54 protein-coding genes (2 of these 54 cut by a window edge) are annotated in these 55,257 nt (G+C 73.9%); 25 read left to right on the top strand and 29 right to left on the bottom strand.

Annotation, left to right across the window (positions count from 1 at the left end; genetic code table 11):
* The 3 genes in view from ABD350_RS23895 to ABD350_RS23885 are tightly spaced (each overlapping or abutting the next) and all read left to right on the top strand, a layout consistent with a single transcriptional unit that may run on beyond the window.
* Window positions 1-163: the 3' portion of an NUDIX hydrolase gene (locus tag ABD350_RS23895; protein ID WP_344350342.1), read on the top strand. It extends 377 nt beyond the left edge of the window; the window shows 163 of its 540 coding nt (coding positions 378-540); its start codon lies off the left edge, out of view; it ends in the stop codon at window positions 161-163.
* Window positions 160-552 carry a YidH family protein gene (locus ABD350_RS23890; protein ID WP_344350341.1) on the top strand — a complete coding sequence of 131 codons (393 nt, stop codon included), beginning with the start codon at window positions 160-162 and terminating at the stop codon, window positions 550-552. The genes ABD350_RS23895 and ABD350_RS23890 overlap by 4 nt, the downstream gene beginning before the upstream one ends.
* The gene (locus ABD350_RS23885) at window positions 549-875 is read left to right on the top strand and encodes a DUF202 domain-containing protein (RefSeq protein WP_344350340.1); all 327 of its coding nucleotides are present in this window, start codon (window positions 549-551) and stop codon (window positions 873-875) included. Before ABD350_RS23890 ends, ABD350_RS23885 begins: the two co-directional genes overlap by 4 nt.
* 199 nt (window positions 876-1,074) lie before the next feature.
* On the opposite strand, the gene ABD350_RS23880 is transcribed toward ABD350_RS23885, so the two are convergent.
* Window positions 1,075-2,037 (bottom strand): NADP-dependent oxidoreductase, encoded by a 963-nt coding sequence (locus ABD350_RS23880; RefSeq protein WP_344350339.1) that lies wholly within the window; start codon window positions 2,035-2,037, stop codon window positions 1,075-1,077.
* Window positions 2,038-2,132: 95 nt separating this feature from the next.
* Here ABD350_RS23880 and ABD350_RS23875 point away from each other — a divergent pair, with 95 nt between their 5' ends.
* The 6 genes from ABD350_RS23875 (at window position 2,133) to ABD350_RS23850 (ending at window position 8,487) form a co-directional block, all read left to right on the top strand.
* Window positions 2,133-2,432: a hypothetical protein gene (locus ABD350_RS23875; RefSeq protein ID WP_344350338.1), complete on the top strand. Its 300-nt coding sequence runs from the start codon at window positions 2,133-2,135 to the stop codon at window positions 2,430-2,432.
* Between the two features lie 169 nt (window positions 2,433-2,601).
* On the top strand, window positions 2,602-3,624 hold the full coding sequence (locus ABD350_RS23870; protein ID WP_344350336.1) for a phosphotransferase family protein: 1,023 nt from the start codon (window positions 2,602-2,604) through the stop codon (window positions 3,622-3,624).
* A 6-nt stretch (window positions 3,625-3,630) separates the two neighbouring features.
* Window positions 3,631-4,845: an acyl-CoA dehydrogenase family protein gene (locus tag ABD350_RS23865; protein WP_344350335.1), complete on the top strand. Its 1,215-nt coding sequence runs from the start codon at window positions 3,631-3,633 to the stop codon at window positions 4,843-4,845.
* Between the two features lie 187 nt (window positions 4,846-5,032).
* Window positions 5,033-6,706, top strand: a complete 1,674-nt coding sequence (locus ABD350_RS23860) for a PucR family transcriptional regulator (protein WP_344350334.1) — start codon at window positions 5,033-5,035, stop codon at window positions 6,704-6,706.
* 213 nt (window positions 6,707-6,919) lie between these two features.
* Window positions 6,920-8,269 (top strand): type III PLP-dependent enzyme domain-containing protein, encoded by a 1,350-nt coding sequence (locus ABD350_RS23855; RefSeq protein ID WP_344350333.1) that lies wholly within the window; start codon window positions 6,920-6,922, stop codon window positions 8,267-8,269.
* 11 nt (window positions 8,270-8,280) lie between these two features.
* Window positions 8,281-8,487, top strand: a complete 207-nt coding sequence (locus ABD350_RS23850) for a hypothetical protein (RefSeq protein WP_344350331.1) — start codon at window positions 8,281-8,283, stop codon at window positions 8,485-8,487.
* A gap of 21 nt (window positions 8,488-8,508) precedes the next feature.
* Here the strand turns inward: ABD350_RS23850 and ABD350_RS23845 are convergent, their stop codons facing one another.
* The 3 genes from ABD350_RS23845 to ABD350_RS23835 are packed head-to-tail and all read right to left on the bottom strand — an operon-like array spanning window position 8,509 to window position 11,558.
* Window positions 8,509-9,102, bottom strand: a complete 594-nt coding sequence (locus ABD350_RS23845) for a TetR/AcrR family transcriptional regulator (protein WP_344350330.1) — start codon at window positions 9,100-9,102, stop codon at window positions 8,509-8,511.
* A 27-nt stretch (window positions 9,103-9,129) separates the two neighbouring features.
* Window positions 9,130-10,791: a class I adenylate-forming enzyme family protein gene (locus ABD350_RS23840; protein WP_344350329.1), complete on the bottom strand. Its 1,662-nt coding sequence runs from the start codon at window positions 10,789-10,791 to the stop codon at window positions 9,130-9,132.
* Window positions 10,788-11,558, bottom strand: coding sequence for an SDR family oxidoreductase (locus ABD350_RS23835; RefSeq protein WP_344350328.1), 771 nt, complete (start codon window positions 11,556-11,558; stop codon window positions 10,788-10,790). The genes ABD350_RS23840 and ABD350_RS23835 overlap by 4 nt, the downstream gene beginning before the upstream one ends.
* A 113-nt stretch (window positions 11,559-11,671) precedes the next feature.
* Between ABD350_RS23835 and ABD350_RS23830 the strand changes: the two genes are divergently transcribed.
* Both ABD350_RS23830 and ABD350_RS23825 read left to right on the top strand, forming a co-directional pair.
* Complete coding sequence (locus ABD350_RS23830) at window positions 11,672-12,892, top strand: exo-beta-N-acetylmuramidase NamZ family protein (RefSeq protein ID WP_344350327.1); 1,221 nt, start codon at window positions 11,672-11,674, stop codon at window positions 12,890-12,892.
* A 31-nt stretch (window positions 12,893-12,923) separates the two neighbouring features.
* Window positions 12,924-14,225, top strand: coding sequence for a serine-threonine protein kinase (locus ABD350_RS23825; protein ID WP_344350325.1), 1,302 nt, complete (start codon window positions 12,924-12,926; stop codon window positions 14,223-14,225).
* A 27-nt stretch (window positions 14,226-14,252) separates the two neighbouring features.
* On the opposite strand, the gene ABD350_RS23820 is transcribed toward ABD350_RS23825, so the two are convergent.
* A complete protein-coding gene (locus tag ABD350_RS23820; protein WP_344350324.1) occupies window positions 14,253-17,042 on the bottom strand; it encodes a penicillin acylase family protein in 2,790 nt (929 codons plus the stop codon).
* 224 nt (window positions 17,043-17,266) lie between these two features.
* Between ABD350_RS23820 and ABD350_RS23815 the strand changes: the two genes are divergently transcribed.
* Together ABD350_RS23815 and ABD350_RS23810 are read left to right on the top strand one after the other, a co-directional pair.
* Window positions 17,267-17,869, top strand: a complete 603-nt coding sequence (locus tag ABD350_RS23815) for a hypothetical protein (RefSeq protein ID WP_344350323.1) — start codon at window positions 17,267-17,269, stop codon at window positions 17,867-17,869.
* 486 nt (window positions 17,870-18,355) lie between these two features.
* Complete coding sequence (locus ABD350_RS23810) at window positions 18,356-19,114, top strand: 3-keto-5-aminohexanoate cleavage protein (RefSeq protein WP_344350322.1); 759 nt, start codon at window positions 18,356-18,358, stop codon at window positions 19,112-19,114.
* 433 nt (window positions 19,115-19,547) lie between these two features.
* Here the strand turns inward: ABD350_RS23810 and soxR are convergent, their stop codons facing one another.
* On the bottom strand, window positions 19,548-20,006 hold the full coding sequence (gene soxR, locus ABD350_RS23805) for a redox-sensitive transcriptional activator SoxR (protein WP_344350321.1): 459 nt from the start codon (window positions 20,004-20,006) through the stop codon (window positions 19,548-19,550).
* Between the two features lie 113 nt (window positions 20,007-20,119).
* Between soxR and ABD350_RS23800 the strand changes: the two genes are divergently transcribed.
* Window positions 20,120-20,581 (top strand): MaoC family dehydratase, encoded by a 462-nt coding sequence (locus ABD350_RS23800; RefSeq protein WP_344350320.1) that lies wholly within the window; start codon window positions 20,120-20,122, stop codon window positions 20,579-20,581.
* 27 nt (window positions 20,582-20,608) lie between these two features.
* On the opposite strand, the gene ABD350_RS23795 is transcribed toward ABD350_RS23800, so the two are convergent.
* The 3 genes from ABD350_RS23795 to ABD350_RS23785 all read right to left on the bottom strand — a co-directional run bounded on the left by ABD350_RS23795 (window position 20,609) and on the right by ABD350_RS23785 (window position 22,804).
* Window positions 20,609-21,232, bottom strand: a complete 624-nt coding sequence (locus ABD350_RS23795) for a TetR/AcrR family transcriptional regulator (protein ID WP_344350318.1) — start codon at window positions 21,230-21,232, stop codon at window positions 20,609-20,611.
* 73 nt (window positions 21,233-21,305) lie between these two features.
* Window positions 21,306-21,593: a YiaA/YiaB family inner membrane protein gene (locus ABD350_RS23790; protein ID WP_344350317.1), complete on the bottom strand. Its 288-nt coding sequence runs from the start codon at window positions 21,591-21,593 to the stop codon at window positions 21,306-21,308.
* A 59-nt stretch (window positions 21,594-21,652) separates the two neighbouring features.
* Complete coding sequence (locus ABD350_RS23785) at window positions 21,653-22,804, bottom strand: acyl-CoA dehydrogenase family protein (RefSeq protein WP_344350552.1); 1,152 nt, start codon at window positions 22,802-22,804, stop codon at window positions 21,653-21,655.
* Between the two features lie 102 nt (window positions 22,805-22,906).
* On the opposite strand from ABD350_RS23785, the gene ABD350_RS23780 reads away from it, so the two are divergent.
* Window positions 22,907-23,542 carry a TetR/AcrR family transcriptional regulator gene (locus ABD350_RS23780; protein WP_344350316.1) on the top strand — a complete coding sequence of 212 codons (636 nt, stop codon included), beginning with the start codon at window positions 22,907-22,909 and terminating at the stop codon, window positions 23,540-23,542.
* Window positions 23,543-23,585: 43 nt separating this feature from the next.
* The gene (locus ABD350_RS23775) at window positions 23,586-24,299 is read left to right on the top strand and encodes an ArsR/SmtB family transcription factor (protein ID WP_344350315.1); all 714 of its coding nucleotides are present in this window, start codon (window positions 23,586-23,588) and stop codon (window positions 24,297-24,299) included.
* 132 nt (window positions 24,300-24,431) lie between these two features.
* Here the strand turns inward: ABD350_RS23775 and ABD350_RS23770 are convergent, their stop codons facing one another.
* From ABD350_RS23770 to ABD350_RS23735, 8 genes are all read right to left on the bottom strand, one after another.
* Window positions 24,432-25,514: a Zn-dependent alcohol dehydrogenase gene (locus ABD350_RS23770; protein WP_344350314.1), complete on the bottom strand. Its 1,083-nt coding sequence runs from the start codon at window positions 25,512-25,514 to the stop codon at window positions 24,432-24,434.
* Window positions 25,515-25,527: 13 nt separating this feature from the next.
* Window positions 25,528-26,916, bottom strand: a complete 1,389-nt coding sequence (locus tag ABD350_RS23765; RefSeq protein ID WP_344350313.1) for an aldehyde dehydrogenase family protein — start codon at window positions 26,914-26,916, stop codon at window positions 25,528-25,530.
* A gap of 253 nt (window positions 26,917-27,169) precedes the next feature.
* Window positions 27,170-27,826, bottom strand: coding sequence for a class F sortase (locus ABD350_RS23760; RefSeq protein WP_344350312.1), 657 nt, complete (start codon window positions 27,824-27,826; stop codon window positions 27,170-27,172).
* The gene (locus ABD350_RS23755) at window positions 27,813-28,505 is read right to left on the bottom strand and encodes a hypothetical protein (RefSeq protein WP_344350311.1); all 693 of its coding nucleotides are present in this window, start codon (window positions 28,503-28,505) and stop codon (window positions 27,813-27,815) included. The genes ABD350_RS23760 and ABD350_RS23755 overlap by 14 nt, the downstream gene beginning before the upstream one ends.
* A 102-nt stretch (window positions 28,506-28,607) precedes the next feature.
* On the bottom strand, window positions 28,608-29,846 hold the full coding sequence (locus ABD350_RS23750) for an MFS transporter (RefSeq protein WP_344350310.1): 1,239 nt from the start codon (window positions 29,844-29,846) through the stop codon (window positions 28,608-28,610).
* Window positions 29,847-29,869: 23 nt separating this feature from the next.
* Window positions 29,870-31,288 (bottom strand): CitMHS family transporter, encoded by a 1,419-nt coding sequence (locus ABD350_RS23745; protein WP_344350309.1) that lies wholly within the window; start codon window positions 31,286-31,288, stop codon window positions 29,870-29,872.
* A 142-nt stretch (window positions 31,289-31,430) separates the two neighbouring features.
* Window positions 31,431-32,048, bottom strand: coding sequence for a TetR/AcrR family transcriptional regulator (locus tag ABD350_RS23740; protein WP_344350308.1), 618 nt, complete (start codon window positions 32,046-32,048; stop codon window positions 31,431-31,433).
* A gap of 567 nt (window positions 32,049-32,615) precedes the next feature.
* Window positions 32,616-33,173: a hypothetical protein gene (locus ABD350_RS23735; protein ID WP_344350307.1), complete on the bottom strand. Its 558-nt coding sequence runs from the start codon at window positions 33,171-33,173 to the stop codon at window positions 32,616-32,618.
* A gap of 151 nt (window positions 33,174-33,324) precedes the next feature.
* Between ABD350_RS23735 and hmgA the strand changes: the two genes are divergently transcribed.
* The 3 genes from hmgA to ABD350_RS23720 are packed head-to-tail and all read left to right on the top strand — an operon-like array spanning window position 33,325 to window position 36,610.
* Window positions 33,325-34,635, top strand: coding sequence for a homogentisate 1,2-dioxygenase (gene hmgA, locus ABD350_RS23730; protein ID WP_344350306.1), 1,311 nt, complete (start codon window positions 33,325-33,327; stop codon window positions 34,633-34,635).
* 46 nt (window positions 34,636-34,681) lie between these two features.
* Window positions 34,682-35,431, top strand: coding sequence for a GntR family transcriptional regulator (locus tag ABD350_RS23725; protein ID WP_344350305.1), 750 nt, complete (start codon window positions 34,682-34,684; stop codon window positions 35,429-35,431).
* 24 nt (window positions 35,432-35,455) lie between these two features.
* Window positions 35,456-36,610, top strand: coding sequence for a type ISP restriction/modification enzyme (locus ABD350_RS23720; RefSeq protein ID WP_344350304.1), 1,155 nt, complete (start codon window positions 35,456-35,458; stop codon window positions 36,608-36,610).
* On the opposite strand, the gene ABD350_RS23715 is transcribed toward ABD350_RS23720, so the two are convergent.
* Window positions 36,607-37,203, bottom strand: a complete 597-nt coding sequence (locus ABD350_RS23715; RefSeq protein ID WP_344350303.1) for a nucleotidyltransferase domain-containing protein — start codon at window positions 37,201-37,203, stop codon at window positions 36,607-36,609. The two genes, ABD350_RS23720 and ABD350_RS23715, sit on opposite strands and share 4 nt — an antisense overlap.
* A 112-nt stretch (window positions 37,204-37,315) precedes the next feature.
* Between ABD350_RS23715 and ABD350_RS23710 the strand changes: the two genes are divergently transcribed.
* On the top strand, window positions 37,316-38,512 hold the full coding sequence (locus ABD350_RS23710; RefSeq protein ID WP_344350301.1) for a CaiB/BaiF CoA transferase family protein: 1,197 nt from the start codon (window positions 37,316-37,318) through the stop codon (window positions 38,510-38,512).
* Window positions 38,513-38,553: 41 nt separating this feature from the next.
* Here the strand turns inward: ABD350_RS23710 and ABD350_RS23705 are convergent, their stop codons facing one another.
* Window positions 38,554-38,823: a hypothetical protein gene (locus ABD350_RS23705; protein WP_318204341.1), complete on the bottom strand. Its 270-nt coding sequence runs from the start codon at window positions 38,821-38,823 to the stop codon at window positions 38,554-38,556.
* Between the two features lie 620 nt (window positions 38,824-39,443).
* Window positions 39,444-40,250 (bottom strand): SGNH/GDSL hydrolase family protein, encoded by an 807-nt coding sequence (locus ABD350_RS23700; protein ID WP_344350300.1) that lies wholly within the window; start codon window positions 40,248-40,250, stop codon window positions 39,444-39,446.
* Window positions 40,251-40,554: 304 nt separating this feature from the next.
* On the opposite strand from ABD350_RS23700, the gene ABD350_RS23695 reads away from it, so the two are divergent.
* The 3 genes from ABD350_RS23695 (at window position 40,555) to ABD350_RS23685 (ending at window position 43,006) form a co-directional block, all read left to right on the top strand.
* Window positions 40,555-41,007, top strand: a complete 453-nt coding sequence (locus tag ABD350_RS23695; protein WP_344350299.1) for a hypothetical protein — start codon at window positions 40,555-40,557, stop codon at window positions 41,005-41,007.
* An 87-nt stretch (window positions 41,008-41,094) separates the two neighbouring features.
* On the top strand, window positions 41,095-42,189 hold the full coding sequence (locus tag ABD350_RS23690; protein WP_344350298.1) for a DUF5925 domain-containing protein: 1,095 nt from the start codon (window positions 41,095-41,097) through the stop codon (window positions 42,187-42,189).
* A 46-nt stretch (window positions 42,190-42,235) separates the two neighbouring features.
* A complete protein-coding gene (locus tag ABD350_RS23685; protein ID WP_344350297.1) occupies window positions 42,236-43,006 on the top strand; it encodes a DUF72 domain-containing protein in 771 nt (256 codons plus the stop codon).
* 90 nt (window positions 43,007-43,096) lie between these two features.
* Here ABD350_RS23685 and ABD350_RS23680 read toward each other — a convergent pair whose 3' ends face one another.
* Window positions 43,097-43,468, bottom strand: coding sequence for a GntR family transcriptional regulator (locus ABD350_RS23680; RefSeq protein ID WP_344350296.1), 372 nt, complete (start codon window positions 43,466-43,468; stop codon window positions 43,097-43,099).
* A 72-nt stretch (window positions 43,469-43,540) separates the two neighbouring features.
* Here ABD350_RS23680 and ABD350_RS23675 point away from each other — a divergent pair, with 72 nt between their 5' ends.
* Together ABD350_RS23675 and ABD350_RS23670 are read left to right on the top strand one after the other, a co-directional pair.
* Complete coding sequence (locus tag ABD350_RS23675; protein WP_344350295.1) at window positions 43,541-44,470, top strand: GNAT family N-acetyltransferase; 930 nt, start codon at window positions 43,541-43,543, stop codon at window positions 44,468-44,470.
* Window positions 44,471-44,704: 234 nt separating this feature from the next.
* The gene (locus ABD350_RS23670) at window positions 44,705-44,842 is read left to right on the top strand and encodes a hypothetical protein (RefSeq protein ID WP_344350294.1); all 138 of its coding nucleotides are present in this window, start codon (window positions 44,705-44,707) and stop codon (window positions 44,840-44,842) included.
* 13 nt (window positions 44,843-44,855) lie between these two features.
* On the opposite strand, the gene ABD350_RS23665 is transcribed toward ABD350_RS23670, so the two are convergent.
* From ABD350_RS23665 to ABD350_RS23630, 8 genes are all read right to left on the bottom strand, one after another.
* Window positions 44,856-45,323 carry a GNAT family N-acetyltransferase gene (locus tag ABD350_RS23665; RefSeq protein WP_344350292.1) on the bottom strand — a complete coding sequence of 156 codons (468 nt, stop codon included), beginning with the start codon at window positions 45,321-45,323 and terminating at the stop codon, window positions 44,856-44,858.
* Between the two features lie 82 nt (window positions 45,324-45,405).
* Window positions 45,406-46,272 carry an esterase/lipase family protein gene (locus ABD350_RS23660; protein ID WP_344350291.1) on the bottom strand — a complete coding sequence of 289 codons (867 nt, stop codon included), beginning with the start codon at window positions 46,270-46,272 and terminating at the stop codon, window positions 45,406-45,408.
* A 168-nt stretch (window positions 46,273-46,440) separates the two neighbouring features.
* Window positions 46,441-47,409 (bottom strand): DNA polymerase Y family protein, encoded by a 969-nt coding sequence (locus ABD350_RS23655; protein ID WP_344350290.1) that lies wholly within the window; start codon window positions 47,407-47,409, stop codon window positions 46,441-46,443.
* Window positions 47,406-50,918: a DNA polymerase III subunit alpha gene (locus tag ABD350_RS23650; protein WP_344350289.1), complete on the bottom strand. Its 3,513-nt coding sequence runs from the start codon at window positions 50,916-50,918 to the stop codon at window positions 47,406-47,408. Before ABD350_RS23650 ends, ABD350_RS23655 begins: the two co-directional genes overlap by 4 nt.
* Before the next feature lie 198 nt (window positions 50,919-51,116).
* The gene (locus ABD350_RS23645) at window positions 51,117-52,016 is read right to left on the bottom strand and encodes a S1 family peptidase (RefSeq protein WP_344350288.1); all 900 of its coding nucleotides are present in this window, start codon (window positions 52,014-52,016) and stop codon (window positions 51,117-51,119) included.
* Between the two features lie 245 nt (window positions 52,017-52,261).
* Window positions 52,262-53,044: a DUF1684 domain-containing protein gene (locus ABD350_RS23640; protein ID WP_344350287.1), complete on the bottom strand. Its 783-nt coding sequence runs from the start codon at window positions 53,042-53,044 to the stop codon at window positions 52,262-52,264.
* 58 nt (window positions 53,045-53,102) lie between these two features.
* Complete coding sequence (locus ABD350_RS23635) at window positions 53,103-54,404, bottom strand: NtaA/DmoA family FMN-dependent monooxygenase (RefSeq protein ID WP_344350286.1); 1,302 nt, start codon at window positions 54,402-54,404, stop codon at window positions 53,103-53,105.
* Window positions 54,401-55,257: the 3' portion of an LLM class flavin-dependent oxidoreductase gene (locus tag ABD350_RS23630; protein ID WP_344350285.1), read on the bottom strand. 226 nt of this gene lie beyond the right edge of the window; the window shows 857 of its 1,083 coding nt (coding positions 227-1,083); the start codon falls outside the window, past its right edge; it ends in the stop codon at window positions 54,401-54,403. The genes ABD350_RS23635 and ABD350_RS23630 overlap by 4 nt, the downstream gene beginning before the upstream one ends.

The raw sequence follows: 55,257 nt of genomic DNA, 5'->3' as shown, positions 1-55,257 counted from the left end.
GCGTCCGCAGGCGGAGGAGGTCCAGTGGCACGCCTTCCTGCCCGAGGAGGAGGTCGAGCGGCGGCTCGGCACCTGGGAGTGGGTGCCGGACGGGCTGGCGGCGTACCAGCGGCTGCGGGCGTTCCGGGCGGGCGGTGACCGCCCGGTAGGGTCGGCCGGGTGAGCGAATTCGTGCGGAACATCCGGTTGTGGTTCGCGCCGGAGCGGGTGCGGGAGGAGGGCGGCACGCCCGACTACCGGTTCTCGCTGGCCAACGAGCGCACCTTCCTCGCCTGGCTGCGCACCGCGCTGGCACTGATCGGCGGCGGGTTCGCGGTGGACCAGTTCCTGCCCGATCTGCGCTGGGGCTGGCGGGTCGGGCTCGCGCTCGCGCTGCTCGCGGCCGGGGTGCTGTGCTCCCTGCGCGCGGTGAACCACTGGGTGCGCTGCGAGCGGGCGATGCGGCGCGGTGAGGACCTGCCCGCGTCCCGGTTCCCGGTGCTGCTGAGCCTGGTCGTGGCGGTGGTGGCCGTCGCCATGGTCGTGGTGGTGCTGGTGGGGTGGGAGGGGTGACGGCCGGGGCGGGGACGGCGGACCGGGACCCCGGGCTGCAGCCGGAGCGCACCCGGCTGGCCTGGCGGCGTACGACGCTGTCGGCCGCCGTGGCCACCGTGCTGGCCCTGAAGGCCGCGCTGCACGGGGGCCCGTCGGCGGCCGGTGTCCTCGCGGGCGCGGTGTGCTGCGCGCTGTGGCTGGCCTTCCTCGGCGTCGCCCACTTCCGGGTCCGCGCCCTGACCACGTCACCCCGCCCGCCGGCGCTCGCCCCCCGCCAGGCGACGGCGGCGGTCCTGTGCGCCCTCGCGCTGGCGGTGTGTGCGGCGGTGCTGGTGCTCTAGCCCCGGCTCTCAGCGGATGGTGCGGTCCGTGGATCGAGCGCCCTCCAGGACGCCGTCGAGCGTGACCGTTGCGGAGTCGGTCACGCTGACGGATCCGGCCGTGAACCGGCTTGCATGGACGTGTCGTCGTCGGCCGCCGGCTTCCTGCACAGCGGCGCGACCGCGAGGTCGCCGCCCGGCACGGACGGCTGACGACGGCTCAGGGGCGGCTCTGCGAACGGCCCTCACCCGACCCGCGGTCCACGGTCACCACGATCTTGCCGCGGGTGTGGCCCTCCTGGTTCAGCCGGTGGGCGTCCGCCGTGCGGTCCAGCGGGAAGGTCCGCTGGACGTGGACGGCGACGACGCCCTGGTCCGCCCACTCCGACAGGCGTGTCAGATCGTCGGCGTCCGGGCGGACGAAGACGTAGCGGCCGCCGTACTCCCGTACCTCCGGGTCGGTGATCGAGGCCAGCCGGCCCTCCGGGGCGAGCAGGTGGGCGGAGACCTTCAGCGTGTCGCCGCCGACGGTGTCGAAGACCGCGTCGACCCCCTCGGGGGCGAGTCCGCGCACCCGTTCCGCCAGCCCCTCGCCGTAGGTCACGGGTTCGCCGCCCAGGGAGCGGACGTAGTCGTGGTTGGCCTCGCCGGCCGTGCCGAGGACGCGGGCGCCGAGGTGGGCGGCGATCTGGACGGCGAGCGAGCCGACGCCGCCGGCCGCCGCGTGCACCAGGACGGTCTCGCCCCGCCTCACCTCCAGGGCCTTGACCAGCACCTGGTAGGCGGTGAGGCCGGCCAGCGGGAGTCCGGCGGCCTCCTCGAAGGACAGCGTGCGCGGCTTGCGGGCCAGCGTGCGCACCGGCGCGGCCACGTACTCGGCGCAGGTGCCCCGGGAGAGGAAGTCCTCGCGGACGTAGCCGATGACCTCGTCACCGGGGGCGAACTCGGTGACGGCGGGACCGGGACGGACGACCACGCCGCTGACGTCCCAGCCGGGGACCACCGGGAAGACGGCGTCCAGCACCGGCTCCAGAGCGCCCTCGCGGCACTTCCAGTCGACCGGGTTGACGGCCGCCGCGCGCACCTCGACCAGCACCTGGTCGGGACCGACCTTGGGGTCCGGCAGTTCGCCGTACTCCAGCACCTCGGGTCCGCCGTAGCGGCGGTAGCTGATGCCCTTCATGCCCTCGACCCTCCGGGGTACTCGTGCGCCACGCAACCGGGACGAACCGGTCCGTGGCCCGTCCTCGGCACCCCGTACCCCCGGAGGTGAGCGCCATGACCACCCTTCATCAGGAACACACCGCGCACGGGTCGCACCGTCACGGGCCGGACTGCGGGCACTGCGCGGTGCCGCACGGCGATCATGTGGACTATGTCCACGACGGGCATCTGCACCGGGAGCACGCGGGCCACTGGGACGAGTGCGAGCCGGCCGGGCACTCGGTGCACCAGGGCCACCCGCATGTGCACCACGAGGAGTGCGGGCACGCGCAGGTGCCGCACGGCGACCACGTCGACTATCTGCACGGCGGTCACCGGCACGCCGAGCACGGGGACCACTGGGACGACCACTGACCCGACCGGTGGTCCGGGCCCGTGGCCCGCCGGGCCGACGACCCGGCGGGCCGCGGGCTTATCGTGGGCCGTGTCACGTTCGGCGTGATCTTCGCCCCTGCACTGGACGGCATACCGACCGGTCGGCATCATGAGTCTGGTCCTGTTCGCCCGTCCCTAGGAGTGATGTATGAGCGCCGACCACCCGCCCGGGCTGGACCTGGACCGGCTGCGCGCCCTGCTCGACCGCGAGCGCCCCGGCCTGGTGCGCGGTCCGCTGACCGGACGGCTGATCGAGGGCGGACGGTCGAACCTCACCTACGCACTCCGCGACGACCGCTCGAAGTGGGTCGTCCGCCGCCCCCCGCTCGGCCATGTGCTGGCCACCGCGCACGACATGAGACGCGAACACCGGGTCATCAGCGCCCTGCACCCCACCCGGGTGCCGGTCCCGCGCCCGGTGCTGCTGTGCGAGGACGAGGAGGTGCTCGGGGCCCCGTTCTACGTGATGGAGTTCGTCGAGGGCACCCCGTACCGCACCGCCGGGCAGCTCGCCCCGCTCGGCCCGGAGCGCACCCGGAACGCGGTGCTGTCCCTGGTGGACACGCTGGTCGAGCTGCACGCCGTGGACCCCGCGGAGGTGGGCCTCGCGGACTTCGGCCGCCCGGAGGGCTTCCTGGACCGGCAGCTGCGCCGCTGGGGCAAGCAGCTGGACGCCTCCCGCAACCGCGACCTGGCGGGCATCGACGAACTGCACGCGGCGCTCGGCCGCGCCCTGCCCGTCTCCCCCGCCCCGGCCGTCGTACACGGCGACTACCGCCTGGACAACGTCCTGATCGGCGACGACGACCGGATCAGGGCGATCCTCGACTGGGAGATGTCCACGCTCGGCGACCCGCTGACCGACCTCGGTCTGCTGGTGATGTACAGCCGGTCGCTGGGCATGCCCGACTCCCCCGTCTCCACGACCGCCGAGGCGCCCGGGCACCCCTCGCCCCGCGAACTGGTCGAGCGGTACGCCGAGCGCTCGGGGCGGGACGTGTCGGCCGTCTCCTGGTACGAGGCGTTCGCCTGGTTCAAGCTCGCCGTGATCCTGGAGGGCATCCACTACCGGTACACGCTCGGCCAGACGGTCGGCCACGGCTTCGACCGCATCGGCGACCTCGTTCCCGTCTTCATCCGCCACGGACTGACCACTCTCCAGGAAGGCTGACCGCACATGGACTTCGCGTTCGACGCGCGTACGGAAGAGCTGCGCGCCCGGCTGCTCGCCTTCATGGACGAGTACGTCTACCCGGCCGAGGCGGTCGCCGAGGAGCAGCGTGCCGCGCTCGCCTCGCCGTGGGACACCCCGGCCGTGGTGGAGGAGCTGAAGGCCGAGGCACGCCGGCAGGGCCTGTGGAACCTCTTCCTCCCGGACGCCGAGTACGGCGCCGGGCTGACCAACCTCCAGTACGCGCCGCTCGCCGAGATCACCGGCCGGTCCCCGCATCTCGCGCCCACCGCGACCAACTGCGCGGCGCCCGACACCGGGAACATGGAGGTGCTGGCGCAGTTCGGCACCGAGGAGCAGAAGAAGCGGTGGCTCCAGCCGCTGCTGGCCGGGGAGATCCGCTCGGCGTTCGCGATGACCGAGCCGGAGGTGGCCTCCTCCGACGCCACGAACATCACCACGCACATCGAGCGGGACGGCGACGAGTACGTCATCACCGGCCGCAAGTGGTACATCTCCGGCGCGATGAACCCGGACTGCGCAATCTTCATCGTGATGGGCAAGACGGACCCGGACGGCGCCGACATCCGCCGCCAGCAGTCGATGGTCCTCGTCCCCCGCGACACCCCCGGGGTCACGGTCAGGCGCGCGATGCGGGTGTTCGGCTACGAGGACCACTCGCACGGCGGACACGCCGAGGTGGTCTTCGACCGGGTGCGGGTGCCGGTGACGAACCTCGTCGGCGAGGAGGGCGGCGGCTTCGCCATCGCCCAGGCCCGGCTCGGCCCCGGCCGGATCCACCACTGCATGCGGCTGATCGGCATGGCCGAGCGGGCGATCGAGCTGATGTGCCGGCGGGCGGTGTCCCGTACGGCGTTCGGCAAGGCGCTGGCCCGGCAGGGCGTCGTACAGAACTGGATCGCCGACGCCCGGGTCACCGTCGAGCAGCTGCGGCTGCTGGTGCTGAAGACGGCCTGGCTGATGGACACCGTCGGCAACAAGGGCGCGCACACCGAGATCCAGGCCATCAAGATCGCCACTCCGCGCGCGGTGGTCGGCATCCTGGACCGGGCGATCCAGCTGCACGGCGCGGGCGGGGTGAGCCAGGACTTCCCCCTGGCCGAGCTGTACGCGAGCGCCCGCACGCTGATGCTCGCCGACGGCCCCGACGAGGTGCACCAGCGGTCGCTGGCACGCCGGGAGCTGAAGAAGTACCTCTGACCCCCGTCACCGGGCGCGTGGTGCCGTACCCCCGTGGAGCACGCGCCCGGGCCCTCGTGCCGGCCCCCGCCGTGAGCGCGCGCCCGGTCCGTGGTGCCGCAGCCCATTGAGCGGACGCCCGGTGTGTGGTGTCGTACCTCTTCCGGGAGTGGCCGGGACCCGGCCGCCGGCGTGTCGAGGGGGAAGCGTGACCGAGTCACGGGACCACACGGAGTGGAGCACGGCCGCCGGGCCCGGGGTGACCCTGGAACGGCTGCTGTCGGTCGTGGGCTCGGGAGCCCTGGAACTGGACACCGCGCCCGGCGGCCTGGCCGTGGCCGTCGGCGGCGCCACCGTGCTCGATGTGCTGGCCCCCGAGATCCGCCCCGGGGAACTGGTGCTGGCCGTCGGTGTCGCGGCCGGGTCGGCCCAGGCGGTGGACGTCGTGCGCCGGGCCGGTGCCGCCGGGGCCTGCGGGGTGGTGTTCGGCCCGGAGCGCCCCGAGGGGACCCTCGGCGCCCTGCGGTCGGCGGCCCACGAGGCCGGTACGGCGGTGCTGTTCCGCACCTGGTACCGGTGGGAGGAACTGGTGGCGGTGCTCCGGGCCGGGCTCGCCGCGGCGGGGGTGCCGCCGTTACCGGCCGCCCGGGGCCTGGCCCTGGGCGATCTGGACGGGCTGGCCGACGCGGTGGCCGCCCTGGTCGGCGGCTCGGTGACCATCGAGGACACCGAGTCACGGGTGCTGGCGCACTCCTCCACGCAGGAGAACGTGGACGAGATGCGCCGGCTGACCATCCTCGGGCGGCGCGTGCCCGCCTGGCGGGTGGCCGCGATGCGCGACGCCGGGTTCTTCCGCGCCCTGTGGACCACGGACGACGTGCTGCACCGGCGCGCCCAGGGCGACAACCCCGAGCGGCTGGTGTGCGCGGTCCGGGCGGGCGGCGAGGTGCTGGGCTCCGTCTGGGTGGCGGCGGTCGCGGGCCGGCCGCTGTCCCCGAACGCGGCCCAGGCGCTGCGCGCCGCGTCCCGGGCCGCCGCCCCGCATCTGCTCCACCACCGCACGCGCGGCGCGGACAGCCGGCTGGTGGAGGACGCGGCGCGCGCCGTGCTGGAGGAGCGCGGCTCGGCCGAGGTGCTGGCCGAGCGGGCCGCGCTGCCGGCCCGGGAGCCCTGCGCGGTGCTGGCGGTGGGCGTGGAGACCGGGGCGCGGGAGGCGGCCGGTGAGCCGTCCCGGCTGTACGCGCTGCTCGCCCTGCACTGCGCGGCCCTGGGGCACCGGATCGTGGTCGTACCGGCGGGCGGCCGGGCGCTGGTCCTGGTCGGCGCGCTGGACCGGGACGCGGACCGGGCCCGGGAGCAGCTGACGACGCTCGGCACCTCGCTGACCGCCCGGCTGTCGGCGGCCACCGGCGCGCCGGTGCGGGCCGGGCTGGGCGAGGTGGTGCCGGCGCTGGCCGGGGCCGCGCGGTCGCGCCGCAGCGCCGAACAGGCGCTGAAGGCCCTCGCCCGGACCGGGGGCGCGCGGACCGTGGCGTGGGTGGCGGACGTGGCCGACACCATCGGCGTCCTGCAGGTGCTGGAGGCGCTGCGGGAGGTGGAGCTGCCGCCGGGCACCTCGGTGGCACGGCTGGCCGCGTTCGACGCCGAGCACGCCGGCAGCCGTCTGGTGGAGTCCCTGCGGGCCTACCTGGACCACTTCGGTGATGTGCCGGCCGCCGCCCGCAGCCTCTCGCTGCACCCCAACACCATGCGGTACCGGCTGGGCCGGATCACGGCCGTGTCCGGGCTGGACCTCGGCAGTGCGGACGCGCGGCTGCTGGCGCAGCTGCAACTGCGCCTCGGCCCCGGGGACGGGGAGCGGGGGCCGGACGCCGGATCCTGACCGCCGTTGGTGCGCCCGCACCACCGAAGGGTCCGTTCCTCGTCGCCGCGCACGAACGCGGCGCGCACCGGGGCGCGGGCCCCGGTGCGGACCCAGTCGCAACGGGTATGCCTGTGCGCAGCCGACGAAGACGGCCCCCGGGTGCGGCGAGCAGCCTGGTCATGTGCCCGGGGAAACGGCCCCGGGCCGCCGCCTCACACCGGAAGGTGCACCATGACCGCTGTGTCCCCGGCCGCCGCGCGCCGCGAACGGGTCCTGAAGGAAGCCGTGCGGCAGGGCCTGCTGGACCCGGAACTCTCCCCGCTGGCCGCCTTCGTGGACCTCGACGGTGTCGGGGCCACGGTCCGGGCCCTGCGCGAGGCGTTTCCCGGCGCCCCCGAACTGCCCGGCGTCACCCACGCGTTCGCCGCGAAGGCCAACTGCCTGGTGCCCGTGCTGCGCGAGCTGGAGCGGCTCGGCATGGGCTGCGAGGTCGCGACCGGCGGCGAGCTGGCGCGGGCGCTGGCCGCAGGGTTCCCGGCCGACCGGATCGTCTTCGACTCCCCGGCCAAGACGCGCGCCGAGCTGGCGCGGGCCCTGGAGCTGGGGGTGGCCGTCAACGCCGACGGCTTCCAGGAGCTGGAGCGGATCGCCGCCCTGCTGGCGGACCGCCCTTCCGCGTCCCGGATCGGGGTACGGCTGAACTGCCAGGTCGGCGGCGGGGCCATCGCCGCGATGAGCACCGCCACGCACACCTCGAAGTTCGGTGTGCCGCTGACGGATCCGGGCAACCGGGAGCGGCTGCTGCGGGCGTTCGCCGCGTATCCGTGGCTGACCTGGGTGCACACCCACACCGGGTCGCAGGGCTGCCCCCTGGACCTCATGGCGCGCGGGGTGGCGCAGGCGGTGGAGTTCGCCGGCCAGGTGACGGCGGCGTTCGGCGCGGGCCGGGTGGAGGGCATCGACATCGGCGGCGGGCTGCCGGTGAACTTCGCCGACGACGAGGTCACGCCCACGTTCGCCGACTACGTCGGGCAGTTGCGGGCTCACGCTCCGGGGCTGTTCGAGGGCCGGTACCGGGTGGTCACCGAGTTCGGCCGCTCGGTGCTGGCCAAGAACGGGTTCCTGGCGGCGTACGTCGAGTACACCAAGAGTGCCGGGGGCCGGCCGATCGCCGTGACGCACGCCGGGGTGCAGGTCGCCACCCGGACGGTGTTCAGCCCCGACGCCTGGCCGCTGAGGATCGAGGCGTACGACCCGGACGGAGCCGTCCTGCGGGGGCGGCCCGTCCGGCAGGACATCGCCGGTCCGGCCTGCTTCGCCGGCGATCTGCTGGCCCGCGACCGGGCGCTGCCGCGGCTCGGGCCGGGCGACCTGGTGGTGGTGCCGGACACCGGCGCCTACTACTTCTCCACGCCGTTCCACTACAACAGCCTGCCGGAGCCCGCCGTGCACGGGGTCCGGACGGACGCGGCCGGCCGGGTGGAGTTCACGCTCGTGCGGCCGGCCGAGGACCCCTGGCGGCTGACGGACCGGGACGGCGTGGCGGCGCCGGCGCCGGTCCCGGCCGGCCGGGACCGGTGAGGGGCGGCGCGGTGTCCCGGGCCGATCCCGGGCGGCCCGGCGAGAACGGGCCGCTCCTGACCCAGCGCGCCGCCATCGTGTTCCTGCTGGCCGCGCTGGCCGGCCTCGCGGCGGCCGTCCTGGCGGCGCTGGCCGGCGGCGCCTGGCCGGTCGCGGTGAGCGCGGGCGCCGGCACGGCCGCCTCGGCGGTGCTGTTCTTCAAGGAGATCATCGACTAGGCCCGCCGGGCGCCCCGGGGTTCAGGGCCGCAGGGCGCGCAGCAGCAGGTCGGCGAGGTGGTCGGCGACCTGCTGTGGGGTCAGCGGGCCGTCGGGGCGGTACCACGTCGACAGGTGGTGGACGGAGCCGAAGTGGTAGTCCACCACCAGGTCGGCCGGGGTCTCCGTGGAGAAGACGCCTTCTTTCTGGCCCTCCTCCACCAGCGCGCGGAAGCGTTCGTGGTAGCGCCGGCGCTCGGCGCGGACCTGCTTGTTCTTCTCCGGGCTGAGGTGGTGCATGGACCGGAAGAAGATCGAGGCGTCGTCGAGGTTCTCGATCGTGGTGACGACCACGTCGGCCGCCGCGTCCCTGAGCCGTTTCGCCACGGGCTCGTCGGCGTCCGCGAAGGTGTCCAGCCGCTCCTGCTGGAGGCGCAGCACGCGCGCGTACACCTCGTGCAGCAGGTCGTCCTTGGAGCCGAAGTAGTGGTACAGCGCGCCCTTGGTGACGCCGGCCGCCTCCACGATCTCCTGCACGGAGGTGCGGTCGTAGCCCTGCTCGGCGAAGAGCCGGGTGGCGGCGGCCAGCAGCCGCTGCGGGACGGGTGTCCCGTCTCCGTCCGTGGTCCTGGGCACTGCCGCCACCTGCCTTTCCGTGAATCTTCAGTCGGTGTTCCGGGAACGCAGTTCCCGACGGAGGATCTTCCCACTCGCCGTCTTGGGCAAGTCGGGCAGGATCTCCACCTGACGCGGGTATTTGTAGGCGGCCAGTCTCTCCTCGCAGTACGCGGCCAGTTCACCGGGGGCCGCCTCGGCGCCCGGCCGGAGGCTGATATAGGCCTTGACGGTCTCGCCCCGGTATCCGTCGGGCACCCCGACGACGGCCGCCTCGCGCACCGCCGGGTGCGTGTAGAGGACGTCCTCGACCTCGCGCGGCCACACCTTGAAGCCGGACGCGTTGATCATGTCCTTCTTGCGGTCCACGACGTACAGCCAGCCCTGCTCGTCCATGAACCCGATGTCGCCGGTGCGCAGCTCGCCTCCGGGGAAGGTCTCGGCGGTGGCGTCGGGCCGCCGCCAGTAGCCGGGCACCACCTGCGGCCCGCGTACGGCGATCTCCCCGTGTTCCCCGAAGGGCACCTCGGCGCCCTGGTCGTCCAGGATGCGGACGTCCGTGTCGGCGCCGGGCAGGCCGACGGACAGGGTGCCGGAGACCGGGTCCACGGGCGCCTCCAGGTGGGGCGGGACGGAGGCGCAGGGGGCGGTGCACTCGGTGAGGCCGTAGCCGACCCGGATGTACGGCCCGAAGCGCTCGCGGAACCGCTCCACCAGGGCCGGCGGCACGGGAGCGCCGCCCGAGGAGAGGTTCACGAAGGAGGCGAAGTGCTCGCGGGTGGCGCCGGGGTGGGCGGCGAGCGCCATGTAGGCGGTGGAGGGGCCGACGGTGTAGTGCGGGCGGTGCTCGGCGAAGGCGTCCAGGACGACACCGGGTTCGAAGCGGTAGGTGAGCACCAGGGTGCCCGCGCTGTTCAGGCAGGCGCCGAACTGGCAGACCATGCCGGTGATGTGGAACAGGGGGGCGAGGGCGTAGTAGACGGGCGCCTCGGGCAGGCCGAGTCCGGTGCTCTGCCGCTCGGCGTTGTACATGATGTTGGCGTGGGTGTTGGTGGCGCCTTTGGGGGTGCCGCTGGTGCCCGAGGTGTAGCTGATCAGCGCGATGTCCTCGGGGCGCGGCAGGCGGCCCTCGGGGGCCCGGCCGCCCTGCCGGGCGACGGCCGTCAGGTCGTCGGCGTCCGGGGCCTGGGGCAGCCGCTCGAAGGTGAGCACGCGCGGGTCGTCGCGGGTCTGGAAGTCGCGTTCGCAGGCGGTGAGCACGATCCGCACCGGGGAGTCGGCGGCGGTCTGCCGCAGGTACGTCTCCCAGGCCCGGTCGGAGCAGATCAGCGCGCTCACCTCGCCGTCCCGCAGGACGTGGGCGACCTCGCCCGACTTGTACATGGGGTTGACCGGGACGACGGTGGCGCCCGCCTTCCAGGCGCCGAGCACGGCCAGCACGAAGTGCGGGGAGTTCTGCAGCAGGACGGCCACCCGGTCGCCGCGCCTCAGTCCGCGCCCGGCGAGGTGGGCGGCGACGGAGTCGCTCAGCTCGTCGGTCTCCCGGTAGGTCAGCCGGGTGTCGAAGTAGGTGAGGCAGGTGCGGCCCGGGTGCTCGGCGGCGGCGGTGCGCAGGGCGTGCACCAGGGAGTCGGCGGGGTCGAGCGGGGCGCGCTGGGCGTCGGTCAGCAGCGCGAGCCAGGGGCGGCCGGCGTAGCGGGAGGCGGTCACCGGGCGGCCTCCCACTTCTGCTGGAGGTGGTTCATGGTGGCGAGCCAACGCTCGGGCTCGCCGGCCCGCGTCCGGTAGAAGCCGGCGACCTCGGGGTGCGGCAGGATGAGGAAGCGGTCCTCCTCGATGCCCTTCAGCAGCGCGTCGGCCACGGCCTCGGGCTCGATCGCGGTGGGCCGCAGCACCAGGTCGCCCGCGCTGCCGGTGGCGGCGAGCATGTCGGTGCGGACGCCCTGCGGGCAGATGGCGTGCACCTTGACGCCCCGGTGGCGGTAGGTCAGGGACAGCCACTCGGCGAAGGCGTAGGCGCCGTGCTTGGTCACGCTGTAGGAGGGCGCGCCGATCATGGTGAGCAGTCCGGCGGCGGAGACGGTGGAGACGAACCGTCCGGCGCCCCGCTCCAGCCAGCCGGGCAGCAGTGCGTGGGCGGCGCGGACGTGGGCCATCAGGTTGACGTCCCAGGACGTCTCCCAGGTGCGTTCGTCCAGGGCGGTGAGGTCGCCGTCCTCGAAGGCGACTCCGGCGTTGGCGCAGTAGACGTCCACGGTGCCGCCGAGGGCGTCCCGGGCGGCGTCGACGATGCGGGAGGCGTCGCCGGGGACGGCGGTCCCGCCGATCTCCTCGGCCACCGCCTTCGCCTTCCCGGCGTCCAGGTCGTTCACCACGACCCGGGCCCCCTCGGCGGCGAACCGCCGGGCCAGCGCGGCCCCGATCCCCCCGCCCGCCCCGGTGACGACCACTCCCGCATCCCGCACGGCTTCCACCATCGGTCTCCTTCGACACGACACGACGCGACTCGGCTCAGCGAGCGCCAGACTAACCAGTCGGTATGTGTAAAGGAAGGGGCCGCTGCACCAACCTCTAGGGGACTGGAGGACTCATGGACCTGTCCCGAAGAAACCTGCTCGCCTCGACCGCACTGGCGGCCACACCGATGGCACACCACCACCGCGCCCCTCTCCGCACCGGGTTCGACAACCTCGCCGCCCACGACTACGCGCCCCTCTCCGGCCAGAAGGTCGGCATCGTCACCAACCCCACGGGCATCACCGCGACCGCCGAACACATCGTGGACGTGATGCACGAGGACCCCCGGGTCGAGCTGACGGCCGTCTTCGGCCCGGAGCACGGCTTCCGCGGCACCGCCCAGGCCGGCGGCTCCGAGGGGCGCTACGACGACCCGGCGACGGGCCTGCCGGTGTACGACACGTACCTCAAGAGCGGCCGGCCGCTCGCCGACGTCTTCACCGCGTCCGGCGTCGACACGGTCGTCTTCGACATCCAGGACGTCGGCGCCCGCTTCTACACCTACATCTGGACCCTGTACGACTGCATGGAGGCGGCGGCGCTCGCCGGGAAGCGCTTCGTGGTGCTGGACCGCCCCAACCCGGTGACCGGACGCGCGGCCGAAGGCCCGGTGCTGCGCAAGGAGTTCGCCAGCTTCGTCGGCCGGCAGCCCATCGCGCAGGCGCACGGCATGACGGTCGCGGAGCTGGCCGGCCTGTTCAACGGGGAGTTCCTGGGCACGCCGGTGGCGCTGGAGACCGTACGCATGTCGGGCTGGAAGCGGACCGCGTTCTACGACGGCTCGGGCCTGCCCTGGGTGCCGCCGAGCCCCAACATGCCCACGCCCGACACGGCGCTGGTGTACTCCGGGACCTGCCTGTTCGAGGGCACCAACCTCTCCGAGGGGCGCGGCACGACCCGGCCCTTCGAACTGCTCGGCGCCGAGGGCGTGGACGGGCGCTGGGCCGCCGCCGTGAACGGGCTGGGGCTGCCCGGCGTGCGGTTCCGGGAGGCGTACTTCGCGCCCACGTTCTCCAAGTTCCAGGGCAGGACCGTGGGCGGGGTGCAGGTGCACGTGACCGACCGGGCCGCGTTCGACCCCGTGCGCACCGGGATCGCGCTGCTGGTGACGGCCAGGAAGGCATGGGCCGGGTTCGCCTGGCGGTCCGACCACTGGATCGACAGGCTCACCGGTTCGGACCGGGTGCGCACGATGATCGACGCGGGTGCGGACACCGACGAGGTGACGGGCGCCTGGCAGGAGGAGCTGGCCGCGTTCCGGCGGGTGCGAAAGGGGTATCTCCTGTACAAGTAACGCGTCTTCACGGGGGGCGAGGGAGCCTGGCATGGCCGATCCTGGGATGAGCGTGTCTCCCTACTGGGAGCTGACCTTCGACGCGGACGGGGACGTGGACGCCCCCGCACGCGACCGGCTGACGGCGCAGGTCACCGACCGCGGTGTCCGCGACCTGATCGTCTTCGCGCACGGCTGGAACAACGACCGTTCGGGGGCGACCGCGCTGTACCGGCGGTTCTTCGCCCCCGTCCCGAAGCTCGCGCCGAAGGCCCGGATCGGGTACGTCGGGGTGGTGTGGCCGTCGATGCGGTTCAGCGACGAGCCGATCCCCGACTTCCCGAGGTCCGTGGCGGCCGAGGAGGTCCGGGCGGCGCCGCGCCCGGCGCTGGACAAGGACACCCGGCGCGCGCTGCTGGAGACCTTCCCGGGCCGGGCGACGGTGCTGGACCGGCTGGCCCGGCTGCTGGACGAGCGGCCGGCCGGCACCGAGGGGCCGGCCGAGTTCGGGCGGCTGGTGCGGCTCCTGCTGGAGGCGGAGGGGCGGCAGGCGGTGGCCGACACCGACGAGGACGGCGAACCGGCCGTGTTCACCGGGGATCCGGTGACCGCCTGCGCGCAGTTCGCCGAGGCCCTGGCCGCGCTCGAACCGGGCGCCGGCACCGCCGGGTTCGGCCTGCCGAACCCTTGGGACGGCGCGAAGGAGCTGCTGCGGCAGGCGACGTACTACCAGATGAAGCGGCGGGCCGGGACGGTCGGCGAGCACGGACTCGGCCCGCTGCTCGGGCGGTTGGCGAAGGCGGCGCCCGGGGTGCGGGTGCATCTGGTGGGGCACAGCTTCGGCGGCCGGCTGGTGGCGTTCGCGCTGCGCGGACTGCCGCAGCCGGTGCGCACGGTGAAGTCGGTGACCCTGCTGCAAGGCGCGTTCTCGCACTACGCGTTCGCGGCCCGGCTGCCGCACGCGGCGGACCGGTCGGGGGCGCTCAAGGACGCCCAGCGGCGTGTCGACGGCCCCTTGGTGTGCAGCCACTCGCACTTCGACACGGCCCTCGGCACGATCTATCCGCTGGCCTCACGGCTCGCCGGGGACGACCGTTCCTGCGCCGGGAACGAGATCGCGGCGGTGCTGGGTGGGCGCTGGGGCGCCCTGGGGCACGACGGGGCGCAGGCGGTGCCGGGCACCGTCCGGCTGGACCTGGCGGCGGCCCTCGGCGGCGGGCTGCCGGCGTCGGGCTGTGTGAACGTGGACGCGGCGGCCGTGGTCCGGCGCGGGGGCGCGCCGACCGGGGCGCACAGCGACATCGTGCACCCCGAACTGGCCCGGCTGGTGCTGGCGGCGGGCCGGATCGCCTGACCCGCCGCCCGTGGCACCCCGGCCGGTTCAGCGGTGCGAGGTGAACTCCACGACCTGCTGGTAGGTCGGCCGGTTCTGCCAGCCGATCCGGCCGTGCTTGATGCCGCCCAGGGTGCGCTGGACGATGGAGTCGGCGCACCACTGGTCGCCCGCCGCGCACTGGTCGTCGCCGGGGTAGACCTGGGCCGCGGTCAGGGAGGCGGCCTGCTTCAGCGTGGTGAGCAGCAGATCCCGGCAGGCGGTGAGGCTGCCGTCACCGCAGTACTTACGGGCCAGGGGGCCCTGTACGGGCTCGCCGAGCACCGCCCGGATGTCCTTGTCGACATAGGACCACCAGCCGTACTGGAAGGCGCTGCCGGCGTGCGAGCCGGTCGGGCCGTGTCCGGCGGACGGGGCCTCGTCGACGGGCAGGTTGCGGGTGAGCGCGGTGAACAGGCCGGTGCCGAGGTCGGGTTCGAACTCGGCCTTGACCAGCAGCGGCCACCAGGCGTCCAGGACGCGGATCGCGTCGGCGTCGGCGTAGGTCTTGCTGCCGGCCGAGGTCTCGGTGCGTTTGGCGCCCGCGGTCACCCACGCCTGGAGCCTGGTCACCGCGGCGGCGGCCGTGGGGTCGGTCACCGGTCGGGAGGTGACGACCTGGAGCAGCCTGGGCAGCACGTCCTCGGCGCGCAGGTCGGCGAGGCCCGCGTCGGCCATGGCCTGCGTCAGCTTGGCCCGGGTCACCCCGCCGGCCGCGACGAGCCTGCTCACCCGGTCGTCCAGCAGGTCGCCGCGGTGCACCGAGCCCTCGCCCCAGGGCGCGGCGGCGTAGTCCTTCGCCTGCCTGTTGTTCCAGGAGATGTAGTAGTCCTGGTCGACGGAGTGGGGGTGGGCGGAGGCCGGGGTGTACTCGGCGGTGTTGCCGGCCGGGTCCCAGCCCCGCCACTCGTAGGCGGGGGCCGCCCACACCGGGAAGTCGGCGTCGACCCCGTCCGCCCGGACCGGGTTGTCGCCGCTGTTGTAGTACGCGGTGTGCTCGGAGTCGGCGTAGAACCAGTTGAAGGTGTAGTTGATGTGCCGGGCCGCGTTCTGGAAGTCCTGCGGGCCCTTGACGTAGTCGGGGTCGTTGAGCATCTGGAAGCCGATGATGGAGTCGGCCTCGTGCAGGTAGGAGGAGCGCAGGGTGGTGTAGGCGACCTTCTTGCCGCCGACGGTCGCCCGGTAGGCCACCGGCCCGTACTTGGTGCGCCAGACGCGCATGGTGTACGACCCCGCGGCCGTGCCGTCGGCCACGGTCGGCTTCCAGGCGTTCTTCTGCTCGACCTTCTCCATCGCGGTGCAGGTGCCGTGGAACAGGTAGTGGTGGTCGTCCTGGCACAGTTCGACCGCGTAGGTGTCGATGATGTCCTGGCCGGAGGTGGTGGCGCTCCACGCGTAGTCCTGGCCGCGGCCGAGTTCGACGTACATGCTCAGGCCCGCGAAGGAGGCGCCGCGGGCGCTGATGCCGGGGCCCTGGATCTCCTGGAGCAGCAGCAGTTGCGGGGCGAAGTAGCCGGTCTGCGGCCCGAAGACGGCGATCGGGTGGCCACTGGCGGTGTGTTCGCCGCTCACCACGAGGGCGTTGGACATGCCGCGCCGGGCCGAGCCGAGCGCGGTCCCGGCCGCGCCGGCGGAGGTTTTCGCGGCGCTCGCGGTGGCGGCGCTGCCGGTGCGGTCGTGGACGAGCGGTTCGGCGGTGACCGAGCCGGCGTCGGGCAGGGCCGCGCCCCGCGGGTTCGCGGGCTTGGCGGCGTAGGGGAAGCTCTCGCCGTCGTGCAGGGTGAGGACGGCCTCGGGATCGTCGCGCTCGCGGAAGGACTCCCAGACCCTCGTGCCCTCCTCGACGCCGTACCTGGCCTGGGCGGCCAGCAGGGACAGGGCGTTGTCGACCTCCCCGCCGCCGCCGGAGCCGAACAGGGAGCCGATGACGGAGGCCAGCGCCACCAGGTCGGTGACCTTGAAGTGTTCTATGGTGCCGGCGTTGGTGATCGAGTCCTTGTGGCCGGTCAGGACGTACTCGCCGGGGAAGTAACGGCCGCTGTCGGAGGCGTCGATGTAGGCGTTGATGCCGTCGAGGTAGGCCTTGACGTCGGCGAGGGCCTGCCGGCCACGGGCGCCGTTGTGCGCCACCGCGTTGTCGATCTGCGCCTGGAGGTCGGCCTCGGTGTAGGGGGCGTTGCGGTAGAACTGCTGCTCCAGGGCCTGGTTGGCGGGCGCGCCGCCCGCGAAGCCGGTCAACTGCCCGCGTCCGACGTGCCGGAAGACGTCCATCAGCCACAGCCGGTCCTGGGCCGCCGCGTACCCGGCGCCGAACTCGGTGCCGTAGCGGGTGGTGCCCGTGATGTGCGGCACGCCGGTCTTCTTGTCGCGGACGATGGTGACGTCCGCGCGGCCGGCCGGCTTCTCGGTGGAGGCGACCTGGTCGGCGGGGACGCCGAAGGAGGCGTCGTTGAAGAAGGTGTTGACGGTGGCGTCGGTCAGCGTCTTGTGGCCGGTGGCCAGGTTGGCATAGGGGCCGAGCTGGTCCTCGGCGTGCGCGGGCTGGGTGCCGAAGGCCTGGTTGAGCAGGATCTGCGCGAGGGTCGCGTTGCCGTTCTCGCCGGGCGGCAGGATGTCCGAACACCGGCCGCCGCAGTGGTCGTCGGGGGCCGTCGCGTCGGTTGCCGCCACCGCCGTCCGTGTGAGGGGTGTGAGAAGACCGGCGACGAGGACGCATACCGACGCCGTCTTCAGGAACCCGGGGAGTCGGCGGGACGTTCTCAGTCTGTCAGGGGCGGTACGTGGGGTTCGCCGTGGCATGGCAGCTCCTAGCGACTGGGGTGGCCGAACGTTACCGCCGGTTATCCCCACGTTTAAAGGTGAACATGCGTCACTTTCTGGAGTCCGCACGTTCCGGAGTCCACAGGGAGGACCGGAGAAGAGATGGAGCCGAATCGCCTGTCGATACGTCTATTCGGCGACGTCCGTGCGACGACGCCGAAGTGACCGGAGTGCAGGTGCAGGTGTGACGGAGGTGCAGGGCGATGGCCGGTTTCCGGAGTCTGGCGAGACAGGTACGCGATCCGGACTGTGATCTGGCACTGCGGCGGTACTCGCTGCGCAAGTGCCTGGAGAAGTTCGCCCCTTACGGGCATCGGGCGACCTGGGACCATCTGTGCTCCCGGGCGGGGTTCGGCCCCGAGGACCGCTCCCCCGATCCGGCGCGGCTGGTGGCCGCGCTGGAGGAGTTGGAGGAGGCTCGTGACGTCTGGCTCGCCTATGAGACGGACTTCACCGAGCGGCGCAGGAGAGAGAAGCACGACGGACTGCGCCGGCCGGGCAGCGTGGACGACTGGCACCGGCTGACCTGGGGCGGGTTCGGGGTCGCCTGGTGCGACGATCCGCGGGTGCACCCCCGGGCGCCGCTGGCGGAGGTGCTGCGTCGGCTGATCGCCGCGCTGGAACGGGAGCCGGGTTCGTCGTGCCCGGTGTGCGACGGGGAGCGCCTGGTCTGGAAGTACGGCCTGGACCACGAGCCGTCGTCCGGCCCGGTCTGCACGGACTGCGGCATCCTGGTCCCGCGGCCCGTACTCAGCCCGCCGGCCCTGCGGCACGCGGGCCGGGACCGCCAGCTGACACCGGCCTGACCGCCGGTCGAACGGCGAGGTGCGGGGGTGCGCAGGGGATGCCGCACCCCTTCCGCGAAAGACCCGGCCGAGCGCCGGGAAGCACCCCGGACCGCCGGTGCCGGCCGGCCCGCGCCAGCGGCACCCCCGTCTCCCTTGCGCCTGCCGGTGGCGGCTGACCCTTTTCTTCCGGTGGCGACTGAACTCCCTTGCCGAGGGCGACCGGAGCCTCATGTCGAGGGTGGCCGGCATCTCTTGTCGGTGGCGACCGGAGCCTCTTTCGGGGATCGCCGACCCCGCTTGCCGATGGCGCCCCGACCCTCATGTCGAGGGTGGCCGACCCCGCTTGCCGGTGGCGACCGGAGCCTGTCGGCGGGTGGCGGGCCCTCGTGTCGGTGGCGGCCGAGCCATCTGTTCGGCGTCGGCCGACCTCTCGTGTCGGTGGCGGCCGAGCCCTGTCGGCGGCTGGGGGTCCCGATTGTCAGTGGGGGCAGGCATCATCGGGTCATGGTGCAGGTGTGTCTCAACGGGAGCCGATCGGCCGCCGACGGCGCGGGCGTCCCGATGTCCCCGGAGGAACTGGCCCGTTCCGCAGCCGAGGCGGTGGCGGCCGGTGCCACCTCGGTGCACGTCCACCCCAGGACGCCGTGCGGGCGCGAGAGCCTCTCCCCGCGTGTCGTCGGCCCGGCGCTGGAGGCGATACGGGCGCGGGTGCCGGTGCCGGTCGGCGTCACCACCGGCGCCTGGGCGGAGCCCGGCCCGGCGGCCCGGCTGGACCGGGTGCGCTCCTGGACGGTGCTGCCCGATTTCGCCTCGGTCAACTGGCATGAGGCGGGCGCCGAAGAGGTCGCCGAGGAACTGCTTGCGCGGGGTGTGGGCGTGGAGGCTGGCATCTGGTCCGGCACCGGGTCGGCGAGCCGGTTCGCGGCCTCGCCGCTCGGGCCGGGGGTACTGCGGGTGCTGGCCGAGGTGACCGACCCGGACCCGGCGACCGCCGAGGCGTCGGCGCGGGCGCTGCTGGCGGAACTGGGGGCGGCGCACGGCCGCCCGGTGCTGCTGCACGGCGAGGAGGGCGGCACCTGGCCGGTGCTCCGGCTGGCGGTCCGGCTGGGCCTGGCCACCCGGATCGGCCTGGAGGACACCCTGCTGCTGCCGGACGGCCGCCGGGCCGGCTCGAACGCCCGGCTGGTGGCGGAGGCGGTGGCCGAGCGGGCCCGGTCCCGGCACTCACCCCGGGCCGGTCGCAGCGGCTCAGAGCGCCGGTAGCAAGGAGAAGACGGTCGCGGGCACGGGATCGCCGAGGCGGCGACGCGGCTGGGCGCGTCCCGGGTGGGCGACTACGGGGAGGTGTCCGGCGCGAGGGCGCGGGATCCGGCCTACGGCGCGACGGCCGGCGCAAGGCACCGGGTGCGCCGTATTCGACGTGTTCGACCTCTCGGCGGCGGTGGACGGGACCGCGCGCCGGTTGTGCGCGGCGGCGCTGCCGGAGGGTGAACCGCCGCCGGTGCCCCGGCTGTACGCGGGGCCGTGCGACACCGGGCGGGTGCGGGAGGTCGACGACGGCCTTGAGACGGTGGCCGGACGTGGGCTGTGTCTGCGGGAGTGCGTGGTCGTCCGGACCGCCGTGGAGCGCTACGGCTCGGCGGCCGGGCCGTGGCCGAGGCGGTCCGCCCGGCGTACCGGGCGCCGCGGGCGTTGCTCAGCGGCGTTCCGCCATGAGCCGGGACCCCGTCAGCCGGTCGCCGAACACGTCGTCCGGGTTGGACAGGGCGCAGGTCTTCAAAGACAGGCAGCCGCACCCGATGCAGTCGGTGAGCTGGTCGCGCAGCCGGTTCAGCTGCTGGATGCGCTCCTCCAGTTCCGAGCGCCACATCTCCGACAGCCGTGCCCAGTCCTCCCTGGTCGGCGTGCGCTCCTCCGGCAGTTCGGCCAGGGCCTCGCGGATCGTGGCCAGGGGGATGCCGACCCGCTGGGCCGCGCGGATGAAGGCGACCCGGCGCAGGGTGTCGCGGCTGTACCGGCGCTGGTTGCCGGAGGTGCGCCGGCTGGAGATGAGGCCTTTGGACTCGTAGAAGTGCAGGGCGGACACCGCGGCTCCGCTGCGCGCGGACAACTGGCCGACGGTCAGCTCGTGGATCTTCTCGGGAATCTGGGGCACTCCTCAGAGATTACAGAGACCCCCCGCCGCACCGGCCCCGCGTCCGTTGACATCGTCCCGCCACCCGACCATGCTAAGCAGTTGCTTAGAGATGCGAGCGAGAGGCCGGGAACATGGCAGAACCGAGGACCTTCACCTCCCCCGACGAGCTGAAGGCGGCCGTGGGCGAGCAGCTGGGGTACACCGACTGGCTGGAGGTCGACCAGAAGCGGATCGACCTGTTCGCCGAGGCGACCGGCGACCACCAGTGGATCCACGTGGATCCGGAGAAGGCCGCCGCCGGGCCGTTCAAGACCACCATCGCGCACGGCTATCTCACCCTGTCGCTGCTGCCCCTCTTCGGGCCGCAGCTCATCCGGGTGGAGGGCGTGAAGATGGGCGTCAACTACGGGACGAACAAGGTCCGTTTCCCCTCCCCCGTCCCCGTCGGCTCCCGGCTGCGCGCCACCGCGACGATCACCGGTGTCGAGGACGTCACCGGCGGTGTGCAGGTGACGGTCGCGTTCACCGTGGAGCGCGAGGGCGGCGACAAGCCGGTGTGCGTCGCGGAGTCGGTGTCCCGGTACTACCTGTAGCGCGTACCGCCCGCGCGCCTCGGGGGCCTAGCGGGCCCCGACCATCCGCAGGACGAGGTCGGCGTAGAGCGCGCCGACCTCCTCGGGGGTGCGCGGGCCGTCCACGTTGAACCAGCGGGCCACGTCGATGCACAGCGACAGCACGGCGAGCGTGGTGCCCCGCACGTCCAGGACGTCGAACTCGCCGGCGGCCACGCCGTCCTCGATGATGCGGCGCACCTCGGCGTCCACCTGGCGGCGCAGCGCGACGATCTCCGCGCGGGCGTCGGGCCCGAGGGCGTCCAGTTCGTACTGCACGACCCGCGCGGTGGTGCGCCGCCCCGCGTGCCAGCGGACGAAGGAGCCGACCGCGTCGGCCAGCCGCTCCTTGGCGGTGCCCTCGCGGCGGGCCGCGGCGCGCAGGATGCCGAGGGCCTTGTCGTGGCCGATCCGGCTGATCCGGTGGAGCAGCTCTTCCTTGGTCTTGTAGTGGATGTACAGCGCGGCCGGGCTCATACCGGCGCGGCCCGCGATGTCCCGGGTCGTCGTGGCGTGGTAGCCGCGCTCGGCGAAGGCCTCCACGGCGGCGACGAGCAGCCGCCGGGCCGCGTCCGGGGTGACCTCTTCCCACGGCTCCACTTCGCCGCCGGTCGTCTCCTCCGCCGTACTCATCGCTCGCTCGCCCCTCTCGGTGACAGGAGCACCACCATACCGCCGACGGTGAGCGGGCGCTTAGCGTGGCCGCTCAGACCTTGTCGAAGGGGTCGTGCTCGGCGAGCAGCTTCTCCAGCCGGGCCTGATCGACCCGGCTGACCAGCTGCCCGGCCTCCTGCCGGTCGCGGATCACCTTGGCGAGGGTGAAGGCGGAGGTGACGAGGTACAGCACGGCGATCGCCAGGAAGCCACGGACCCAGGCGCTCGCCTCCAGCCGGAGGATGCCGATGCCGGTGGCCGCCATGGCGACCGCGAAGGATGCCACCGCCTGGCCGTAGAAGGCTGCCGTGCTCTGCTGTCTGACCGGTGCGTCGCTCATGGGCCCAGCTTCGGCGGACGCGGCCCGGGGGACATCCGCCGGAATACTCAGACGGGTACTCAGAACGCCGAGACGCCGGTCAGGGCGCGCCCGATGAGCAGCTTCTGGATCTGGCTGGTGCCCTCGTAGAGGGTCATCACGCGGGCGTCGCGCAGGAGTTTGCCGACCGGGTACTCGTCGATGTAGCCGTAGCCGCCGAAGACCTGGAGGGCGTTGTTGGCGGCGCGGACGGCCGCCTCGGAGGCGAACAGCTTGGCCTTGGAGGACTCCACGGCGAACGGCTCGCCGCGGTCGATCAGATCGGCGACCCGCCAGGTCAGCAGCCGGGCCGCGTCGACGTCCACGGCGATGTCGCTGAGCAGTTCCTGCACCAGCTGGTGGTGGGCGATGGGGGTGCCGAACTGCTCGCGCTCCCCCGCGTACGCGACGGCCGCGTCCAGTGCGGCCTGGGCTATCCCGACGCAGCCGGCGGCCACCGACATCCGGCCCTTGGCGAGCGCGGACATGGCGACGTTGAAGCCCTTGCCCTCCGCGCCGACCATGGCGGAGGCGGGCACGCGCACGTCCTGGAGGACCAGTTCGGCGGTGGCCTGGCCGCGCAGGCCCAGCTTGCCGTGGAGGGTACGGCGGGTCAGGCCGGGCGTGTCGGTGGGGATCAGGAAGGCGGACACGCCCTTGTGGCCGGGGGCGTCGGTGGAGCGGGCGAAGAGCAGGACGACGTCCGCCCAGGTGCCGTTGGTGATGAACATCTTGGTGCCGTTGAGCACGTAGTCGTCGCCGTCGCGCACGGCGCGGGTGGTGAGGCTGCCCGCGTCGGAGCCGGTGCCGGGCTCGGTGAGGCCGAAGCAGCCGACGTACTCGCCCGCGGTGAGCCCGGGCAGCCAGCGCCGCTTCTGCTCCTCGCCGCCCCAGGCGGCGATCGTCTTGGCGACGAGCCCGAGGGAGACGGAGACGATGCCGCGCACGGAGGAGTCGCCGCGGCCCAGTTCCTCGGTGACCAGGCAGTACGCGAGGTGGTCGCCGCCCGAGCCGCCGTACTCCTCGTCGATGGTCAGGCCCAGGAAGCCGATGTCGCCGAGCTTCTTGACGATGCCCCGGTCCACCTCCTCGGCGCGGTCCCAGGCGACCACGTGCGGGGCGATCTCGCGCTCCACGAAGTCCCGGGCGAGCTGCCGTACGGCCGCCTGCTCCTCGCTGAGCCCCAGGTTCACCACGAGATCACCCCACACCGAACGGATCCGTCTCGGATCTTGAAAGCCGTACATTTAAATTAGCACTGCTAGTTTCCTGCTCGCAGCCCTACTATGTGCGCCATGGCCCGACCGCGCAAGCCCCTCCTCAGCCCCGACCGGATCGTCGAAACGGCCCGGGACCTCGTGGACCGGGAGGGCCTGGCGGCCGTCTCCACCCGGCGCCTCGCGGCCGAGCTGGGGGTGAGCGGGCCCTCGCTCTACAACCACTTCCGCACCAAGGACGAGATCCTGGAGGCCGTCGCGGACTCGGTGAGCGCACAGGTCGACCTGTCGATGTTCGAGGACGGCCGGGACTGGCGGACCGCGCTGCACGACTGGGCCGTCTCCTACCGGGCCGCCCTGCGCGACCACCCGAACATCGTCCCGGTCCTCGCCCGGGGCCCCGGCCGCCGCCCGGCCGCACTGCGGCTGGCCGACGCGGTCTACGGCGCGATGGTCGACGCGGGCTGGCCGCCGGCGCAGGCCACCTCCATCGGCGCGCTGATGCGGTACTTCATCATGGGCTCGGCACTCGGTTCGTTCGCCGGCGGCTTCGTGGACGACGCGAGCGCCTACGACCCGGCCGACTATCCCCACCTCGGACAGGCCCATCTGCTCGCCGAGCAGCAGGAGAAGATCGACGAGCGGGCCTTCGAGACGGGACTCGGCGCACTGCTGGACGGACTGGCGCAGCAGTACGAGCGGGTACGGGCGTGACGCTTCGGCGACCGCCGAAGTATCGATGTCCCATGCTGGAGGCATGAGCACCGAGGACCCCCGGGCCGCCGGCCTCGCCGCGCTGGCCGGGCTGATCGCCGACCGGACGCGGGCCGCGTGCCTGCTGGCACTGCTGGACGGGCGGGCGTGGACGGCCGGTGAGCTGGCCCGGCACGCCGGGGTGGCCCCCTCCACGCTGAGCGAGCACCTGGACCGGCTGGTGGCCGGCGGGCTGCTCGCCCAGGAGCGGCAGGGGCGGCACCGGTACGTACGGCTGGCCGGCGCGCGGGTGGCACAGCTGGTGGAGGATCTGGCCGCGCAGGTCTCCCCCGCGCAGGTGCGGCGCCCGCCCCGGGGGTTGCGCGAGGCGAGCGCCGGGGCCGCCATGGCCCGGGGGCGCACCTGTTACGACCATCTCGCCGGGCGGCTGGGCATCACGATCACCGACGCGCTGACCGAGCGGGGGCTGCTGCGGCAGGACACCGGGTTCGCGCTGACCGACGCGGGGCTGGAGTGGTTCGGCGCGGCCGGCATCCCGCTCGACCTCTCCGGCCGCCGCCCGCCGGCCCGCGCCTGCCTGGACTGGACCGAACGCCGGCCGCACCTCGCGGGAGCCGCGGGGGCGGCGCTGTGCCGACGGGCGCTGGAGGCGGGGTGGTGTGTGCGGGTGGGCAGCGGGCGGGCCGTGCGGATCACTCCCGTGGGAGAGCAGGTCATGTCCGACCTGCTCGGCATCCCGTCCGGTGCGCTGCGGTGAGACCGATTACCGCCGGAGGGGGGTTCCGTGGCCGGCCGGGTGCGGGTTCGTCGCGGCCGGTCGCGCCCGCGCCGCGAAGCCGCACGTCGAGGACGGCCCCGCGGCGCTTCGGGGCGCTGCCCTTCCGCCGGCTCAGAACACCACCACCGCCCGGCCCCCCTTGCCCGCGAGCATGTTGTCGAAGGCCGCCGGGATGTCCTCCAGGGTGATGCGGTCGGTGACCAGGGTGGAGAGGTCCAGGCGGCCCTGCCTGATGTGGTCGGCGAGGATCGGCACGTCGCGGGAGGGGTCGCTGTTGCCGTAGACGCAGCCCGACAGGGTGCGGCCCCAGTGGAAGAGTTCCAGGGCGTTGAAGGTGACCTGCTGGTCCTTGCCGCCGATGCCGACGACCGTCGTCCGGCCGCCCCGGCGGGTGGACTCCCAGGCCGCGCGGATGGAGACCGCGCGGCCCACGCACTCCACGGACACGTCGACGCCCTGCTTGCCGGTCAGGGCGCGGATCTCGCGGGGCGTGGTGTCGGAGGCGAGGACGTAGTCGGTGGCACCGGCCGCGCGGGCCAGTTCCTCCTTCGCGGGCGAGACGTCGACGGCGATGATCCGGGCCGCGCCCGCGATCCGGGCCGACTGGAGCGCGGCCAGGCCCACCCCGCCGACGCCGAACACGGCGACCGTCTCACCGGCCCGGACCCGCGCCGAGTAGTGGACGGCGCCGTAGCCGGTGAGCACCGCGCAGCCCAGGAGGGCGGCGTCGGCCGGCTCCACCCCGTCCGGCACCGGCAGCACACAGGAGGCGGAGACCACCGTCTCCTCGGCGAACGCGGCCACGTTCAGGCCGGGGTGCAGCTCGGTGCCGTCGGTGGTGCGGGCGTAGACGTCGGCGGAGCCGTTCAGCGCGTTGGCGCACAGCCAGACCTCGCCGAGCGCGCAGGCGTGGCAGCCGCCGCAGGAGGGCGCCCAGTTGAGGACCACGGGGCTGCCGGGCGCGACATGGGTGACGCCCTCGCCGACGGCGACGACCGTGCCGGCGCCCTCGTGGCCGAGGACGGCCGGGACCGGCACCCGCATGGTGCCGTTGGACAGGGACAGGTCGGAGTGGCAGACGCCGGCGGCGGCGAGGCGCACCCGGACCTGTCCGGGACCGGGGTCGGGCAGCTCGATGCCGGTGATCTCCAGCGGGGCGCCGACGGCGGGCAGGACGGCGGCTCGTACGGCCATGGTCGCGACTTCCTTAGAACTGGAGGGACTTGGTCTGCAGGTACTCGGCGAGTCCGTGGCTGCCGAGCTCCCGGCCGACACCGGACTGCTTGTACCCGCCGAAGGGCGCGAGGGGGTTGAACCGGCCGCCGTTGATGTCGACCTGGCCGGTGTCCATGCGGCGCGCGAAGGCCACCGCCTCGGCTTCCTCGGCGGCCCAGACGGCGCCCGCGAGGCCGTACACCGTGCCGTTGGCGATGCGCAGGGCGTCCTCCTCGTCCTCGTAGCGCAGGATCGTCAGGACCGGGCCGAAGATCTCCTCCTGGGCGATCGTCATCTCCGGGGTGACGTCGGCGAAGACGGTCGGGCTGACGAAGTAGCCGCGCTCGCGCGGGGCTTCGGGGCCGCCCGCGACCAGCCGGGCGCCCTCGGCGATGCCCTTCTCGATGTAACCGCGCACCCGCGCCTGCTGCTTGGCGCTGACCACCGGGCCGATGCGGTCGCCGTACTTGGCGGCGGCGGTCGCGGCCAGTTCGACGGCCTCGGCGTACCGGTCGCGGTGGACCAGCATGCGGGTCCAGGCGCTGCACGTCTGGCCGGAGTTGGACATCACGTTGGCGACGCCGACGTTCACGGCCCGGGCGAGGTCGGCACTCGGCAGGATGACGTTGGCGGACTTGCCGCCCAGTTCCAGGGCGACCTTCTTCACGGCCGCGCCGGCCACCGCGCCGATCCGCCGGCCGATCGCGGTGGAGCCGGTGAAGGACACCAGGTCGACACCGGGGTGCTCGGCGAGGGCCTGACCGGCGACCGGTCCGAGGCCGGTGACCAGGTTGAACACGCCCGCGGGCAGCTCCGCCTGGTGCACCGCCTCGGCGAACAGCTGGGCGACGAGCGGGGTGTCCTCGGCGGGCTTGAGGACGATCGTGCAACCGGCGGCGAGGGCCGGGGCGACCTTGGCGACGATCTGGTGGAGCGGGTAGTTCCAGGGGGTGATCGCGCCGACCACGCCGATGGGCTCGTGCAGGACCGTGGAGTTGCCGACCCGCTCCTCGAAGGAGTGCGTCGCGGCCAGTTCGGCGAAGGAGGCCGCGACCGCGAGGGGTACGGCCGCGTGCACGGCCTCGGAGAACTTCAGCGGTGAGCCCAGCTCGGCGGTGACCGTCTCGGCGATCTCGTCCTTGCGCTCGACCAGGGCGCGGTGCAGGGCGGCGAGGCGTGCGGCGCGTTCGGCCGGGGGTGTGGCGGCCCAGCCGGGCAGGGCGGCGCGCGCGGCCCGTACGGCGGTGTCGACGTCCCAAGCGCCGCCCGCCGGGACCTTGCCGATGACCTGCTCGTCGGCCGGGTTCACGACCTCGATCACGTCCCCGTTCCCGGCGGGGCGCCAGGCGCCGTCGATGTACAGGGCGTCATGTGCCTTCATGCTGTGTCCTCCCGGCGGGTCCGCGTCGTCCGGCACACAAACTAGCGGTGATAGTTTTGTTGCGCCAGACATTCCCGGGCCATGGGCCCACCGGGACATCATCGCGGACGGCCCGGCCGGCGCGGACGCCGAGTCCGCCGCACGACCGGGCCGCCGGTTCGCTGGGCACGGGTTCCTGGAGGACCGTTCACCGGACGCCGGTTTCCTGGAGGCCGGTTCACTGGTCGCCGGTCGTCCGCGCGTGCCCCGCCGCTCACTTCGCCGCGGTCAGATGGGCGAAGACCACCACGTTGCTGGTGTAGCCGGTGCGCCGGCTGAACAGGCCGCCGCAGGTCATGATCCTCAGCTCCGGGCGCCCGGTCGCGCCGTAGACCTCCCGGTCGGGGAAGCCGGCCTTGTCGTAGACCTTCACCCGGTCCACGGAGTAGACGGCGGTGCGTCCGTCCGCCCGCCGTACCTCGACCGCCTTGCCGGGCCGGACCTGGGCGAGGCCGGCGAAGACCGCGGGTCCGCTGCGGGTGTCGCGGTGGCCGACGGCGACGGCGGTGCCGGCCTCGCCCGGCGTGGGGCCGCCCTCGTACCAGCCGACCAGCCGGGGCCGGTCCACCGGCGGCGTCTCCAGCTCGTGGCGGGCGTCCAGGCGGAGCGGGACGATGGGGGCGTCGATCCCCAGGGAGGGCACGCGGAAGGAGGTCGGCCGGGACCGGGGCAGCGGGCGGGGCGGCGGGGCGGGGGGCGCGGCCGGGGCCGCCGCCTCGTCCGCGCCGCCCGCCCGGCCGGCCGTGGCCGGTGTGTCCTGCCCCGCGCAGCGCGAGCCGACCGTCACCAGCACGGTCACCAGCACGGCCGTGCGCGCGAGGCGGTAGGCGCGGGTCCGGTGCCAGGGCCTGCGCCGTCTACGCGGCGCCATGGGGCCGGCGGCGGATCAGCCGGACGTACACGGCGGCGCTGACGGCGACCAGACCCACGGCCGCGGCGGCGGCCACCGGGGAGTACGCGGCGGCCGTGTCGATGAGGCCGCCGCCGCCCGCGTGCACACCGCCCTTCGGGCCGCCGTGGTCGCTCTGCCCCCAGGCCCCGTTGTCCTGGTGCTCGCCGTTGTTCTGCTGGTGGTCCTCGATCTGGCCGCCGTGCGCGCCGTCCAGCCTGCCGTCGTGGCAGTTGACGCGGAAGACCTTCTCCTTCAGGGCCGGGGGCGCCCCCACGGTCCAGCTGATCTTGTACTGCCCGTCCGCCAGTCCCAGCGGGTCGGTGTGCCCGGCGCCGCCGGCCAGCTGGATGATGCCGGTCACGGTGGCTGCGGTGGGCAGCGGGGGCTGGGGCGTGATCGTGTACGCGATGCTGGTCAGGGTGTCGAAGTTGACGGCCTCCAGGAAGAACTTGCAGACCACCGGGTCGTCCTTGGCCGAGCCGATGAACGACGGGGGGTTGGTCGAGCGGGCGTTGTGGATCCTGATGTCGCCGTTCTCCCCCTGGGCCGCCGCGTGCGGCGCCGCCACCCACGACGCGCCCGCCGCGGCGAGGGCGGTGAGGACGACGGTGGCACCCGCGCGGGAGCCGGCTGCACGGGGGAGTGTCAGGGTGGGCATGCGCAATCCTCCGGGTTCAGACGATTTTCATACAAATCGCTCTTTCGCCTGGACACTGCCTCATGACCCGCGCGGGCCCCGGCAACGGCGCCGGGCGCGCTGTCAGATATCGCTCGTGCGGCGCAGTCCCGGGCCCGCGCGCCGCTCCCCCGCCACCCGTCCGGCCCCTTCCCGGGGCCGCCCGGACGAGCGCAGCGCGACCCCCGAGGAGACCAGCAGCAGCCCGCCCAGCATCAGGAACGGCGCCGCCACCCCCGCCAGCCCGGCCACCAGGCCCGCGGCGGCCGGAGCGGCGACCTGGCCCAGCCGGTTGCCGGTCAGCCGCAGGGCGAGCGCGGTGGAACGGGCCTCCTCGGGCGCGGCCTGCACCACCGTCGTCATCGACAGCGGCTGGCCCACGCCCAGGCAGAAGCCGAGGAGCGTGAGCATCGCGCCGAGCGTCCAGACCGGCACCGGCAGCGCGACCCCCGCGCACAGCACGGCCGCCAGCAGACAGGTCACGGTGAGCAGCGCGGACCTGCCGAGCAGCCGCAGCAGCGGGGTGAGGACGAGCCGGCAGGCGATGGTGGCGCCGGCCCTCAGGGCGAGCAGGACGCCGATCACCGCGGGGGCGATGCCCCGGTGCTCGCCGACCACCGGCAGATAGGCGGTGAGGATGTCGGTCGCGGACAGCACCGAGAGGCTGATCAGCATGCCCGCCGGCACACCCCGGGCGCGCAGGATGCCCGCGACCGGCACCCGCCCGCCGCGCAGGGGGCGCGCCCTGACGGCCGTACGGTCCTCGATCCGCCACAGCGCGGTGAACGCGACGGCGGCGCCCGCGCCCGCCGCGACAAGGGCGAGCGCGCTGCTGTGCGCCAGGTCGGGGCCGCCGACGAGGGCGCCCGCGGCCAGCGGGCCGACGAGCTGGCCGAGGGAGGCACCGATGGTGAAGTGGCCGAAGTTGCGGTCCTGTTCGTGCGGCGGGGACTGACGGGCCACCAGCGACTGGGCGCCGATCACGAAGCACAGGTGGCCGAGGCCCATCACCCCGCTCCACAGGGCCATCGCCCACAGGGAGCCGGCCAGCCCGCTCAGGGCGCAGCCGCCCGCGATGAGGACCACGCCCGCGGGCAGCAGGGGCGCGCAGCGGCCGTGGTCGGTGCGGCGGCCGAGCGGTACGGCGGCGAACAGCGGCAGCAGCGCGTAGACACCGGCGATGACGCCGACCGCCCGTTCGTCGGCGCCCAGCGCGAGGGCCCGGTAGGAGACGGCGGGGCGGGCCATCGACACCGCCCCCTGGGCGCAGCCGAAGGCGATGACGAGGCGGAGCAGCCAGCCGCGGTTCCCACCGGGCGCCATGAGCGCGGTCCTTCCCGAGGTGATCAGACGATGCCGAACAGGAGCGCCGAGCCGAGCACCACCAGGGAGGTGAGCACGGCCCACTTGACCACGAACCGGGTGTGGTCGCCGAACTCCACCCTGGCCATGCCGACCAGGACGTAGACGGCCGGGACGAGCGGGCTGGACATGTGCAGCGGCTGGCCGGCGATCGAGGCGCGGGCGATCTCCAGCGAGGAGACGCCGTGCGCGTGGCCCGCCTCGGCGAGCACCGGCAGGACGCCGAAGTAGAAGCCGTCGTTGGACATGAAGTAGGTGAGCGGGATGCTCAGCACGCCGGTCACGAGGGCCATGTGCGGGCCCATGCCGTCGGGGATGTTGCCGACCAGCCACTCGGCCATGTGGTCGACCATGCCGGTGCCCTGGAGGACGCCGGTGAAGACGGCGGCGGCGAACACCATGCCGGAGACGTTGAGGACGTTCTCGGCGTGGGCGGCGATCCGGGCCTTCTGGTCCGGCATGTGCGGGAAGTTGACGGTCAGGGCGAGGGCGGCGCCGAGCAGGAACAGCACCGGGATCGGCAGCCACTCCATGATCATGGCGGTGAGCAGGGCGACCGTGAGCAGCGCGTTGAACCAGTACAGCTTCGGCCGCAGGGTGGGGCGGTCCGGGTCCAGGCCCTGGAAGCCGTCGTCGGACTCCTCGGGCAGGCCGGCGCCGGTGCCGGAACCCCCGGCCCGCACACCGGAGTCCCCGCCCCGCACACCGGAGTCCCCGGCCTTCGTGCCGGTGCCCGCGCCGACCAGCACGGTCTCGCCCTCCTCCACCAGCACCTCGTCCAGCGTGAGCACGCCGAGCCGCCCCCGTTCGCGGCGGCCGAGGACGTAGGCGAGGACGAGGACGAACAGCAGACCCATGGCGAGGGCCGGGATCATGGGGACGAAGATGTCGCTCGCGTCCACCTTCAGCGCGGTGGCGGCGCGGGCGGTGGGGCCGCCCCAGGGGAGCGTGTTCATCACGCCGTTGGCCATGGCGGCGACGCCGGTCATCACGACCAGGGACATCTTCAGCCGCTTGTAGAGCGGGTACATCGCCGAGACCGTGATCATGAAGGTGGTGGAGCCGTCGCCGTCCAGGGAGACGATCGCGGCGAGGAGGGCCGTGCCGACCACGATGCGCAGCGGGTCGGCCTTGCAGAACCTCAGGATGCCCCGCACGACCGGGTCGAAGAGGCCGACGTCGATCATCACACCGAAGTAGACGATCGCGAACATGAGCATCGCCGCGGTGGGGGCGAGGCCGGTGACGCCGTCGATGACGTAGTCACCGAGTTTGCCGCCCTTGCCCACGAACACGCAGAACAGCGCGGGGATGAGCACGAGCGCCGCGATCGGCGACATCTTCTTCAGCATGATCAGGACCAGGAAGGTCGCGATCATGGCGAAGCCGAGGATGGTCAGCATGAAATGGATACCTAACGTTCGCCCTTGAACATCCCACCTGGGGGTCGGCGGTGCGATGACGTTAGGTCCGTTCAACCGGCGTTAACAAGATGTTGACGTGCGAGCAATAAGCGCAAAAGTCCAGGTCAGACGTGGGGCCGTTTCAGTCGAGTACGCGTGCCAGGTAGGCCCGCAGCAGCTCCCGGGTCTCGGCGATGATCGCCTCGTCCCCCTGCGGGTCGATCCGGAAGGCGAGTTGCACGAGGGTGTCGGCGCTCTCCACGGCGACCAGGAAGACCCGCCGCAGCTCCTCGTCCGGGGTGCGGGAGAGGTAGCCGGCGAGCAGCTCGGTGAGCCGGTCGGAGACCCGGGTGTTGGGCTCGTCGTGGCGGCAGCCGACCGGGATCTGGTTGCCGAAGTCGACCAGGGAGAAGCCGGGCGCGGTGCGCTTCATGGCGAGGTACTCGTCCAGGACGGCGTCCATGGCGGCCCGCCAGTCCCTCGTACGGGCCTTGTCCAGCCGCTCGGTGACCCGCTCGACGTACCGCTCCAGGTTGCGCTGGGCGAGGGCGTCGGCCATCTCCCGCTTGTTGCCGAAGAACCGGTAGACCGAGCCGATGGGGACACCGGCGCGCTGAGCGACGGCGCGCGTGCTCAGGGCGTCGTAACCGACCTCGTCGAGGAGGCCGGCGCAGGCGTCCAGGATCCTGGTGAGCCGCTCGGCGCTGCGCCGCTGGACGGGCGCGCGACGGAGCGATGTCGCGTGGGGCACGGGCTTCATGATGCCTTTCCGCCGGGGTTAGGGAAACCTTCGTCAGAGTACGGAGAAGGGTGGCCCTGCCACTCAATGCGCCGACGCGAGCGCATGCGGAGCCCGCGCTCGCCCGATCCACCACCGGGCACGGCGCCCCACGCGCACCCCCGGCCACCGAGCCACCCACACGTCCGACGGACCGGCCCCGCCTCCGGGTGACCACCGACCGGGCCCCCGGCCACCGGAGCGTCGCGGCCCCGGCCACCGGAGCACTGCCGGCCGCCCCCGGCCGCCGAACCCACGCCGGCCTGGTGAGGCCCACCGGGTCAGGCCCACCGGAACAGCCGGTACTCACCCGCCGAACCGGAACCGGACCACCGGCCGATCAGCCGCTCCCCCACCGAACCCGCACCAGACGACCCGTCAACCAGCCGGTCCCCTACCGACGAACCGGGACGAGCCCCCCACCGACCAGCCGGTTGCCCTCCCCGCGCCGACCAGGCCCCGAACAACCGGCCCTGCCCACGTCGGGCTCGACCGCGAGCGCCGTTCCCCCGTCGCGTGCTCGCCCGTGCTCCTCTCCGCGTGTCGGATTCACGTGCCCGGCGGGGCGGACGTGGTGGGGTTCGCTGGGCGGTCCGTGGCCGTCTCCGCGTCGGAGACCGTGATGTCGGCGGTGCTCTCGATCGGCTTGCCGTGGACCGCCCACGCCGTGCCGTCGTCGGCGTACAGCCGGGCGGTGATCTGGTGGGTGCCGTGCGGGACGCGGCCGGCGGCCAGGTGGTGGGCGGGGGTGTGCAGCAGGGCGACCGGGCGGCCGTCGACGTAGAGCCGGACGAACCCGCGCCCGAGGGCGGCGGCCGGCCGGGCGCCGGGCGCCGAACAGCGGAAGCGACGCAGGTCCAGCCGGACGTCCCAGCCGCCGGCCGGGTCCGGGGTGACCTGGACGGCGACGGAGGGCGCGTTCTTCTCGGGCACCTCGCGCAGGTTGCGGCCGGTCTCGTCGGTGCTGTCCAGCACCGTTCCCACGGGCGAGGGCGAGACCGTGCCCCCGTGCGCCTCACCGGTTGCGCAGGCCGCCGCTCCCCACGGCAGCAGGACGCACACCACGAGCGCGGCGAGCCGCCCGCGCGTCCACTTCTTCCACGACATGATCCGGAGCGTAGAACAGCGCCCCGGCGCCCCGGATCCGCCTCAGGTCTGGTTCGCGCCCTACCTCCGAGGGAGGACCGGGAATCCTCTTGCGCGGACCCCCACTCATTCCTACGGTGTCGCATAGGAATCGGGAGCGCAAGGAGCGATCATGAGCGGGGACACGCGGAAGACCGCCGAGGGGCTGTCCTATCTGACCGGGTTCGGCAACGAACACGCCTCGGAGGCGGTGCCGGGCGCCCTGCCCGAGGGCCGCAACTCGCCCCAGCGCGCGCCACTCGGCCTGTACGCCGAGCAGCTGAGCGGTACGGCGTTCACCGAGCCCAGGGCGCACAACCGGCGCTCGTGGCTCTACCGCATCCGCCCCTCGGCCGCCCACCCGCCGTTCACCCGCACCGGCAACGGCGCGCTGCGCACGGCCCCCTTCACCGAGACGGTGCCCGACCCCAACCGGCTGCGCTGGAACCCGCTGCCGGAGCCCCCGGCCGGCACCGACTTCCTCGGCGGGCTGTGGACGCTGGGCGGCAACGGCGACGCGACCCAGCGCACGGGCATGGCCGTGCACCTGTACCACGCCACCGCCTCGATGGAGCGCGTCTTCTCCGACGCCGACGGGGAGCTGCTGATCGTGCCCGAGCGCGGCGGACTGCTGCTGCACACCGAGTTCGGCCGACTGCGTGTGGAGCCGGCCCATGTGGCGCTGATCCCCCGTGGGGTGCGCTTCCGTGTGGAGCTGCTGGACGACTCCGCGCGCGGCTATGTGTGCGAGAACTACGGTGCGCCGTTCCGGCTGCCCGACCTCGGGCCCATCGGCGCCAACGGCCTTGCCAACCCGCGGGACTTCCGGGCGCCGGTCGCCGCGTACGAGGACGTCGAGGGCCCGGTGGAGGTGGTGAACAAGTTCTGCGGCAACCTGTGGACGGCCACCTACGACCACAGCCCCCTGGATGTGGTCGCCTGGCACGGCAACCATGTGCCGTACGTCTATGACCTGCGCCGGTTCAATGTGATCGGCACCATCTCCTACGACCACCCGGACCCGTCGATCTTCACGGTGCTGACCTCCCCCTCGGACACCCCGGGCCTGGCCGGCGTGGACTTCGTGGTCTTCGCGCCGCGCTGGCTGGTGGGCGAGGACACCTTCCGGCCGCCGTACTTCCACCGGAACGTGATGAGCGAGTACATGGGCCTGATCGAGGGCGCCTACGACGCCAAGGCGGAGGGCTTCGTACCCGGCGGCGGCTCGCTGCACAACATGATGTCGGCGCACGGCCCGGACCGGGAGACGTTCGACCGGGCGAGCGCGGCCGAGCTGCGGCCGCATAAGGTCGACGACGGGCTGGCCTTCATGTTCGAGACCCGCTGGCCGGTGGCCCTCACCCCGCACGCGGCCGGCGCGGACCATCTCCAGCAGCGCTACGACGATGTGTGGCGGGGACTTCAGCGGCACTTCCGGGCGTGACCGCCGGCGTTGCGCCGGGGGTTCCCAGCCGGGTACGGATAGCGGCGTGACCTCCTTCGCCCCGGACTCCATCGTGCTGAACCGCAAGCTGCCGCTGTGGTACCAGGTGTCGCAGTCGCTGCGCGCCTCGATACTGGGCCGCTCCCCCGAGGACCCGCTGCGGCTGCCCACCGAGGAGCGGCTGGCGGAGCACTACGGCGTGAGCGTGCTGACCATGCGGCAGGCACTGAAGGAGTTGGAGGACGAGGGGCTGATCAGCCGGCACCGGCGGCGCGGCACGTTCATCGAGCCCGGGGTGCGGCGCGGGGCGCCGGTGCGGCTGCTGGGCTCGGTGGACGCCATCGTGGCCCAGCAGTCCGGGATGACGACCGAGCTGCTGGAGCACGGCCTGGTCCCGGTGCCGGCCGCGCTCGCCGAGTACTTCCCGGACCTCGCGGAGGTGGCGGCGTACCACCGGCTGCGCGGCGACGAGAAGACCGGGGAGCCGACCAACCACGCCGTCAACCACATCCGGCCCGACCTGGCCGAGCGGATCGACCCGGACGACCTGGTGCGCTGGCCGATGACCAAGGTCCTGCGGGACGTGGTGAAGGCCGACATCAGCCGGATCACCGACACGGTGCAGGCACGGCTCGCCGACCCGGAGACGGCGCGGCTGCTCGACGTGCCGTTGCTCAGCCCGATCCTGCACTACACCGGGGTGACGTACGACAGTGCGGGGCGGGTGCTGGATGTGGCCGTCATCCACTACCGGGGGGACCGGTTCTCGTTCACGGTCACTCTCGACGCCACCTGAACCGGGGGCGGGTCAGGCCGTACCATGCCCACCGTGACGCACGACGACGCTCCGCCGCTGGCGGACCTGATGCCGTGGTCCGTCGCACCGTTGCGGCCGGGCCGCCGCTGGCCGACGGCGCCCGATCCGGGCTCGCTGCGGGCCCGCTGGGACGCCCTGCTGCGGGCCGAGGGGCCGGACCGGGAGGCCCTGTTCGAGCCGTCCCGGGCGCGTGCGCTCACCTCGGCCGTGGCCCAGCTGCCCGGTCAGTCCACCGGTACCGAACGGCTCGCCCGTGCCGGGGGTCCCTGCGCGGAGCCCGTGCGGGTGCTGGCGGCGCCGTTCGACGAGCGGTGGCTGATCCCGGATCACCGGCTGATCGACGCGGCCCGCCCGGAGCTGTGGCGGGTGGCGGACGCGCGGCAGGTGTTCACGGTCGAGACGGGTGACGCGGACCTCCCGCTGCTGGCGACCCCGCTCCTGCCCACCGTGCGCACCGGCCGGATCCGTCCGCTGTACCGCCGCCCCGGCGGCGCCGAACCGAACCTGGCCCCGGGCCTGCTGGACCTGCTGTCCCGGCGCCTGGGCGCACGCCCCCCGGCGGCGGACGTGCTGGCCTGGATCGTGGCGACGGTCCGCCCGGACCTGACCGTGCCGCTCACCGACGACGGCGAGCTGTGGGCGTCCGGAGTGGAGCTGGGCCGCCGGGCGCTGTGGCTGATGTGCCGGGACGGAGAGCGGCCCAGGCTGCCGGGCGGCCGTCGGCCTTACGTCCGGGCGCCGCTGCCGGGCCGTCCGGAGACCCTCCGGTACGACCCCGACGAGGAGGCCCTGTACCTGGACGGGGGCCGGATCTCCCCCGTCCCGGCGGCGGCCTGGGAGTTCGAGGCGGCCGGGGTGCGGGTCCTGGAGTCCTGGTTCACGGCCCGTACCGCGCCGGCCGAGCCGGGCACGCTCGCCGCGATCCGCCCGGCGGCCTGGCCGCAGAGCTGGACCTCCCAGCTGCTGGAGCTGATCACGGTCCTCGCGCTGCTGGCGGAACTGCGGGCGCCGCGCGCCGGGTTGCGGCCGGTGTCGGCGGTGACGGCGGGCGAGCTGCGGCGGGCGGGCGTCCTGCCGGTTCCGGAGTCCGCCCGGCGCCCCGCCTCGGTGCTGGACCACCAGGAAGAGGGCCCGGAGGGGCAGTTCGCGCTGCTCTAGCCCGCCGCACGCGCGCGCAGGGCGGCCTCCAGCCGGGCGATGTCCTCGGCGTCCTTGGCCCGGCGGGGCCGGGAGGGGTCCCAGACCGGCATCATGCGCTTGATCTCGATCTGGGCGCGCGGATCGACGACGGGCGCCCTCAGCGCGCCGATCCGGCCGGGCTCGGCCGCGAGCAGCCCGTCCGGCCAGGGGGTGCCGGCCCAGGGTCCGCCCGCCACGGTCACCCGTCCCGCCGTGTCCCGGTCGATCAGGGTGAAGCTGCTGTCCAGGCCGTCCTTGACGAAGTCGAGCTGGAGATCCGCGGGCGGGCCCGGCACCGGTGTGTGGCCGAGCCGGGCGAGGAGCCCGGCGAGGGCCGGGGCGTCCCGCGCCCAGGCGAACCAGTCGATGTCCCCGTGGTCCCGGGTGACCTCACCGAGGAAGAAGTCCACGGCCCAGCCGCCGCGCAGCCAGAGCGGAATGCCGGCGTCCCGGGCGGCCTCCAGCACCTCGGCGATCAGGCCGAGCTGGCGCCGGGCCCGCTCCCGGTCCATCGTGGGGTACGCCCGGGTCTCCCCGGGCACGGGCCCCTCGGGCCGCCATCGATCGGTCACCCCGGCACCTTCCTGATCTCCTGCCGCTCGCGGTACGCCGGTATGCGCGGACCGGGACCGGGTGGCTCCGCACTGCTGACAAAGCCGCCGGTCAGGGGAGATCATCCACCCCATGGATCAACTCCCGCTCCCCCTGGAGGGCATCACCGTCGTCGCCGTCGAACAGGCCGTCTCCGCGCCCTTCGCGACGCGGCAGCTCGCCGACCTGGGGGCCCGGGTCATCAAGGTGGAGCGCGTCGACGGCGGCGACTTCGCGCGCGGTTACGACACGGCGGCCCGCGGTCTGGCCTCGCACTTCGTGTGGTGCAACCGCGGCAAGGAGTCCCTGGCGCTGGACCTGAAGGATCCGCGCGCTCTGGCGGTCGTACGGCGGCTGGTCGCGGACGCGGACGTGTTCGTGCAGAACCTCGCGCACGGCGCGGCGGCCCGGCTCGGCCTGGACGCGGCCACGCTGTGCGCCGCGCACCCGCGGCTGATCGCCGTGGACATCTCGGGCTACGGCGGCTCGGGGCCGTACGCGGACAAGCGGGCCTACGACATGCTCGTGCAGTGCGAGGCGGGGCTGGTGTCGGTGACCGGGACACCGGAGCAGCCGGTGAAGGCGGGCATCCCGGCGGCGGACATCGCGGCGGCCATGTACGCGTTCTCCGGTGTGCTGGCCGCGCTGGTGCGGCGCGGCACGACCGGGCGGGGCGGGCCGGTGGAGGTGTCCATGCTGGAGGCGCTCGCCGAGTGGCTGGGGCATCCGCTGCACCACACGATGCACGGCGGTGAGCCGCCCGCCCGCACGGGGCTGGCGCACGCGGTGATCGCTCCGTACGACGCCTATCCGACGGCGGACGGCGGCCGGGTGCTGCTGTCGGTGCAGAACGACCGGGAGTGGCGGCGGCTGGCCGAACAGGTCCTGCGCCGCCCGGATCTGGGCACGGACCCGGCGTACGCGACGAACGCCGCCCGGGTGGCCCATCGGGAGCGCACCGACGCGCTGGTGGCGGCGGCGCTGCGGGTGCTGGACGCCGAGGAGGCGCTGGCCCGGCTGGAGCGGGCGGGCATCGCCTGCGCCCGGCTGCGGGACGTGCGGGAGCTGGCAGAGCATCCGCAGCTGGCGGCCCGGGAGCGGTGGCGTCAGGTGGGAACGCCGGCCGGGCCGCTGCGGGCACTGCTGCCGCCCATCACACTGCCGGGCGGGGGCGAGGCACGGATGGGTGAGGTGCCCGCGCTCGGGCAGCACACCGGAGCGCTGCTGCGTGCCGTGGGGATGACGGACGACGAGATCGCAGCGCTGCGCCGGGACGGTGTGGTGGCCTGAGCGCGGCGCCCCCGCCGGGAGGCCGGGGCCCTGCGGTGCGGTCAGTGACCGCCGAACAGCGAACGGCGCAGCCGGCGCAGCGGCGCGAAGAGGGAGACGCGGCTGACCCGCGCACCCCGGTCGCTGCGCGTGTGCACGGAGTCGCGTGCCGTCAGCTCACGCATCAGCGAGGTCGCCTCGACCGTCTCCCGCTGCGGTATGGCGGGTCCCGCCAGCACCGACAGGTGGCGGTCCAGGCGCGAACTGGTCGCGCTGCTCCCGCAGGTGATCGCAGGGACCCTCGCCCTGCTGCGCACTGTTATCTGTTCCATGTCACTCCCCACCCGTACGAGTCACCCGGCCCGGGCAGGCTAACCCTATCGCCCCACTGGGGCACCCGGGTATCTCGGCCACAGGATTCACCATCCCTGTAAGGGGGTTGACCATCCCCCTTTGACTACTCTCCGAATGCGACCGATTTCAGGGTGAGTTGGACAAGCGGCCGACCGCCGAGCCCGACTGAGCCGCCGTCCGGCTCGGCGGTTACGGCGAGTGACGTCGCGGCGGGATCGAGGTCTTCCGTGATCAAGGGCGTGTCGCGCGCCGGGAGCCTGGGAGAGAGCGGATGCGCGCGGGGAGCGCGCGAGCCGGAGCCGGCGGACGCGCCCGCCTGACGGGGTGCCGTGTCCGCCGAGGGTGACGACGGCCTCCCGCGCGTAAGGCGGAAGCGATCACTCCGGTCCTCCGGCGCGCCGTTCTTCCGCGCCGCTCGCCGCGCGGGCCTTTGGGGGCGTCCGCAGGCGTCCGCGGCGGACAGAACGTGGGCGATCTCACGCACCAGGGGCCGCTCGGCGGCCGGCCGACCGGTCCTGGGCGCGGGAGTTGCGGGCTCGCCCCGGCCCGGCTCCCGGAGGGGGCCGGGAGTCCACCCGGCAGGGCGAGCCCGTTCGGGTCACGCGTTGTTCGTGAACACCGGCAGGTAGCCGCCGAACTGGCCGGCCGCGGTCGGGTGGTACGACTCGCCGATGTCGAGCCAGTTGACGCTGTGCAGCCAGGAGGAGCTGGAGCAGATCTCGTGGCCGGTGAAGGTGGTGCGGACGTCGCCGAAGACGAAGCCGTGGGCGGTGGCACGGGCCTTGATGGCGGTGTCGAGGTAGTCGGCGGCGTCGTTGACTGCGGCCCGCTTGGTCTCGGAGAGGCCGAGGCAGGACTGGCCGAGCAGGTAGAAGCGGGGGTAGCCGATGACGACCACCCGGGCGGACGGGGCCTTGGCCCTGATCGCGTTGTAGAGGGTGTCCAGCTTGCCGGGGAGCGTGTTGGCGACGTACGCCTTGGCGGTGTTGATGCGGGAGAGACAGGAGCTGTCGGACTGGAGCACACACGTCGTCATGACGTCGGCGAAGCCCGCGTCGTTGCCGCCTGCCGTGACGGACACCAGCGAGGTGGTGGAGCCGAGCGAGCCGAGCTGGTTCGCGCGCACGTCGTCCGTCGTGGCGCCCGAGCAGGCGTTGAAGGCGAACGACGAGGGGCTGTGGGCGGCGTTCCACAGGTAGGGGTAGGCCTTGGTGCTGCGCTCGCAGCTGCCGCTGGAGCCGATGTAGCTGCCGGCGCCCACCCCGGAGGAGTAGGAGTCGCCGAGGGCCACGTAGCCGCCGGCCGCGGCCGTCGAGGACGCCTGCGCCGGAGCGGCCCCGGTGAGACCGAGGCCGGCGGCGAGGAGGAGCGAGGTAACGAGTCCGGTAAATCGGGAACGTCTCATGGAACCTCCCTTTAGCAGGATCTCTGCCTCAACGTTGGTAGCAGCTACGCGTGTTGACAGGAAGTGTCCATGCCAAAACTTTCGGGGTCTCGACGAGATCGACCCGAGACATTCACCGTTCAGGTATGGCGCGTGCACGCCGGGTCGGTTGACACTCCATCAACTCGGGGGCGGCGCGCGGAGAAGCCGTCGTCGGCGCGCTTCCGGACAACATCCGTTCCGCCCGCGCCGCCGCCTTGACGCCCGCCTGCGGCTGCGCCACATTGAAACCCGGCATCAGGCGCGTCGGGGGGCAAAGTCGCCAATGCAGAACATACGTATCAAGCCGCCTTCTCCGGACGACACCGGGGCTTCTCCGGACGACACTGGGACGGACACCGACGGCACGCGGCCGGGACCGGGGAGGGGCCCGGCACCGCTGCTCGCCGGGGCCGTGGCCGCCGCAGTGACGGCCGGCGCGCTGCTCGCGCTGATCGACTCCGGTTCACCCCTGCGTGCCCCGTGCACGCTCTTCTTCCTGCTCGCGGCGCCGGCCGGGGCGATCGCCGCGGCGCTGCGCGGGCCGGATCCGCTCGGCCGCGCGGTCACCGCCGTCGCGGGCGCCATCGCCGTCGACCTGCTGGTCGCCCAGTGCATGCTGGCCGCAGACCGCTGGTCGGCCGGGGGCGGGGTGGTCGTGGTGACCGGGTTCAGCCTGCTGGTCCTGCTGGTCGCGCTGGTCAGGGGCCGCGGTTGCGAAAGGGGCCGGTACGACTGACGCCCGCGGAGGACGGCCGGGGCTCTTCCGGAACGTTGGACCGGAAATGCCGTGCGGGCGGGGCATCCGTGCCGGATCATGGCGGGCATGTCCGCGAACCCACACGACGCCCTGCCGATCCGGCTCCACGTCGACGATTCCGACTCACCGTCCGACGTCGTCGACGCGCTGTTCCTCGGCCGCTTCGCGACGGGCGAGCAACCGTACTCGCACGCGGTGAACATCGACCGCGTCCGCTCGGGAGCGACCCTGCTGCCGGAGGGCGCCCGAGTGCTGCGGGTGGCCCGCGACGACGACCGCAGCGCGACCCTCGCCGAGGGGGACGGCTGGACCCTGCTGGTCTCCCGCTGGAACCGGGGCGCGGACGTGACGGTCACCGCGACCAGCGCCGATCTGGCCGAACGGATCCTCGGGCAGGCCACGGACGGCGCGGCCGACGAGCCGGAACCGCAGCCGGAGAACGTGACGATGGGGTTCTGGTACGTCTCCCCGCGGCGCGGCCCGCACCGCACCACCCGGCAGATCTCCGCGGGCACCTGGGAGGAGGTCCGGGCCAACTACACGGCGCCGGTGGCCGATGCCATGGACCGGCTGATGCGGACGACGCCCGACGACATCGCCGGCCGGCTGCTGCTGCTCCACGGCCCGCCGGGCACCGGCAAGACCTCCGCGCTGCGCACGCTGGCCCGTTCCTGGCGGGACTGGTGCCAGGTCGACTGCGTCCTGGACCCCGAGCGGCTCTTCTCCGACGTCGGCTATCTGATGGACATCGCGATCGGCGAGGACGACGGCGCGGGCAAGGGCCGCTGGCGCCTGCTGCTGCTGGAGGACTGCGACGAGCTGATCCGCGGCGAGGCCCGGCACACCGCGGGCCAGGCCCTGTCCCGGCTGCTGAATCTCACCGACGGCCTGCTCGGCCAGGGCCGCAACGTGCTGGTCGGCGTCACCACCAACGAGGACCTGGAGCGGCTGCACCCGGCCGTGGTCCGCCCCGGCCGCTGTCTGGCCCGGATCGAGGTGGGCCCGCTGACCCGCCCGGAGGCGGTGGACTGGCTCGGCACCGAGCAGGGCATCGGCCGGGAGGGCGCGACCCTGGCCGAGCTGTACGCGCTGCGCCGGGGCACCGCGCCGACATCGGTGCCGGGGGCCCGGGAGGGCGCGGACGCGGGGCTGTACCTGTGAGCACGGTTCGGATGAGCGCTGTCACGGCGAGTGCTTTCATGGGTGTATGACCCTGTATGTCGGCACGTCGGGGTGGCAGTACAAGGACTGGCGGGACCTCGTCTATCCGGCCGGGGTGCCGGCGCGGCGGTGGCTGGAGGAGTACACCCGGCTGTTCGCGACCGTGGAGATCAACAACGCGTTCTACCGGCTGCCGTCGTACGACACCTTCGCCGGGTGGCGGGAGCGGGTGCCGCCGGACTTCGTGGTCGCGGTCAAGGCCAGCCGGTTCCTCACCCACGTCAAGCGGCTGAAGGAGCCCGAGGAGCCGGTGCACCGGCTGCTGACCCACGCGGCGGGGCTCGGCGACCGCCTGGGCCCCGTCCTCCTCCAGCTCCCGCCGACCCTGCGCGTCGATGCGGCCCTGCTGGACGCCTGCCTGGCCTGTTTCCCGCCCAATGCGAGGGTGGCGGTCGAGCCCCGGCACGAGTCCTGGTGGACCGGCGAGGTGCGCGAGGTGCTGGAGTCCCGTGACGCGGCCCTGTGCTGGGCGGATGTCCTGGCCCGCCCGGCCGGGCCGCTGTGGCGCACCGCCGGCTGGGGCTACGTCCGCTTCCACCAGGGCCGCGCCCGGCCCTGGCCGCGCTACGGGCGGCGCAGCCTGGAGACCTGGGTGGACCGGATCGCGACGACCTGGCCCGACGGCCGGGACGTGTACGCGTACTTCAACAACGACCCGGGCGGCGCGGCGGTACAGGACGCGGTGGTGTTCGGCGGGGCGGCGCGCCGGGCGGGGCTGACGGTGACGAGAACACCGGAACCGGCGGAACTCCGGTAGCCGCCCCGCCCGGCTGCCCGCCGCGGGTGCGCGCCCCGGCCCGTTCTTCCCGCCGCCTCGGCCGCGGGGCCCGGCGGTGCCGGGCTCCCCTCAGCCCTCCCCGTAAGCCGCCCGCAGGGCCTCCCGTACGGCGCTCAGCGCCTCGTCCTCGTCGAGCCCGAGCCGCCGGACCCGCCCGGCGTACGCCTGGGCGGCCGCGGATGCCTCCCGCTCCGCGGCCGAGCCGGCGGCGGCCACGAACGTGCCGTTGCGCCCCCGCGTCTCGATCACCCCGTCGCCCTCCAGCGCCCGGTACGCCTTGGCCACCGTGTTCACCGCGAGCCCCAGTGACTCGGCCAGCCCCCGCACGGTCGGCAGCCGGTACCCCACCGGGAGCGCCCCGGAGCGCGCCTGCTCGGAGATCTGCGCCCGCACCTGCTCGTAGGGGGGCGCGCTGTCGTCGATGCGGATCTTCAGGCTCACGGGGCCGATTGTCCCGCACCCGCCGGAAAATGGGAGGCAGCCCGGCATCCCGGCCTCGTACGGTGCGGTGCCATGACAGTCCTCGTGCGTGACCTGCGCCCCCAAGTCCCCGCCGACGCGGAGGGCTTCGCCCGGGTGCGCCGCCTCGCGCTGCCGTACATCCTGTTCACTCCCGACTCGGTGCGGCACACGGCCGCCCATGTCCACCCCGACGCCCGTTTCCGGCCGCTCGTCGCGGAGGAGGACGGGGAGATCATCGGCACGGCGCAGGTCCACCTGGTCCACGACAGCCCCGAGCCGGGCCAGGGCGTCCTGAACATCTACGTCCGCCCCGACCGGACCGGGCGCGGGGCCGGCCGGCTGCTGGCGCGGGCCGCCGAGGAGTACCTGACGGACCTGGGCGCGACCCGGCTGCTCGCCTGGGCCCTGGACGAGCCGGCCAACCGGGCGTTCGCCGAGCGGCGCGGCTACCGGCCGGGCCGCAGCGCCGACTTCCTCCGGCTGGACCTGGCGCACGGCACCCTGCCGCCGCTTCCCGGGACCCCGCCCGGAATCGAGCTGCGGACGGCCGCCGACTTCGCGGCCGATCCCCGGCCGCTGTTCGAGCTGGACGCGGAGACGGTGCGCGACGAACCGGGCGATGTGGACACCGAGTTCTCGGACTACGACGCGTGGGTGGAGGAGGTCTGGCACCACCCGCTGCTGCACCGGGAGCTGACCGTGGTGGCCTGTGCCGGCGGCCGGCCGGTCGCCTTCAGCGTGGCCTACACCGACGGCGGCACCGGCTACTCGACGGCGATGACCGGCACCGTCCGCTCCCATCGCGGCCGCGGCCTGGCCAAGCTCGTCAAGACCCACTCCCTGTACCGGGCCCGTGCCGCCGGTCTCGCCGAGGCGTTCACGGGCAACGACACCGGAAACGGTCCCATGCTCGCGATCAACAAGTGGCTCGGGTACGAAATCCGCGCGCGGGAGGTGCGCTACGTCCGCGAACTCGGCTGACCGGGCCGAGCGGTCGGAGGCCGTCCTGCTCGGCGGCCCGCGCATCGCGGTCCGCTTCCGGGGCACCAGCACCCCTGTGCGTGTTCCCGTTCTTCAGTCCCGGAGGGTGACACACGCCACTGACGGTACGGACGTGACAGCCGCCACTGACAAACCGGCACTGATGAGGAAATCTCCCCGAAAACGTCTACCTCCGTGACAACACGGAACCCGTAGGCATCGAAGGAGGCAGCGATGCGCCGTATGACCGTGCAGAAGAAGCCCCTGAAGCGGACGGACAGCCGCCGGATGGCCGAGGAGGCGGAAGAGACCCCGGCGGGACGGCCGGAGGTGCGCAAGGACATCGCGCGCACCTGGTGGCCCGACGCCTGACCCGACGGACTGCTCAGTCCAGCAGCTTGCGGTAGTGGAAGCGGTCGTAGGGGCCGTCGATCCGGCGGGCCACGACCTCGTAGCCGTAACGCGGATAGATCTCCTGGTTCTCCCACATCATCGCGTTCGTGTAGAGCCTGATCTCGCCCAGCCCGAGGGCACGCGCGTGTGCGTCGACGAAGCGCAGCAGGCGGCGGCCGACGCCCGTGCCGTGGGCGCGGGGGTGGACGGCGATGCTGTCCAGGAAGAGGTGGTCGGCGAACGCCTCGACCACCACCAGGCCGACGACGGGCTCGCCGGTGACGAACACCTTGCCGGCCGCCACGTCCGCCGCGTGGTCGGCCTCCATGGGCTGGGGCACGACCCCGATGCGCTCGATGTAGGGGTGGTAGGCCGCGTCCGTCACCGCCCGCACGGCGGGTACGTCCCGCGTGCCGGCCGGCCGGACCTGTTCCGTGCCGCTGTGGTCTATGTCGATCATGCCGCGCACGTTATCCGCCCGAGCAGGGTGGAGGCTCCGGGGCCTGTCCGGCGGCTCGGACCGGACAGGCCCCGGCGGCGGCTCAGCCGAGGGCCGAGGCGCAGGTGGTGGCGGTGGCGTGGGCCGGGTCGAGGGCGTTGGCCACCTCGTGGAAGGCGATGCGGTCGAACAGGCCGATCGCGAGGTGTTCGGACAGGTCGAGCGGGCAGAGGTCCTGGAGCAGGACGTTGCGGACGCCGGTGCCGCTCAGGTACTGGGTGCGCCAGGGGGTGACCACCTCGTCGTACCTGGTGGCGATGACGGTGTAGCGCACGCCGGGGACGGTGTCGCCGCCCGCGTTGAGCTTGGTGAGGAAGTCGGAGCCGACGATCTGGTCGGCGAGGCCGGGGGTGGTGGCCTTGAGCAGGTCCTCGGCGCCGGGGAAGTACGGCAGCAGGTTGGTGAGGCCGACCAGGTCGGTGCCGTGGTTGTCGGGGGCGATGCCGACGAGGGCGTGCACCTTGGCCGCTCCGCCGAGGAACTTCAGGTAGTAGCGGGGCATCATGCCGCCCTGGGAGTGGCCGACCAGGTCGGCCTCGGCGGCTCCGGTCGCGGTGAGCACCTTGTCGATGAACGCGGACAGCTGCCCGGCCGACTTGTCGATGGGGCCGAGACCGTGGAAGAGGGGCACGCCGGGGAGCCGGCCGTAGTCGAGGGAGTAGACGCAGTACCCGCGGCTCGTGAGGTACGGGGCGAGGCCGAGCCAGTTGTCGACCGAGTTGCCGAAGGTTCCGTGGACGAGGACGACGGGCCGGGGATGGGCGGCGGACGGCTTGCACGAGTAGTCGTTCCAGCCACTGCTGGGGGCACCGGCGTCGGAGGCGCTGGCGGTGGCGGCCGGTACGGCGGCGACGGCGACGGCGAGCAGGAGCGCGGCGAGCGGTCTGAGCACTCGCTTCCAGGGCAGCATCGTGTGATCTCCTTGCGGCTCAAGGGGAGGTGCACGGCCTAACCCTGTGATCCGGATCACGGGATGCTGTTCACTGGTCAAGTTACGGTCGGGTAGTCCGGCTGTGAAGTTACGCGTCAGTAAAAACTTGCAGTGCTAACCAGGCCGGGGAGGCGCGCGGCGGGCGGGTCACGCCGCCAAGGTGCCCGGGAACGCCGCGCGGGGGCCGAACTTCGCTCGGGCCCGGTCCGCCGTTTCCTCGATGCGGCGGACCTTCTCGTCCACGGGGTCGAAGGTGAGCTGGTGGGCGGCCTGGTCGGCGGGGGTCAGGTCCTCGGCGCGCAGGGCCAGCGCGCGGACCCGGGCGCGTTGCAGGCCCAGCGCCTCGTACATGCCGTAGGCCGTCCGGGTCAGGGCCGCCGAGTGCGCGGTCGGCTCCTTCAGGGCGCGGCTGCGGGTGGTGCCGGACCGGTCGGCGTAGCGCACGGTGAGGGTCAGGGTGCGGCAGACCTTCTCCACCGCGCGCAGCCGGGCGCCGATCTCCTCGGCGGCCGACAGCAGCGCCCCACGGTGCCGAACGGGGTCCAACTCGTCGAGGGGGAAGGCCCGTTCCGTCACCAGCGAGCGCGAGACGGCGTTCGGCACGACCCGGCCGCGGTCGATGCCGCTCGCCTTCTCCCGCAGTTCCCGGCCCGCCCGCGCGCCGATCAGCCGCTGGAGCGTGGACAGCGGCGCGGCGGCGACCCGGCCCAGGGTGTCCAGGCCGTACTCGTCCAGGGTGCGGGCGGTCGCCGCGCCGACGCCGGGCAGCGCGGTGACGGGCTTGCCGGCGAGGAACTCGGCGACGGCGTCCGCCGGCACCGCGCGGGTCGCCCCGGGCCGGGCCTCGCGCAGCGCCACCCGGGCCAGCAGCGGGCCCGGCCCGGCGCCGATCGCGCAGTCGACGCCGTACCGGGCGAGGGCCCGTACCCGGATCACCGAGGCCAGTTCCACCGCGTCGCGCCCGAAGTACCGCTCGGCACCGCGCAGATCGGCCAGCGCGCCGTCCGGCGGCAGCGCCTCCACCACCGGGGTGAACTCCTCCAGCAGCCCGAGCAGCCCCGGCAGGGCGGCCTCGTACATCGGCGGCAGCTGGAAACGTACGCAGAGAATGGTCATCCCGCACTCCCCGGACTCTGGTGCCACAACTTCCGTACCGCCGCCGGACCTCGCGCGGCGTCCTCGCCCGCGGGCCGCAGATCGGCCCAGGGGTGCATCTCGTATCCCGTGGGCATGCGGATCGTCCGGTCCGCCATCGGGTCGCGGGCCGCGGAGCCGGCCGGCGCGGGCAGCCCCTCGGACCCGGCGACCCGGGTCCGGAACGGACCGCCGTCGCCCTTCGCCGGGAACCCGTCCGTACCGGACGGTCCGGCCAGCCGGGCCGCGACCCCGTCGAGCCCCTCCGCGCGCCGCACCTCCACCAGGTCGGCGAGGTTCCAGGCGGCGGAGCCGACCACGCTGAGGCTGCGCGGGCCGCGCCGCTGCACCACCCCGCGCACCAGCAGCAGCCAGGAGTGGAAGACGGTGTGGGCGCAGGCGTCGTGGGAGTCGTCGAAGAAGGCCAGGTCCACCAGCCCCGTGCCGTCGTCCAGGGTGGAGAAGACGACCCGCTTGCCGGAGCGGATCGGCGGGGTCTGGGTGGCCGCCTTGGCGCCCGCGACCAGCACGGTCTCCCCGTGCCGGGCCGCGCGCAGCCGGCGCGCGGAGACCACGCCCAGCTCCGCCAGGAACTCCCGGTGGTCGTCCATGAGATTGCGCGAGGCGTCCATGGACAGCACGCCCAGCTCGGCGCTGAGCCGTTCCGCCGGGGTCAGGTCCGGCAGCCCGGCCGGCGCGGTCTTCCGGCCGCCGGCCAGGGGGAGTTGGCCACCGCCGCCGCCCCGGGCCCCCCGGTGCAGTTCGGACAGGTGCAGTTGCAGATCGCGCCGGTTGGCGCCGAAGGCGTCCAGCGCGCCCACCTGGGCGAGCCGCTGGGCCAGCGGGCGGCTCGGCCGGGCCCGCTCCCAGAAGTCCACCAGCGAGGAGTACGGCTGGCCGTCCGCGATCCGCCGCGCCTCGGCCTCGCTGATGCCGTGGACGTCGCAGAGCGCGAGCCGCAGCCCCCACCCCCCTGATTCAGACACCAGTTCGATCCGGTGGGCGACGCCGGAGACGTTCACGTCCAGCGGCAGGATCGGCACCCCGCGCCGCCGGGCGTCGGCCAGCAGCAGCCGCTTCGGGTACATCCCCGGGTCGTGGGTGAGCAGCCCGGCGTAGAACGCGGCCGGGTGATGGGCCTTCAGCCACGCCGACTGGTAGGTGGGCACGGCGAAGGCGACGGCGTGCGCCTTGCAGAAGCCGTACGACCCGAAGGCCTCCACGATCTCCCAGGTCCGCCCGATCGTCTCCGCGTCGTACCCCCGGGCCGCCGCCCGCTGGGCGAACCACACCCGGATCCGGCCCTGTGCCCCGGGGTCGGACAGCCCGCGCCGCACCCGGTCGGCCTCGCCCCGCCCGCAGCCGGTCATGACGGCGACGATGTCGATGACCTGCTCGTGGAAGACGACGACCCCGTACGTTCCCTTCAGCGGCTCCTCCAGGTCCGGGTGCGGGTAGCGCACCGGCGCCCGACCGTGCCGCGCCTCGATGAACGGCCGCACCATGTCGGCGGCGACGGGACCGGGCCGGAACAGCGAGATGTCCACGACCAGGTCGTGGAAGGTGCTCGGCTGGAGCCGCCCCACCAGGTCCCGCTGGCCGGGCGACTCGATCTGGAAGCAGCCCAGCGTCTCGGCGGACCGGATCAGCCGGTAGGTCTCCGGGTCGCCCGGCTCCACCGCGTCCAGGTCGATCCGCTCCCCGGTGGCCCGTTCCACCTCGGCGACCGCGTGCGCCATCGCCGACTGCATCCGCACCCCCAGGACGTCCAGCTTGAGCAGCCCGAGGTCCTCCACGTCCTCCTTGTCGAACTGGGCCATGGGCAGCCCCTCGCCGCTGGTCGGCACCACCGGCGTACGGGTGAGCAGGGAGGCGTCGGACAGCAGCACCCCGCACGGGTGCATGGCGACCCCGCGCGGCAGCGCGTCGAGCGCCTCGACCAGCTCCCACAGCCTGCCGTACTTCTCCTTCTCCCCCGCGAGCCGCCGCAGTTCGGGCAGTTCCGCCAGGGCCGCGCGGGCGTCGCGCGCCCGGATGTGCGGGAAGGACTTGGCGATCCGGTCGATCTCGGCCGGGTCCATGGACAGCGCGGCGCCCACGTCCCGGATGGCGTGCCGGACCCGGTAGGTCTCCGGCATGGCGACGGTCGCGACCCGCTCGGCGCCGAACCGGCCGATGATCGCCCGGTAGACCTCCAGCCGCCGCGCGGACTCCACGTCGATGTCGATGTCCGGCAGCACCACCCGCTCCTTGGACAGGAAGCGTTCCATCAGCAGCCCGTGCTCGACCGGGTCGGCGTGCGCGATCCCGAGCAGGTGGTTGACGAGCGACCCGGCCCCGGAACCGCGGGCGGCCACCCGGATCCCCATCGCGCGGACGTCGTCGACCACCTGGGCGACCGTCAGGAAGTAGGAGGCGAAGCCGTGGTGGGCGATGATGTCCAGCTCGTGGTGGACGCGTTCCCAGTAGGCGCGCCGCCCGCCGTAGCCGAGCCGCAGCATGCCCGCCGCCGCCCGTGAGGCGAGCGCCCGCTGGGCGGTGCGCCGGCCGGCGCCGACGAGGTGCGGCTCGGGGAAGTGCACGCTGCCCATGCCCAGGTCGTCCTCGGGGTCGACCCGGCACTCGGCGGCGGTGGCGAGGGTCTGGTCCAGCAGCCGGTGGGCGGCCCCCCGCCGGTATCCGGCCGCCTCCGTGATCCGCTCGGCGGCGTCCAGCATGGCCGGAGCGTCCTTCAGCCAGGCCGCGCCGGAGTCCAGCTCCCCCCGGGGGTCGATGGGCACCAGGCGCCGGGCCGCGTCCAGCACGTCGGCCACCGGCCCCTGCCCGGGGTCGGCGTACCGGACGGCGTTGCTGAGCACCGGCCGCACCCCCTGCTCGGCGGCGAACCCGACGGTACGGGCCGCCAGCCGCAGGGAGCCGGGGCCGGTGCCGGTGCCGGTACGGCCGTGCCAGACGGCCTCCAGGCGCAGCGCGTCGCCGTACACCTCGCGCCACGGGGCCAGCAGGACGGCCGCCCGGTCGGGCCGGCCGGCGGCGAGCGCCCGGCCCACGTCCGAGTCCGGGCCGAGCAGCACCACCAGTCCGTCGCCCCGGTTGCCGGCCCACGGCAGCAGCGGGGTCCCCCCGCCCGCGTGCGCCGCGGTGACGAGCCGGCACAGACCGGCCCAGCCGCGGGCGCCGTCCCCGGCGAGGAAGGTCACCCGGGGGTCCGACTCGTCCACGAAGGCGCCACCGCGCACCGGGCTGCGACGCTTGTCCCGGCGTACGGGCTCCCTCGGCGCCACCGCCAGGTTCACCCCGAACAGCGGGCGGACGCCCGCCCCGGCGCAGGCCTTGGCGAAGCGGACGGCACCGGCGAGGGTGTCGCGGTCGGTCAGCGCGAGGGCGTCCATGCCCCGCTCCGCGGCGCGCTCGGCCAGCCGCTCCGGGTGGGACGCCCCGTACCTCAGGGAGAACCCGGAGACGGTGTGCAGATGCGCGAAGCCCGGCACACCCACCTCCCGCACACGTGACCCCGAAACGACTCTCGAACATCAGTTCCCTACTGCTCTCCCCACCATACCTCCATTCCCGAACATGTGTACGACACCCGTCCAACCGCCTCCGACCTGCGCAAACAAACACCGCGACCACACGGCGAAGCCCCCGCACACCGGAGCGTGCGGGGGCCGGGCCGGAAGGGGGGCGCGTCAGAAGACGTGCACTCCGTAGGCGCTCAGCGCCTCGGTGACCGGCTGGAAGAACGTCGTACCGCCGGAGGAGCAGTTGCCGCTGCCGCCCGAGGTCAGGCCGTAGGCGGTGGTGCCGCCGTACAGCGGGCCGCCGGAGTCGCCGGGCTCGGCGCACACGGTGGTCTGGATCAGGCCGGAGACGATGTCGCCGCCGCCGTAGTTGACCGTGGCGTTGAGCGCGGTGACCCGGCCGCTGTGCGTACCGGTGGTGGATCCGCGCCGGTAGACGGTCGTGCCCACCGACGGCGTGGCCGCGCTGGCGATGTCCTGGCTGCCCACGGCGCCCGACTTGGCCACCGAGCTGTTGGTGTAGCGCACCAGGCCGTAGTCGTTGCCGGGGAAGCTGGACCCGGCCGTGGTGCCGAGCGTGGTGGTGTGGGAGGAGTTCGACCACCAGGTGCCCGCGCCGTCGGTGCAGTGCCCGGCGGTCAGGAAGAAGTAGTTGCCGCTGGCGTCCTGGACGTTGAAGCCCAGCGAGCAGCGCCAGCTGCTCGCGTAGATGGCGTCGCCGCCGGAGATCAGCTTGTTGAACTTGCCCGGCGTGTGCTTGATCACCAGGGCGTCCGCGCCGGCCCCGGCCTGCTTCTTGATCTTGGCGATCTCGGCCTGGGACACCGTGCTGTCGACGGTGACGACGACGCGGTTGGTCTTGGCGTCCACCGCCCAGGCCGTGCCCGGGACGTCGGCCTTGAGGACGGAGTCGCTCGCCTGGGTGAGCTGGGTGGCGCTGAAGGCGGGGGCGTCACTGGCGTTCGCGGTGGGGGCGGCGAACGCCGCCGCGGCCAGGAAGCCGGTGGCCACGGCCGTCAGCCGGGTCCGTCTCGTGGTGCCGCGGGGAGTGGTGCGCTTGATCCTCACTTTTCGTTCCCCTCCAAGGGAAGTCGGGGGCCCGCGTGGGGTCGGGGCCCGTGAGGCGCAGCCAGGAGCCCGACCGGGTTGCGATGTACATGCCCCTGACAAGCGCTGGGGTGGAGTATTCGGCCGAACGGCCGGTCGGCACAAGGGTGCCTTTCGGCCGTCGGCCCGGAACCACCCGAACGCCCCCCGAAGCGGCACCGGTCCGGCCCACACCCCTGGGGCGGGACCGGCCGGCGCGCCACGGCTCAGCCCAGCCGGCGCTCCCCCGCCTCCACCGCCACGTCCAGCGTGTTGCCGGGGGCCGGCAGGGGGCAGATGAAGTGGCCGGCGAAGGCGCACGGCGGGAGCTGTGCGCGGTTGAAGTCGACGAGGGTGCGCCCCTCGGCATCCGGAGCCGCCGGGAAGAGGAAGCGGAACCGGAAGCTGGTGTCGCCGCTGGTGGCGTCGGCGAACACCGCCCACAGGCCGCCGTCCGCCCGCCGCGCCACCTTCAGCCTCCGCTCCCGGCCGGCCAGCGGGAAGGCCAGCTCACCGGCGAGGTCGAAGCCGCGCTCGCGGCCGTCGGCGTTGCCGAGCCGGATGGTGCGGGTGGTGTCGTACGGCGTGAACCGGCCGGGCACCGACCAGCGGGGGTCGTAGGGGCCTGCCTCGATGCCCCGGAAGGCCCGCCGGGCGGGGGATGCGGGATCGTACACCCGTACGCCCCACACGCCCTCGCGCACCAGGACGACCAGCCGCTTCTCCCCCAGCGCGACCCGCGCCCCGGCCTCCGGGCCGCTGTCGGCGGCCAGCCGGGTCTCGCCCGCGAAGGGCCGGCCGGCCACGGTCAGGCCGTCGGCCTCGGCGGCGGTGAGCACGACCCCGTCCCGCTCCGCCACCCACTTCCCGGAAATGTCCGGAAGTCGACCATCCGGATAGTCCTCGATCCAGTGCGTCGCGGTCAGCGCGAGCGGGCCGTAGGGCGCCGAGACGCTCTCCACCCGCTCCTCGTGCCACCGCTTCCAGGCGTCGGACGCGTCCGTCGTCATCTCATCGGTTCCTTTCCTCTGTGCCCTCGGCGGTCGTCTGTGCCCTCGGCAGTCGTCGTCAACGGCCGTCATCGGCCGTCCCTCCCGGCACCCCGAGATGGGAGCGGAGCGTGCCGCCGCGGTATTCCGTGCGGAAGGCGGCACGTTCCTGGAGCAGCGGCACCACCCGGTCCACGAACTCCTCCAGCCCGTCCGGGAGCTGCGGGGCCAGCAGGAAGCCGTCGGCGGCCCCCTCCTCGGCGTACCGGTGCAGATCGGCGGCGACCGCGTCGGGCGTGCCGACGAAGGACGGCCGGCCGCTCGCCTCGATCACGGTCTCCCGCAGGGAGAGCCCCTTCTCCTCGGCCAGCGCCCGCCAGCGCGCGGCGAGCGCGCGCGTACGGCGGTCCCGGGTGCGGGGCTCGGTCCGGGGCAACGGGCCGTCGGGGTCGTATCCGGACAGGTCCGTTCCCCAGATCCGCTCCACCGCGTGCAGCGCGTGGCGCGGGGTGACCAGCCGCCGTCCGATCCCGGCGGCCCGCTCCTGCGCCTCGGCCGCGGTGTCCCCGAGGACGACGGTGATCCGGGACATCACCTTCAGGTCCCCGGGGGCGCGGCCGTACGCCGCCAGCCGCCGTTTGACGTCGGCGTAGCGGGCACGGGCCGGTTCCGGCGGGGCGTGCCGGACCAGGAGTACGTCGGCCCAGGCCGCGGCCGGCTCCCGGGCCCGCCCGGACTCCCCGGACCGGATCACCACCGGGTGGCCCTGGGGCGAGCGGGGCAGGCCGAACTCGCCCGCGATGTCGAAGTGCCGGCCCCGGTGGGCGAACGGCCGGGGCACCCCCTCGGGGCTCCAGGAGTCCCATAACGCCCGTGCCGCCAGGACGAGTTCGGCGGCCCGGCCGCAGGGGTCCGCGTGGCCGGCGAAGCGGTGGTCGGCGCCGGTGCGGGGGTCCGCCGAGACCGCCACCCGCCAGCCCGCCCGGCCCGCGCTCAAGTGGTCCAGGGTGGCCAGCCTGCGGGCGAGTTCGTACGGCTGGGCGCAGGCGGCGTCCACGGTGGCGGCGAGGCCGAGCCGGGTGGTGACCCCGGCGAGCGCGTTCAGTACGGCGATCGGCTCCGGCCCGCCGGCCGGGACCGGCTCGTGCGGCCGTCCCCGGTGTTCGGGCAGCGGCGGCTCCTCGTCCAGCAGGAGGAAGTCGAACAGGCCGCGCTCGGCGGCGCCGGCGAGCCGTTCGTAGGAGGCGAACGCGATCCGGGAGCCCGCGCGGGTACCGGCCCACACGGCGTCGGACCCGAGGCCGGCCGGGTCGTCGGCGTCCGGGTCGGCCAGGCACGCGCCCGGTGGCACGGCCGCCAGGTACAGCTGTCGTGCGGTCATGACGCTCTTGGGGGAACGGCCGACGCCCCGGGCGCGGCGTACCGGTTGGCGGGCCGGGCCAGGCCCAGGTGCTCGCGCAGGGTGCTGCCCGGGTAGAAGGTGCGGAACAGGCCGCGGTGCTGGAGCAGCGCCACCGTGCCGTTGACCAGCCGTTCCAGATCGCGGCGCGGTTCGACGGGGACGAAGTGGAAGCCGTCGGTGATGCCCTTGGCGTGCCAGGAGGTCACCAGCTCCGCGAGGTCGACGGGGCCGCCCCGGTACAGCGGACCGTGCACGGTGGGACGCGGCCCCCCGCCCCCGTGGCCCGGCTCGGCCGCGTGCTCGCCGTCGCCGAGGTCCACCAGCAGGCTCACCAGCACCCGCAGCGTGTCCGGGTCCCGCCCGGACGCCCTCGCCTGCTCCCGCAGCCGGTCCCGTACGCCCGCGGCCTGGGCGGGTGAGACCGCCCGGACCAGGGCCACGTCGGCGTGGCGGGCGGCGACCGTACAGGCGTGGGCGTCGGTGGCGTCGACCACGCGGACGGGGTGGCCCTGCGGCGGCCGGGGCACGGTCGAGGGCCCCCGGACCGAGAAGCCGGTGCCGGTGAAGTCGACGCGGTGCACCCGGTCCCCGTCGAGGAAGCGGCCGGTGGCCGCGTCCCGGATCTCGGCGCCGTCCTCCCAGCTGTCCCACAGCCGGGCGGCCACGTCGGCGACCTCGCCCGCCTCCCGCCACAGAGCGCCGGCGGGCGCCGCGGAGCGGCGGCCGAACAGCCGGGCCTCGCTCTCGGTGCCGGACACGTCGATCCGCCAGCCGGCCCGGCCCCGGCCGACCCAGTCCAGGGTGGCCACGGCGGCCTGCACCCGGAAGGGCT

The sequence above is a fragment of the Streptomyces nogalater genome, from assembly GCF_039532885.1.
Lineage (GTDB): Bacteria > Actinomycetota > Actinomycetes > Streptomycetales > Streptomycetaceae > Streptomyces > Streptomyces nogalater.
Note: the sequence above shows the minus strand (reverse complement) of the source record. Positions and strands in the feature narration are given on the sequence as shown.

Bases quoted from the DNA above. Each gene is read 5' to 3' on its own strand.
- ABD350_RS23690 (WP_344350298.1), top strand. From the start codon at position 41,095: ATGTCCGCGAACCCACACGACGCCCTGCCGATCCGGCTCCACGTCGAC.
- ABD350_RS23750 (WP_344350310.1), bottom strand. From the start codon at position 29,846: ATGGCGCCCGGTGGGAACCGCGGCTGGCTGCTCCGCCTCGTCATCGCC.
- ABD350_RS23800 (WP_344350320.1), top strand. From the start codon at position 20,120: ATGGCAGAACCGAGGACCTTCACCTCCCCCGACGAGCTGAAGGCGGCC.
- ABD350_RS23770 (WP_344350314.1), bottom strand. From the start codon at position 25,514: ATGGCCGTACGAGCCGCCGTCCTGCCCGCCGTCGGCGCCCCGCTGGAG.
- ABD350_RS23655 (WP_344350290.1), bottom strand. From the start codon at position 47,409: ATGACCATTCTCTGCGTACGTTTCCAGCTGCCGCCGATGTACGAGGCC.
- ABD350_RS23685 (WP_344350297.1), top strand. From the start codon at position 42,236: ATGACCCTGTATGTCGGCACGTCGGGGTGGCAGTACAAGGACTGGCGG.
- ABD350_RS23665 (WP_344350292.1), bottom strand. From the start codon at position 45,323: ATGATCGACATAGACCACAGCGGCACGGAACAGGTCCGGCCGGCCGGC.
- ABD350_RS23710 (WP_344350301.1), top strand. From the start codon at position 37,316: ATGGATCAACTCCCGCTCCCCCTGGAGGGCATCACCGTCGTCGCCGTC.
- ABD350_RS23705 (WP_318204341.1), bottom strand. From the start codon at position 38,823: ATGGAACAGATAACAGTGCGCAGCAGGGCGAGGGTCCCTGCGATCACC.
- ABD350_RS23765 (WP_344350313.1), bottom strand. From the start codon at position 26,916: ATGAAGGCACATGACGCCCTGTACATCGACGGCGCCTGGCGCCCCGCC.
- ABD350_RS23855 (WP_344350333.1), top strand. From the start codon at position 6,920: ATGACCGCTGTGTCCCCGGCCGCCGCGCGCCGCGAACGGGTCCTGAAG.
- ABD350_RS23820 (WP_344350324.1), bottom strand. From the start codon at position 17,042: ATGCCACGGCGAACCCCACGTACCGCCCCTGACAGACTGAGAACGTCC.
- ABD350_RS23760 (WP_344350312.1), bottom strand. From the start codon at position 27,826: ATGGCGCCGCGTAGACGGCGCAGGCCCTGGCACCGGACCCGCGCCTAC.
- ABD350_RS23670 (WP_344350294.1), top strand. From the start codon at position 44,705: ATGCGCCGTATGACCGTGCAGAAGAAGCCCCTGAAGCGGACGGACAGC.
- ABD350_RS23875 (WP_344350338.1), top strand. From the start codon at position 2,133: ATGACCACCCTTCATCAGGAACACACCGCGCACGGGTCGCACCGTCAC.
- ABD350_RS23870 (WP_344350336.1), top strand. From the start codon at position 2,602: ATGAGCGCCGACCACCCGCCCGGGCTGGACCTGGACCGGCTGCGCGCC.
- ABD350_RS23735 (WP_344350307.1), bottom strand. From the start codon at position 33,173: ATGTCGTGGAAGAAGTGGACGCGCGGGCGGCTCGCCGCGCTCGTGGTG.
- ABD350_RS23815 (WP_344350323.1), top strand. From the start codon at position 17,267: ATGGCCGGTTTCCGGAGTCTGGCGAGACAGGTACGCGATCCGGACTGT.
- ABD350_RS23700 (WP_344350300.1), bottom strand. From the start codon at position 40,250: ATGAGACGTTCCCGATTTACCGGACTCGTTACCTCGCTCCTCCTCGCC.
- ABD350_RS23865 (WP_344350335.1), top strand. From the start codon at position 3,631: ATGGACTTCGCGTTCGACGCGCGTACGGAAGAGCTGCGCGCCCGGCTG.
- ABD350_RS23745 (WP_344350309.1), bottom strand. From the start codon at position 31,288: ATGCTGACCATCCTCGGCTTCGCCATGATCGCGACCTTCCTGGTCCTG.
- ABD350_RS23720 (WP_344350304.1), top strand. From the start codon at position 35,456: ATGCCCACCGTGACGCACGACGACGCTCCGCCGCTGGCGGACCTGATG.
- ABD350_RS23825 (WP_344350325.1), top strand. From the start codon at position 12,924: ATGGCCGATCCTGGGATGAGCGTGTCTCCCTACTGGGAGCTGACCTTC.
- ABD350_RS23780 (WP_344350316.1), top strand. From the start codon at position 22,907: ATGGCCCGACCGCGCAAGCCCCTCCTCAGCCCCGACCGGATCGTCGAA.
- ABD350_RS23740 (WP_344350308.1), bottom strand. From the start codon at position 32,048: ATGAAGCCCGTGCCCCACGCGACATCGCTCCGTCGCGCGCCCGTCCAG.
- ABD350_RS23830 (WP_344350327.1), top strand. From the start codon at position 11,672: ATGGACCTGTCCCGAAGAAACCTGCTCGCCTCGACCGCACTGGCGGCC.
- ABD350_RS23775 (WP_344350315.1), top strand. From the start codon at position 23,586: ATGAGCACCGAGGACCCCCGGGCCGCCGGCCTCGCCGCGCTGGCCGGG.
- ABD350_RS23790 (WP_344350317.1), bottom strand. From the start codon at position 21,593: ATGAGCGACGCACCGGTCAGACAGCAGAGCACGGCAGCCTTCTACGGC.
- ABD350_RS23810 (WP_344350322.1), top strand. From the start codon at position 18,356: ATGGTGCAGGTGTGTCTCAACGGGAGCCGATCGGCCGCCGACGGCGCG.
- ABD350_RS23660 (WP_344350291.1), bottom strand. From the start codon at position 46,272: ATGCTGCCCTGGAAGCGAGTGCTCAGACCGCTCGCCGCGCTCCTGCTC.
- ABD350_RS23640 (WP_344350287.1), bottom strand. From the start codon at position 53,044: ATGACGACGGACGCGTCCGACGCCTGGAAGCGGTGGCACGAGGAGCGG.
- ABD350_RS23795 (WP_344350318.1), bottom strand. From the start codon at position 21,232: ATGAGTACGGCGGAGGAGACGACCGGCGGCGAAGTGGAGCCGTGGGAA.
- ABD350_RS23635 (WP_344350286.1), bottom strand. From the start codon at position 54,404: ATGACCGCACGACAGCTGTACCTGGCGGCCGTGCCACCGGGCGCGTGC.
- ABD350_RS23835 (WP_344350328.1), bottom strand. From the start codon at position 11,558: ATGGTGGAAGCCGTGCGGGATGCGGGAGTGGTCGTCACCGGGGCGGGC.
- hmgA (WP_344350306.1), top strand. From the start codon at position 33,325: ATGAGCGGGGACACGCGGAAGACCGCCGAGGGGCTGTCCTATCTGACC.
- ABD350_RS23755 (WP_344350311.1), bottom strand. From the start codon at position 28,505: ATGCCCACCCTGACACTCCCCCGTGCAGCCGGCTCCCGCGCGGGTGCC.
- ABD350_RS23675 (WP_344350295.1), top strand. From the start codon at position 43,541: ATGACAGTCCTCGTGCGTGACCTGCGCCCCCAAGTCCCCGCCGACGCG.
- ABD350_RS23880 (WP_344350339.1), bottom strand. From the start codon at position 2,037: ATGAAGGGCATCAGCTACCGCCGCTACGGCGGACCCGAGGTGCTGGAG.
- ABD350_RS23695 (WP_344350299.1), top strand. From the start codon at position 40,555: ATGCAGAACATACGTATCAAGCCGCCTTCTCCGGACGACACCGGGGCT.